Raw genomic sequence first — 56,781 nt, forward strand, 5'->3', positions numbered from 1 at the left:
GCCGGCCTCCTTCGAGGCCACGCAGAGCACCCCGCAAAGGGTCCCGTATTGCCGCAGGGGAAGGAAGGCGCGGTGGGTGCCGCCCTCGGTGAGAACAAGGGGAGTTGAGGGGAGGGGGTCGGGCAACGCTTGATCGGCGCATCCGGAAAGGGGTTCCTCGGGATAGCCCGCGACCGCGACGGCGCTGCCGGCTTCAACGGGCGGCTGGAGGGCTACGCAGGCCCTCCCGAAGCCGCCGTAGTCCACGAGGACCCGGCACGTCTGCTTCAACAGGTCCTCCCGGGAGGCGGCTCGCACGAGGGCCTGGTTGGCCTCGGAAAGGGTCCGGTAGAGGCGGTTCAACTTGAGGATGCGCTGCTGCTGGGCCTTGCGCTCCGAGATGTCGCGGATGATTCCCGCCAGGAGCCGCTCACGACCGAGGGTAACCGGCTGGGCCTGAATCTCCACCGGGAATTCGACTCCAGTCCGGGAAAGGTGGAGGGTTTCGTGAAGGCTGCCCTCCGGACGCAAGGCGGCGGCGCGAGCGGCGGGGAGGGAGGCCCGCGCGGAGGGGGCACGCAGGTCCACAATGTTCATCCGGAGCAGTTCAGATCGGCCATAGCCGTAGGCCCTCTCCGCGGCGGCGTTGGCCTCCACGATGGTCCCGTCGGGCCGGGCCAAAATGAAGATGTCATGGGTCTGTTCGCTCAGGGCGCGGTAGAGGCCCTCCTGGCGGGAAAGGTCCTCGAGAAGGCGAAGACGCTGGCGCCGGAGGATGCCGTAGACGAGGAGGGCCAGAGACAGGGCGGCCAGAACCGCGAACAAAATGTACCGGACCATCCAGCCGCCCAGTCGTTCGAAGGCCTCGGCGCGGTCCACCTTGGCCACCAGGCCCCAAGGAGTTCCGTCGATGCGCCGCGTGGCGGCGAGGACCTCCTCCCCCCGGTAATCCGAGAACTCGCCGAAGGTCTCCTGCCCCTCCAGGGCCGCCTTCAGGGCCAGTGTCTTTTCCGGCGTCGCCACCGGGTAGGAGGGGGGCGTGGGACTTCCGAAACGCAGGGGCGAGAGAAAGGCGAGCTTCCCGTGCCACACGGCTCCGATGAGGGTCTCGGCCGTGCGGGTGGGTGTCGGCTGGCGCAGGAGGAGGGGAAAGAGCCGCCGGTCGGGATCCGACTCCAGGACGACGAGGCCCAGGGCGCTCCCGCCCGCGGGGTTGCCGACGAGGGCGTGGTGGCTGAAGGTCAGCCGGCCCGACTCGCGGCGATGGAGGTCCACGAACCGGTCGGCGCCCCCTTCCAGCGTGCGCCGGACCTCGGAAACGCACACGGGGTCCAGGGTCGGGGCACCCGGTGAGGAGGCCACCGTACGGCCCTCCGCATCGAGGCAGTACACGGCCACGTATCCGAAGTTCGCCCTGAGGTGCGACAGATGGGTTTCGAGCCGGATCCGTGAGGCGTCCACCCGGTCGGGTGGAAGGCCCGAGCGCACCGCCTCCAGGTGCTCGGCCACGCGGGGGAGGTCGGCGAGGGTCCGGGCGTCCCCGGACCGTTCCGCGAGGTAGTCTTGAATGGACTGGTCCCGGTCGTCGGCCAGGGCCATCAGGTGATCGCGCCAGTGCTCCCGAACTTCGTCCCGTTCGTTCCGGACAAGCGGAACGTATAGGCCTGCCGATACCAGGAGCGCAAGCCCGAAGGACGCCAAGGTCCATAGGCGCGAGTGGCGAAGACTCCGTTCGGCTTCCGTTCGAGGCGCCTCCTCCGCCTTGGGCATCCCCCCCTCCCCCCGGTGCTCCCCAGCGACCGCGCCTTTCCATTTCCTAACGCACTTGTAGGCAAAGGTACGCCCTTTTTGCCGATTCGGCAACAACGCGGGCGATAGGCGGAAGGAACGGCCGGGGCGAGGAGGGGAGAGGCGGCCGGATCAGGTGGGGTATTTGTCGGCGATGTAATTGATGAGGTGCTTGATGGTGAAGTCCTGGTTCCGGGAGACCCATCGCGTGCAGTCCCCGATGGACACGAGGCCCATGAGGCTCTTCCCGTTCATGACGGGGAGATGGCGGTGGCGGCGGGTGGTCATGATGGCCATGGCCTCCCCGATGGTGGTCTCGGGCGTCACGTACACCACATCGCGCGTCATGACCTCCTCCACGCGGCAGGTTTTGGGGTCCCGGCACGCGAGAACGATCTTGGTCAGGACGTCCCGCTCGGTGAACATGCCCACCGGGACCCCCTCCGAGGCCACCACGACGCCTCCGATGTGCCGGTCCGTCATCATGCGCACAGCATCGAACACCGTGGTGTCAGGCTTTACCGTGAAGACCTCGCGCCCCTTTTCGCCGAGCAGACGATCAACCTTGTCCATGGACGTCCACCTCCCGTTCAGTGCGTGAAACAGTCAGACAGGGGGGAATATTCGAGAGGGAAGGCGGAAGGCGGAAGAAAAAAGGGGCATTGGGGATTTGGGATTTCGGATTTGGGATTGAGAGAAAAATAGGGACAGCCACCTAATTTCTTTGGTGCCGAAGAGGCAAGGCGGAAGGCGGAAGGAGGAAGGAGGAAGAAGAGGCAATTGGGGATAGCGGATTTGGGATTTGGGACCATGCCTGTCTAAGGTTTTTTTGCGCGTCTTATGCGGCCTGCCTTCCGGAGCGAAGCGGAGGAAGGCGCGTCCCGGCGCGCGGGGAGGCTAGCATGGACGCGCCCGGACCAGGCCCTCCGTGCCGCGCCAGGGGCGCGGCCAGGGCCCGGCCGACGTTCGAAGGAGACACGCTGCCTTATTTTGGACACGCATGATTTGGGAAGAAACAAGACGGGAAGCGGGAAACGGAAATCCAGGTCTCCCTGAATCCCGGCCGCCCTACACGTACCACAATTCCCGCTGGGGTTCGGCGAAGAAACGGGGGCCACCTGGGGTGACGAGGACGTCCTCCTCGATGCCCACCGCGCCGAAGCCCGGGACGTTCAGGGAGGGCTCGAGGGTGAAGACCTGGTTCTCCCGGACGGGTAGAAGGATGGTGTTCTTGTACCGGGGCCAGCGGGGCCCCAGCAGGCACCCGCCGTCGTGGGCGTGGCGTCCGAGCTGGTGTCCCAGGGCGTGGGGGTATTCGGGGTAGCCGGCCCCCACGACCACCGCTCGGGCGGCGGCGTCGGCCTCGGTCCCCGGGATCCCCGGCCGGAGGATGGCCGCGGCGGCGTCGATGGCCCGGACGATGGTGTCGAAGCCTTTCTGAACGGGTTCGGGCGCCGCCGTTTCCCCGGGCTTGCGGACGTACCACGTCCTCTGCATGTCCGAGGCGTAACCGCCCACGAAGACGCCCATATCCACGTGGACCAGGTCTCCCTCGCGGACGGCGTTGTCCGTGGCGGTCCCGTGGCCCATGCCCGCCCCGCGGTCCCCCGCGAAGACCAGGGTCTGGAAGCTCGGGGAGACTCCCTTGGCGGCCATGCGGCCCTGGACGAAATCGTAGATTTCCTTTTCGGTCCGGCCCGGCCGAAGGAACCCGTCGATGTCCCGGAAGAGGTCCACCGTGTGGTTCACGGCCGCCTGGAGGTGGGCCTGCTCGATGGGGGATTTCTGGGAGATGAGGGCGCCGATGATGGACTCGGCGGAGACAACCTGGGCGCCCGGGGCGAAGGACTTCAAAAGCTCCTCGAGGTAGAGGAATCGGCCGTGGGGGATGCCGTCCGCCGCCGTGTCGTTCGTGGAGAAGTTCACGGCCACGCGCCGGGGCTTCAGCCGGGCCATGAGCCCTTCAAAGGGCTCGCGGAAGTCCTGGACGAAGGTGATGACTTCGGTGAAGAGCCTGGAGGCCTCGAAGACCTGCTGGTCGAAGCGGCCGCAGATGAGAAAGCGCTCCCCGGCGGGCGTGATGGCGATGAGGCTCTCCCACGTGAGGTGTCCCGGGGAGATGTAGTAGAAAATCCGCTCGGCGCCGGCGCTCGTTTCCTGGACGAACGTGAGCCACAGGTCGGCGCCCGACTCGCGGAGGGCGTCGGCGGCCTGGTCCAGTTTCTGGGCGATGATGTCCGGCGTGCTGAGTTCATGCCCCATCGGGTGCTCCTCGAAAAGGGGCGGCCCGCTTTCGGGCCGCTCGGTTCGATTCTAACACGCGGGCGAACCCCGCGGCGCGTCCTCGAAAGGGTGTTTACGAAAACCCGTTTTGGTTCGTTGCACCGCTGGGAGGGATGGGCGCCCGGGCGGGGACGAATTGTACGCAGAAGGGGCCGGAACGCGCGTCCACGCCGCCCCGGCCCCCCATACTCAGCTACTCACTTACTCACTTACTCACTTATTCCCCAGGCTCCTTCGAAGCTCAGTACTGCCACGTCGTGAAAACTTCTCCGCCGTCGGGGTTGAGGAATCGGAAGACGGTGGGCGTCCCCTTGGGAACGGCGGTCTTCAGCGTGGAGCCCTTGAGGACGATCTTCGAGGCGCTCTTCCATGTGACGGGGGTCCATTCGATGCCGTTGATGAAAACGCGGACGCCCTGCTGAAGGTTGGAGCCGCTGACGAGGAGCCGGAAGGGTCCCGTCTTCTTCACGATGGAGGTGATCTGGGGCGCGAGGGCCGTGGCCGCGATGGCGAGGGTCTCGGTTGCGGTCTGGTTGGTGGTGTCGCGCACCGTGAAGGTGACGGTGTAGTCCCCTTTGGTGGTGTAGAGATGGGTGGGGTTCGCTTCGGTGCTGGTGCCTCCGTCACCGAAATCCCAGAGGTAGGTGTACGGAGCGATTCCCCCCGTGCCGGAGCCGGTGAAGTGGACCGTGAGAGGAACGTTACCTGTGAGCGTGTCGGCCTGGGCATCGGCGTAGAGGGGAGGCGCGGCCACGCTGAAGTTGCCTCCGGCGGAGGCCGTTAGGCTCCCGAGGGTGACGGTCAAGGTCCACGCGTAGGTCCCCGCGGAGGCGTAGGTGTGAGAGGGGTCCGCTTCCGTGGATTCGGCGCCGTCCCCGAAGGCCCACAGGTAGGCCGGAGTCCCCGTGCAGTCGCCCACGAGGTTGAGCGTGGAGCCAAAGGCCACGGGCTGGCCCATGACGCCCGAAGAGGGAACGGAGGTGGAGAGGTCCAGGGCGCAGGTCACAACGGCCAGGCCGTGGTTGGCGCCTGATCCGATGGTCAAGACGGAGGCCGCGACCTGCACGGGGGCGGTCCCGGTGGAGACGCTGAAGGGCTGGGCCAGCTCCCCGTTCGTGTTGTCTCCGAAGGTCCAGAGGGTGCCGTCGCCCTGGAGGACCAAGCTGCTCTGGATGGTGGCCGCCAGGCCAGTGGCTCCGACGAGCCCGGGAACGGGGACGGGGGAATATCGGTTCTGCGTCGTCCCGTCGCCGAGCTGTCCCCGGTCGTTGGCTCCCCAGCCCGAGACGGTCCCGTCGTCGTGAATGGCGAGCACGTGGTTGTAGCCGCCGGCGATGGAGGCCACGTTGGAGATGTTGGCGGGTTGCGGCGTGAAGTGGTCCGTGCTGGTGCCGTCGCCCAGTTGACCGGAGTCTCCTTGCCCCCAGGCGTAAACCCCCCCGTCCTGGAGTACGGCCGCCGTGAAGTCCATGCCTCCCGCCGCCATGGCTACGGGAGGGATTCCCGCCAATTGGAAGGGATAGGATGCGTTATCCGTGGTTCCGTTCCCCAGGGCGCCGTAGTACCCCCGGCCCCACATCCACAGGGTCCCGTCGCTCTTCACGGCGAAGGCGTGCCACCAGGCCGCTCCGATGAAGACGATATCGGAGAGGTTCTCCACCTGGCCCACGGTGAGGTAATCGCCGTCCCGGCCCAGAAGGCCGTAATACCGGCTTCCCCAAGACCACACCGTGCCGTCGGACTTGAGGGCGAAGCCTCCTCCGCCCCGCGCCGCGGCGATCCGGATCACGCCGCTCAGGCCCGGTATCTGGACGGGGACGTCGCTCGGGGTCCGGGTGCCGTTGCCCAAGGCGCCATTGGAATTCTCTCCCCAGGCCCAGACGGTGCCGTCCTCTCGAAGGGCCATGGACCAGCCGCCCCCACCGGCCAGGGAGACGACGCTTCCGAGTCCGGCGACCTGGACCGGGCTCCACTTGACCGGTTCGCGTCCCGATCCCAATTGCCCGTTCTGGTCCTGTCCCACGGCCCAGGCCTGACCGTTCGAGGCGAGAAGAAGGGTATGGTCGCGACCTGCCGAGGCGGCCGTGGTGAGGGTCTGAATGCCGCATTCCGTGGGAGAGTACCGATCTGTCGTTGTCCCGTCCCCCAATTGGCCCACGTCGTTCTTGCCGAAGACCCAGACCGATCCGTCGGCCTTCAGGACCACGGAATGCTCCTCCCCCGCGCTCGCCGAGACCACGTTCGAGAGGGGGGAGAGAGCGGGTGAAGCCTGCCCGGAGGTGTCCCCCAGCCCAAGCTTTCCATGGTTTCCGCTCCCCCAGACGTATAGGGTCCCGTTCTCCAGGACCGCCAGGTTGTGGCTCGATCCGGCGGCCACGAAGGCCACGTCCGCGAGCCCGGGGACCTGGACAGGGGACAGGCGCGTCGTGGTGGTTCCGTCCCCCAGTTGATTGGAGAAGTTGCCGCCCCAGGCCCACAGGGTCCCGTCGGACCGAATGGCCAGGGAGTGGTACCCGCCTGCGGCGATGAAAACGATGGACGTGAGCCCCGGTACTTGAACGGGCGTCTGAGCCGTGCCCGTTGTCCCCGTGCCCAGCTGGCCGTACTCGTTGCTCCCCCAGGCCCACACCGTCCCATCGGCGGAAAGGGCCAGGGAGTGGTTGTGGCCGCCGGCTGCCTGGGTCATCGGGGGAAGACCGCTCACGGCGCCCGGACTCGCATAGCAGGTGAGGGGCGAGCAGGTCCGGCCGAGCTTGTACGCGTCACGGCTCCCCCACGTCCAGAGCGAGCCGTCGGCCTTCACGGCCAGGGCGTGCAGGGGCCCCGCGCCGATGGATACGACCTCGGCCAGTCCGGGGACCGCCTGCGGCGTGCCCGACGCCCCGCCGTAGAAGCCTTGCCCGAGGGTGCCGTTCCCGTTGGTTCCCCAGGTCCACACGGTGCCGTCGGCCTTGAGGCCCATACCCCAGTATATGCCGGCGCCAAGCTGGACGAAGGGGTCCGAATCCGCCACCTGGACGGGAAGGGACCTCTGGACGGGGACACCCGTCCCGATCTGGCCGTAGTCGTCCTTGCCCCAGGCATAGGCCGTTCCCGTCTGGGCCCAGGCCGACCAGGCCAGGGACATGGCGGCAAGAAAGATGACAAACGTTTTGTAGCCTTTTCCCCTGCTTCGAGTCATGGGCCGCTCCTTCGGGCGCCGTTCGGCGCTCCCTCCACCCCGCCATTGGGGCCTCTTATTCCGGATACACGCTTGGTTCCTTCCTCGGGGTGAACCGCGAGGAAACACGGACACGGTGCGGCCAACGGGGATCAGAACACGGTGAAGGGGAAGCGATAGAGGACCGCGCCGGTGGCGGGATCGAGGATCTCCACCGAGGCGGGGCCGGGAGGGAGGAGCCCGGAGGGCATCTGGAGAAGCCATGGGGCGCCGCCCGAGGAAGGGAGGGTCCCCCTCCAGATTTCCCGTCCCGAGGGGCCCGAAAGGCGGGCCACGGCGCCTTCCGGCAGGGGTTCAAGAGTGGTGAGCAGCAGGGCCGTGGGCTCGCTGGAACGCAGGGAGGGAAGGTCCTCGGCCGCCCCCCTGACCGCGAAGGAATCGGGGAGAAGCTCCACGAGCCGTGCCGCCCTTGGTGCCGGTGCGACGCTCTGGATCCGGGCCGATTCGGCCAGACGGAGGTTCAAGGCTCGGGCTTCCCTCCACAACCATGCCGAAACGCCCGCCCCGAGAACCGCGACGGCGAGGGCGGCCGCGAGGGCCCAATCCCGGCGCCCCAGCCCGTTGCGATTTGTTGGGACCCGCGTCGGTGAGCGCGAGATGGAGGCGGAGAGGGACCGCCCTTCCAGCCAGATTTCCAGACACGCCGGACAGGAGGAAAGATGAGCGCGGAGGGATTCCGCGTCCGGTTCCGGAGCCGTTCCCGCGGCGAGGGCGAGGACCGCATCCGGGGAGGGGCACGGTCCCCCTTCCAGGCCAAAGGGCTCCAGGGCGCGGCGCAGATCTTCGCGGTTCACGGTCCCCCCTGGTTGGCGGGTTCGAGTCCCGCCCGGAGGAACTCAAGCCCGCGCCGCAAATGGGTCTTCACGGTGTTCACCGAAAGGCCGAGGAGGTCCGCAGCCTCCTGGGGCCCCAGGTCATGGACGTACCGGAGGAGGAGGCAGCGGCGCATCATCTCGGGCATCTCTCGGATGCGGGCGTGAAGCGCCGCAATCTCTTCGAAAGAGGCGGCCCGGCCCTCGGGGTTCGGAGCCAGTTCATCGGGCGCCTCCGCGGGCGGTTCCACCATGGAGAGGTGCCTTCCCTGAAAGGCGCGCCGGCGATGTTCGGAGATGGCCTTGTTCTTCACGACCGTCACCAGCCAGGGCACCCGGCGCTCCTCCGGCTCCAGGTGCTTCCGATTGAGATACACGCACAAGAAGACATCCTGGGTGAATTCGAAGGCCTGCTCTCTCGGGAAACCCTTGCGCACGAAATACCCCACGGCCCACGATTGGTGCCTCGCGTAGACCTCCGAAAAGGCCGGGTCGTCGGGCAACGAAGTGTCCGAGGCCCCCGGGCCCGTTTCCAGCATGTGAATCTCCCCGTTCGCGAGGGCCCTGGGTCATATGGCGCGGCCGCCGGCTCTCCCGCGGCGTTCCGTTCCGATGGGCCCTCAACGCGGCGACGATTGTATCCCAGGATGGGTCGAGTCGGGGAGGGTTCAATGAAGGAAGCGCGACCGGGAGCGGTTCGCCGGAGGTGGAGCGCTGGTCTGACCGCGGTTCTCGCGGGGTTTGTCCTCCTTTCCCTTCGGGCCGAAGTGGTCGTGGAGTCCGTCGCGCCCCTTTCCGCCCCCGAGAAAGCGGGCCTCGCGGCGGGGGACCGGCTCGCGCGGGCGGCGGTCCTTTCGGAGGACGGGCGCCCGGGCGAGTGGGTAGTCCTGTCGTCTCCCTTTGCGTGGGAGCGGTTCGAGGCCTTGAGGGCCGGTTATGGCACCGCCCTTCTCGAGGGCGAGAGAAATGGAACGCCGGTCAACTGGAACCTTGGACCGGGCCGCGGGGGGCTCAAGGTCTGCCCCGGCCGCAAGGACGTCCGCATGGACGGCTGTTGGGAAAGGGTCCAGGCCGCTCGGAGCGCGGCGTCTGAAAGCCGGTGGCCAGAGGCCCTGAGCGCTCTGGAAAAGGCCGAAGCCCTGGCGGGCGATCTGCCGACCGAGGTGCTCCCCGGGATCCTACTGGAACGGGGAAACCTGCTTCGCAAACAAGGCGACCTGGCGGGTGCTGGAGAGGCCTTCGCGCGGGCCGCGGCGATCTGCGCGGCCCGTTACGGCGAGGCGGACCTCTGGAGGGCCGAGTGCCTGTACCGCCAAGGGGCGGCGGCATGGGTGAGGAGGGACCTCGCCGCCGCCGAACCGCCCCACCGGGAGGCCCTTGCCGCAAGGAGAAAAGCGGCCCCCGGCAGTCCCGACGAGGCCGAGAGCCTAAACAGCCTGGGCGGTATCGCCTTCGCACGGGCCGATTTCGAAGGAGCCGCGGCCCTTTACGCCGAGGCGCTTGCGCTCTTCGAAAAGTCCGAACCGGGAGGGGTGGGCTCCAGTAAAGTTCTTTCGAACCTGGGGAGCGTCCACCGGAACCTGGGCGATCTTTCCGAGGCCGAAGAGTACGTCGGACGGGCCCTGGCGATCCAGCGGCGCCTCGATCCGGGAAGCCTGGTCCTGGCCAATTCGTTGAACAACCTGGGCCTCATCGCCCACGAGCGGGGAGACCTCTCGAAGGCCGAATCGTGCCACCGAGAGGCTCTGGCCCTCCGCGAACGGCACGACCCCGAGGGCCCGGCCGTGGCCGCCAGCCTGAACAACCTGGCGGGCGTGGCCGAATCTCGGGGCGACGCGCTGCAGGCCGAAGCGTGGTACGCGCGTGCCGTGGTCCTTATGGAGAAGAAGGCGCCGGGGAGCCTGGATCTGGCCTCCTGTCTGAGCAACCTCGGGGCCGTTCTGGGGGCCGAGGGCAAGAGCGCCCGGGCCCGGGAAGCCCACCTCCAGGCGCTTGCGATCGAGGAGTCCTTTGCGCCCGAAGGGGCAGGCGCAGCCGGGAGCCACTTCAACCTGGGCATGGAGGCCCTTCGCACAGGGGACCTAAAGGAGGCGAGGTCCCGCTTCGAGAGGTCCGAGGTCCTGTTCCGCAAGGCGGCGCCGGGGGGGCTGGGTCTGGCCGGAGCCCTGTATCATGAAGGTCTTCTCGATTTGAAGGGCGGCGACGTCGCCGCCGCCAGGGCTCTCCTCGAAGAGGCCCTCTCCATCCGCTCCCGCCTTGCCCCTGGAAGCCTGGCCCAAGCGGAGGCCATGCGGGCGCTCGGAGGGGTGGCCACACGGGAGGGGAAGAGGGACGAGGCCATCTCTTGGTCTCTGCGGGCTCTGGACGCGCTCGACTCCCAGATGGGCCGTCTGGGCGGCTCCCACGAGGTGCGCGCCGAGTACCGTTCCGGTGTGTTCCCCTTCTACGAAGAGACCATGGACCTCCTGCTGTCCTCCGGGCGAGGCGAGGAGGCCTTCTCGGCGCTGGAGCGCGGGAAGGCCCGGGTCTTGCTCGAGATCCTCGGAGATCGGGATCTCCACCGGTCCATTCAGGTGTCCCCGGATCTGGCGCGGGAGGGGCGCCGGCTCGACAGGGCTTGCGGGCGGGTCCTGGAGGCCCTTGCGGAATCAGGAGAAGAGGCCGGCTCTGCGGGTTTCAAACGCCTGACGCTCCGCCTCTCCGAACTGCGCGCCGAGCGGGCGGCTTTGGCCGTCAAGGTGCGCGAGCAGTCGCCGGCCTTCGCTTCGCTGGCCTATCCGAGGCCGCTCGGGGTGGAGGCCGTCCAATCTCGGCTCTCCAAAGGGACCTGCCTCGTGGCCTATTCCGTGGGGGAGTCCTCCACGCGCCTCTTCGCCGTGGCCTCGGGCGGCGGCTTTCGAGCGGTCGTCCTCCCCGTCGGACGGGACGCGCTCGGACAGAGGGTAAGCGCCTTTCGGGAGGCCATCTTGGAGGCCCGGAGCCCGGCGCGGAGCATCCACCGGGTCACGGCGCGGGGGCAGGACCTCTACGATCTCCTTCTGGGCCCCGTCGATGCGATCGTCGGCCCCTCGCGCCATCTCGTGATCGTGCCCGACGGGCCTCTGCACGGCCTTCCCTTCGGTGCTCTCGGCTCCAAGAGGGACGGATCCTTCCTCGGGGCGCTGAAGACCCTTTCCGTATCCCCTTCCGCCACGGCCTACGTCGAACTGGGCGGGCTGCTGAAAGCGACTTCCCAAGACGGGGCGGTGGCCGCATTCGCGTATAGCGGTGAGGAGGGCACGGCTCGCCCGAGCCTCGCCGCCACACTCCCGGAGGCCCGCGAACTCGGCCGCCTCGGTCGGGAATGTCGCTTCTTCCAGGGGGAGGAAGCGACGGAGAAGCGCTTTCGGGAGGCCGCCAGAGCCTCCTCAGTGCTCCACGTCGCCTGTCACGCCACCCTGGACAACCGCTTTCCCATGAATTCCTGCCTCCTCCTCGAGCACACGCTCGACGGGCGCCCCGAGGAAGACGGGCGGGTACGTGCCTGGGAAGTGCTCGAGGAGATGAGAATACCGGCTCGACTGGTGGTCCTGTCGGCCTGCGAGACGGGTCTGGGGAGCGAGGTGGCAGGGGAGGGCCTTCTGGGCCTCGTGCGCGCATTCCACGCCGCGGGAGCGCCCGCGGTGGCGGCTTCCTTGTGGAAGGTGGAGGATTCCGCTACGGCGCGTCTGATGGGGGCCTTCTACGAGCACCTCGGACGGGGCGCGGGCCCTTCCGAAGCCCTTCGGAAGGCCCAGTCCGCCCTGCGAGACGGAAAGGCTACAGGCCTCCCGCTCCCCCCTTACTACTGGGCCGCCTTTCAAATCTACGGACGGGGGGAAGGCTGAGGCGCGAAGTCCAGAGCACGAGGGGACACAAGAGCGATGAGCGGGTGCAGGCTTCGAAGGCGAGGGTCGGAGAAGGCCGTCAGCCGTGGCTGTGCCTGAGATTCTCGTTCCCCGGACTTTCTCGGAGACCCTCCTTCTCCCTGCTCGCCTGCTCACTTACTCAATTGCTCGCTTTCTGACGCCCTCAATGGCCCCTCACGAAGAGGTTCTTCAGAACGAGCAGGGACATGGAAGGGCTCTCCAGCATGCGGCGGCGCAGGTACGCGATGGCGTCGTCCCAGTCGGAGGCGAAGGGGACGTATAGACGCACCGTCTCGCCGGCGGCGACGAGTTCCTTCTGGACGCGGTCCCGGGGGACGCCGAGGAGCATCTGGAATTCGTAGCGGTCCTTCAGAACGGCCTTCCGGCGGAGGAGGTCCCGGGCCTTGGCGAGGTACTCCATATCGTGGGTGGCGACGCAGACGTAGTGGCCACGATCGAGGAGCTTCTCGATGAGAAGCAAGAGGTTTTCCTTCATCTGCCGCCGGTTTGTCAAGGCCTTGTCGGGGCCCACGTTGTATATGCCGATGCAGGCCCGCACGTGGGCGTTCAGCCCGTCGAGACGGTCCACGTCGTCGAGAGTGCGGTGAAGACGGGACTGGAGGACCGTGCCCAGAATCGGGTACTTGGGTTTGAGGTCCCGGTAGAGGTCCAAGGTGAAGTCCGTCAGGTCCGTGTCCTCCATGTCCACCGTGAGACCCCTTCCGGCGGCCTGGCAGGCGGCGGCCATTTCCTCCACGTTCCGGCGGCAGAGGTCCGGACTGACGTAGAAACCGAAATGGCCGGGTTTGATGGACAAGGTGCAGTAGCCTCGAGTCTTCACGGCCTCCAGGGCCCTCAGGTAGTTCTCCACGGCCCCGCGGACCTTGGCTTCGGTCTTCTCGGCTTCGCCCAAGACGTCAAGGGTCGTGTGAATGCCGCGCTCCTCGAACAAGCGATCCGCCACGGCCAATCCCTTGTCCAGCGAGTCGCCGGAGACGTACGGGGCGGCGAAGACGCGGACGAGACGCCCCGGAATCAGGTTGACGATGGATTTCTTCACGGCGTACAGGGACATCGTGCCCCTCCTCACGCGGCGGGGCTTCGGGCCCCGAGGCCGGAGTATAGCACCGGGAAGGGTCCTCCCTCCTCGTTCTCGGCCTTGCGCGGGGTTGGGCCTGGGGGAAAACCCCCCTTGCCCGGGCAGGTCCGGAGGGGCCTTGAAGGCGTTGATTTCTTTGGATATGCTGACCTTCCGGCCGGGAGCCATCGCGGGCGCTCCGGGCCTCCACCCCACATCCGGAGCCCGCCAGAGGGTCGCCGCATGTCGAAGTTGAAGCCGTTCCGCGGCTACAGGCCCAGGCCTGACCTCGCGGAGAAGATCGCCAGCCACCCCTATGACGTCATTGACTCGGACGAGGCCAGGAATCTGGCCCGGGGCAATCCCTACTCCTTTCTCCACGTGGGCAAGCCCGAAATCGACCTGGACCCCTCCGTTCCCCTCTACGACGATCGCGTTTACGCTCAGGGCGTGGAGAACCTCCGCCGCTTCATCGCCGAGGGAGTCCTGCTCAAGGAGCCCCAGCCCTGCTTCTACGTATACCAGCAGAGGATGGGAGACCACGTCCAGGCGGGCCTCGTTGGCCTATGCGCCGTCACCGAGTACGAAAACGGTCTCATCAAGCGCCACGAGTTCACGAGGAAGGACAAAGAGGACGACCGCACGCGCCACGTGATGGAGCAGAACGCCAATGCGGAGCCGGTCTTCCTGACTTACCGGGCGGTTCCCGCCATCGACGAGATCGTGGACCGCGCCCGCTCCTGCGATCCCGTCTACGACATCGTGACCGACGACGGCTTCGGCCACACGGTCTGGGTGATCGCCGACGAAGAGGACCTGAAGGACATCGAGCGCCTCTTCGCCGAAAAGGTCCCCGCCCTTTACGTGGCCGACGGCCACCACCGCACCGCCGCCGCCGTCCGGACGGGCCAGGCTCTGCGCACCAGGGCCGCCGCACGCACGGGGGAGGAGCCCTTCGAGTACTTCATGGCCGTGGTCTTCCCCCACGACCAGTTGAAGATCCTCGACTACAACCGCGTGGTGAAGGACCTCAACGGCCTGAGCCCGGAGGCTTTCCTTGCGAAGATCGGAGGGGCCTTCTCCGTGGAAAAGGGCGTCGCGCCCAAACCCGAACGCCCGGCCACGTTCGGAATGTACCTGGGCGGAGAGTGGTACCGCCTGGCGGCCCGCCCGGGCACCTATCCGGCGCAGGACCCGGTGAAGGGGCTGGACGTTTCCATCCTCCAGGACAACCTGCTGGGGCCCGTCCTGGGGATCGCGGACCCGCGCACCGACAAGCGCATCGATTTCGTCGGGGGGATCCGCGGGACGAAGGAGCTGGAGCGTCGGGTCAAGGAGGGCTGGGCCGTGGCCTTCGCCCTCTATCCCACGAGCCTGCCCCAGCTCATGGCGGTGGCGGACGCGGGGCAGGTCATGCCGCCCAAGTCCACGTGGTTCGAGCCCAAACTGAGAAGCGGGCTCATCGTGCGGCTTATTGAGGATTAGTATTGGGGGAGGCCGATCGTAGGGACAGGGATGGAGAGGCTCAACGTTTCCATTCCCCCCCTCCCTCTCGTCTTCCCTGTCCAAACGGAGGGTAAGCGATGAAGATCCTGATTGCGGACGCGTTCGACAAGGGGCTCCCCAAGAGGCTGGAGCGTTTCGGCGAAGTGTTCGAAGACATGGGCCGATTGGCGGAGGCGGAAGTTCTGCTGATCCGCTCCAAGACCAAGGTGACGCCCGACCTGATCGAGAAGGCCCCGGCCCTGAAACTCGTGATTCGGGGGGGGGTGGGGCTGGACAACGTGGACAAGGCCGCGTGCAGCGCGCGGGGCATCGAGGTGATGAATACGCCCGAAGCTTCCTCGGTGGCCGTGGCCGAGTTCGCCATGGCGCTCATGCTGGCCATCCCCAACCGCATCGTGGAAGCCCACACCTCCATGAAGGAGGGGAAGTGGCTCAAGAAGGAGCTCAAGCGCACGGAACTCTACCAGAAGACCCTCGGCCTCCTCGGGGTGGGCCGCATCGGCTCCGAGGTGGCTACCCGGGCCAGGGCCTTCGGCATGACGGTGATCGCGTACGACCCCTACCTCAAGGAGCACCCCGTGGCGCGCCTCGTCCCCCTGGACGAACTCCTCGCCAAATCGGACTACATCTCCTTCCACACGCCGCTGACCGAGGAGACCCGTGGCATGGTCAACGCGGCCCTCATCGGCAAAATGAAGGACGGGGTCATCCTGATCAACACCGGGCGGGGCAAGATCCTCGACGAGGCGGCCCTGGCGGAGGCCCTGAAGAGCGGAAAGGTGGCCGCCTACGGCACCGACGTATGGTCCAGCGACCCGCCCCCCGCCGACTGCCCCCTGCTGACGGCGCCCAACGTCCTCATGGCGCCCCACATCGGGGCCTCCTCCAAGGAGAACCTCCTGCGCATCGGCGACATCGTGGTCGAGATCCTGAAGAATCGGAAATGACTCACGGCAAGGAAGGGAAGTTCGGGAGAAGGAATCCGTCGCATGGGGAAGGAAACCCTCCCATCCTCCCGTACTCCCGGCAAAATGGTCCGAACGATTAGGAGATGACGATGGCAAAGCGGGTGATCAACTTCTACGCGGGGCCGGCGGGTCTTCCCCTCCCGGCGCTGGAACGGGCCCAGGCTGAACTCCTGGATTTCGAAAACACGGGCATGTCGGTGATGGAGATCTCCCACCGGGCGAAGGAGTACGACGCCGTCCACAACGAGGCCATTTCCCTCGTGAAGGAGCTCCTGAACGTCCCCGACAACTACAAGGTCCTCCTTCTCCAGGGGGGGGGGAACCTCCAGTTCGCCATGTTGCCCATGAACCTCCTTCATTCGGGGCGCAAGGCCGACTACATCGTGACGGGCTCGTGGGCCAAGAAGGCCTACAAGGAGGCCGTGATCGTGGCCGGCGAAAACGCCCGCTGCATCGCCTCCACCGAGCCCGAGAAGTTCTGCCGCCTGCCCCGGCCCGAGGAGATCAAGGTCAACGCGGATGCCGCCTACGTCCACATCTGCTCGAACAACACCATCTACGGGACGCAGTGGAAGACCTTTCCCGAGACGGGGGGCATCCCCCTGGCCGCCGACATGTCCAGCGACTTCATGTGGCGCCCCTTCGACGTAAAGCCCTTCGGCTTCATCTACGCCGGCGCCCAGAAGAACCTGGGCCCCTCGGGACTGGTGGTGGCCCTCATCCGGGACGACGTTCTGGAGATGTGTACGGACAAGATCCCCACCATGCTCCGGTACAGGATCCACGCGGACAAGAACAGCCTTTTCAACACCCCGCCCTGCTTCTCCATCTACATCCTGCGCAACGTCCTCAGCTACAACAAGCAGATCGGCGGCCTCGAGGTCATCTACAAGAACAACCTGAAGAAGGGCGAGCTGCTGTACGGCTGCATCGACCGCCACGCGGGCTTCTACAAGCCCTGGGTCACGGTGAAGGAAGACCGCTCCTACATGAACGTGGATTTCTTCCTCCCCACCGAGGACCTCACCGCGGCCTTCATCGCCGAGGCCAAAAAGAACGGCATGGTGGGCCTCAAGGGCTATCGCGACCTCGGAGGCATCCGGGTCTCCATGTACAACGCCGTCACCGTTCCCCAGATCGAGACCCTTGTTTCCTTCATGGAGGAGTTCGTCAAGAAGAACGGCTGATCCCCCGCACCGTTCCTCCAGGGCCGCCCGCCTCGCGCGGGCGGTCTTTCTTTTGTGTGAGACGTGAGACGTGAGGCGGAAGGGCATTTCGAATTGCGAATTCTGGATTTGGAATCATGCCTGTCCAAGATTTTTTTGCGCGTCTTATGCTGCCTGCCTTCCGGAGCAAAGCGGAGGAAGGCGCGTCCCGGCGCCGCCGGCGCAACGCCAGAGGAGAGGGAGGGGGAAAGAAAAGGGCGTTTTGGATTTGTGAATGAGGGGGCGAAGGGCGGTGGGGACGCCCGAATCGGAAAAGGAGCCGGGCCGGGGAGGTACGTCCCCTGTGGTAAACTGGGCCCCCTCGCAACGGGCGGAGGTTCGGCGTGGCGCTGGACGTAAAAACGCTGATCTTTTGCAACTTCCTCCTCGGCACCTTCCTGGTGGTCCTGCTCTTGATGTACCGGGCGCGTCAGAGGACGTGTCCGGGCTATCTCGCCTGGGTCTTCGGCACGGCGCTCCAGATGCTGGGTCTCCTGTCCCTCGCCGTGCGGGAGGCGGTCCCCCTCCTTCCCGGCGTCCTGGTGACGAACGCATGTATTTACTTCGGCATGGTTCTCGAACTGGAGGGGGCCCTCCGGTTCGTGCGGGACACGAGGGCCTCCCGCCTGTGGTACTGGAGCGCCATTCCCTTTCTTCTTCTCCAGGGGTGGCTCGCGGTGGGGCGCGACGAGGTCGTCCTTCGAAGCCTCGTGGTGGCCGTCTGCATCGCCTGGGTCAGCTTCCGAATCAGTTGGGTCTTTCTGGCCGGACAGGGGTGGACGAACCACCTCTACCGTCTCTTCGCGGTCCTGTACGTCCTCATGGGCGCGGCCGTCCTGGTTCGGGCCCTCCTATGGATGACCAACCCGTCCCACGGCCTTTTTGATTCGCCGTACTTCCACACGGCCTACTTCTCCCTGACCCTCGTGGCGGCGACGGGCGGCTCCATCTGCTACATCCTCCTGACGAGCCAGCGCCTGGAGCAGGAGGTGCGGACAGGGGAGGAACGCTTCCGGCGGCTCGTGGAGGCGTCCACCATGGGCATCGTGTTCTTGAGGGAGGAGGCGGGCGGGGGGCTTGTCCTCACGGGGGTCAACCCCGCCGCGTGCGGAATCCTCCATCTTTCCGAGGATCAAATGGTCGGGAAACCTCTGCGGGAGGTGTTCACCGGCGAAGCCGCCGGAGAGATGGAAGCGGCCTACCTGAACACGTGCCGCACGGGCCAACCCCTCCACCTCGTGGGGGCCGAGTACCGGGACTCGCGCGTCGCCGGGTTCTTCGACGTTTTCGCCTACAGGACCGGTCCAGGCCGGGTGGCCGTGCTCTTCAACGACGTGTCCGAAAGGAAGCGTTTGGAAGCCGAGCGCCTGGCGCTCCAGGCCCGGGAACACCACGTATCCATGGTGGAAAACCAGGGCCGGCTCGTGCAGGGGCTCGCCCACGAAATCCGGAACCCCCTCTTCGCGCTCCACACCAACACCCTGGCGGCGATCCGGGCGGCCAAGGAAGGGAAGGACGGCGCGCCCTTCACGGGCTTCGTGGAAGAACAGGTCCGCCGCCTCGACGCGCTCTTGCGTGACCTGATGGAATTGGGCCGGCGGCCCGAGGCGGGCGAGGAAATCCTGGACCTGCCGGCGCTCGTCCGGGCGACGGCGGCCTCGGTGGGGGAGTCGAGTCTTCCGAAGGGGAGGACCGTTCGCATGCGGACTCCGGAGGGTTCCGTCCGCGTCCGGGGGGACGCGCCTACCCTGAGTCGGGCCTTCTCGCACCTTCTGGAAAACGCCCTGGACTTCACGCCTGCCGGAGAGGCGGTGGAGGTGTCGGTATCCACCGAGGGAGACCGGGCCAAGGTGGAGATCCGCGACCGGGGTCCAGGGATCCGGCAAGACGTCCAGGGCTCCCTCTTCGAGCCCTTTGTGACGAGCCGGACGGGCCACACGGGGCTCGGTCTGGCCCTGGCGCGCCACTACCTGCGGTCCCACGGGGGAGAGCTTTCGGGCAGGAACCGCGAGCCGGGGCCAGGAGCCATATTCACGATCACCCTCCCGCTTGGCCCGGAGTCCCCCGAGGCCGGCGCGGCGGCCGAGCCGAGCCGGGAAGCCAGCGGATGAAAGAAGGGGAGTGCGCCGCCGAGGATGGGAAGGTCCGCCTGACCCCCGGGCGGATTTTCCGCTTCTGGTATCCCCTGGCCCTGACGTGGCTCATGATGTCCCTCGAAGGGCCCTACCTGGCGGCCATCCTGGCGCGCCTGGAGAACCCCGTGCCCAACCTGGCGGCCTACGGCGTGGCCTTCGTGCTGGCCATGCTCTTCGAGTCGCCCATCATCATGCTCCTGAGCGCCTCCACGGCTCTCGTGGCGGATCGGGAGAGCTATCGGCGCCTGAGAAACTTCACCTTTCTTCTCAGCGGCGCCTCCACGATTCTCATGGCCGTACTGGCTCTCCCTCCCGTATTCGGTCCCTTCGCACGGGATCTCCTCGGGCTTCCGGAGGAGGTGGCGGAGCTGGCGCACCGGGCCGTCGTCGTGCTCCTGCCCTGGCCCGCGGCCATCGGATACCGCCGCTTTTACAACGGCGTGGTGATCCGGAGCGGGCGAACCCGGCGGGTGGCCGTGGGCACCGCCGTGCGGATCGGGGCCATGGGCGCCGCCATGGTGCTCTTCGGTGTCGCCTTGAATCTGGACGGGGCCGTGGCGGGCGCCTCGGCCCTGGCCACCGGCGTGCTGGTGGAGGCCGTGGCGAGCCGGCTCATGGCCCGCCCCTCCTTGAAGGACCTCGCGGAGGAGGGGCCGCCTGGAGACCCCCCGCCCACCTACGGTGCCATCGCCCGGTTCTATTATCCCCTGGCCTTGACGGCGATCATCTTTCTCGCCGTCCACCCCATCGTCACCCTCTTCCTCGGGCGCGGGCGCCTTCCGCTCGAGTCGCTTGCGGCCCTTCCGGTGGTCAACGCCCTGGTCTTCCTCTTCGGAAGCGCGGGCATCTCCTACCAGGAGGTGGCCATCGCCCTCATGGGCCGGAGGAAGGAGCACTTTCCTGAGCTGAGCCGCTTCGCCGTGGTCTTGGGGACCGTCCTGGTGGCCCTCTTCGCGTCCATCGTCTTCACCCCGTTAGCGAACGTCTGGTTCGTGAAGGTCTCGGGCCTGACGGAAGACCTCCTGGCGGTGGCCCTCCCGGCTTCCCGGATCCTCGTGATCCAGCCCGCCTTGACCCTGGCCCTGGCCTTCCTCCGGTCCATCCTGGTGGTGGACCGGACCACGGCGCCGGCCACCTGGGCCACCGTTGTGGAGGTGTCGGGGATCGTGCTCGGGCTCAGCCTGGGCATCTTCCTGTGGGATTGGGTGGGCGTCGTGGCGGCGGCGGCGGGGTACGTGCTGGGCCGGTCCGCCGCCACCGCCTACATCGCCTTTCCCGCTTGTCGGGCCCTTCCGGGCCGCCAGGGATGACGACACGGGTCTGCAACCTTGGCGGGCGGCTTCCCGTAAACGACCTTTCCGGCCTTCGGGCCGAAGACCCTCTGTCGGGTCGGTCGAGAATCGAGAGGAGAGCGGAATGAGAAAGGTCGAGCGCAGGGACTTCATCAAGGTGGCGGGTACGGGCCTCGGCGCCTTCGCCGTCTCGGGCCTCTTTTCGGACCGGCTCGCCGCGGACCGGGCGGTCGTGCCGGCCGGGACGGTCCTTCAGACGCAGTTCGGAGTGGCCGTCGAAGACGCCAGAAAGGTGCTGGAGGCGGCCCTCTCGCGAGGAGCGGACTTCGCGGAGATCTATTTTGAGCACAAGATCGCCGGCTCCCTGACGGTGGAAGACGACATCGTCAAGGAATCGGCGGAGGAAGTCGTCCACGGCGCCGGGGTCCGCGTCCTGAAGGGGCCCCAGTGGGGCTACGGCTACACCAGCGATCTGTCCCTCGAGGCCATGAAGGGGGCGGCGGTGGCCGCGGCCTCGGTGGCCGAGGCCGCAGCGGGCGCGCGGGTGGTGCCCTTCTCTCCGCAGGAGGCGGGGCGAAGGATCTATTCCCTCGAAGGCCCCGTGGCGAAGGCCGAACTGCCGGCCAAGATCGCCCTCGTCAAGGAAGCCTACGCGGCCGCCTTGGCCTACGACAAGCGCGTCATCAAGGCTTCCGCCACCCTGCTCGACGAATGGCAGAGCGTGGCCATCGTCAACAGCGAGGGGCTCCTTACGAGCGACACGCGGCCCCAGACCCGCCTCATCGTCCGCGCCACGGCCGAGCAGAACGGCGAGCGCAGCACGGGAGCGGGGAGCGCCGGCGGGCGCGTGGGCATGGCCTTCTACGGCCAGGAAGGGACGCGCCCCAAGGACGTGGGGGTGGAGGCGGCCCGGGAAGCGATCACCCTCCTCGGCGCGGTGAACGCCCAGGCCGGCGAGCAGGCGGTGGTGCTTGGACGGGGCCAGTCCGGCGTCATGGTCCACGAGGCCGTGGGCCACCCCCTGGAGGCGGACGGGAACTGGAAGAAGACCTCCATCATGTGGGACAAGCTCGGCCAGATGGTGGCGACGCCCGTGGTGACGATTTACGACGACGCCACGATCCCCGGCTTCCGGGGCAGCCTGGCCCTGGACGACGAGGGCACTCCCACGCGCCCCGTGACCCTCATCGAGAAGGGGAAGCTCGTCGGCTTCCTCCATGACCGCCTCTCGGCGCGGATCATGAAACTGGAGCGCAACGGCCACGGCCGGCGGGATTCCTACCGCAGTCCCGCCATCCCCCGCATGTGCAACACGGTCCTCGCCAAGGGGGAGACGCCGCCCGAGGAGATCCTCCGCTCGGTGAAGAAAGGGTTCTACGCGCAGACCTACCAGGGGGGGATGGTGCAGGGAACGGGGAAGTTCACCTTCTCCGTGAACCTCGGATACCTCATCGAGGACGGAAAGCTGACCCGGCCCGTGAAGAACGCCACCCTCATCGGCACCAACGTCCAGATCCTGAAGGACATCGAAATGGTCGGCAACGACATGGACTTTTTCCTGGGCAATTGCGGCAAGGGGGGCCAGTGGGCCACCGTCACGGCCGGAACGCCCACCCTCAAGATCCGCAGCATGACCGTGGGAGGCAGGGCATGAGCGCGAACACGCAGGATCCCCGGGCCCTCGCCGAAGGGCTCGTGGAGTTCGGGAAGCGCAAGGGGGCCTCGGACGTGGAGGTCTCCGTCGAGGAGACCAAGGAATTCCGGGTCAGCGTGAGGGACCAGAGCGTGGAGAGCCTCCAGCAGTCGGACTCCCGAACCCTGTCCCTGCGGGTCTTCGTGGAGGGAAGGACGGCGAGCGCCTCCTCCACCGACTTGGCCCAAGAGACCGTCGAGGGCCTTCTGGAGCGGGCCGTCGGCCGGGCCCGGCTGTCGGAACCGGATCCCTACGCCGGCCTTCCCGAAAAGGAGGACCTGTCCTTCGACGAATCGGCCCTCAAAATGTACGACCCTGAGACGTCCGCCCTTCCCGCCCACAAGAAAGTGGAGGCGGCCCTGAAGACCGAGGCGGCGGGGCTCAAAGACCCTCGGATGAAGAAGAGCCTCGGCGCCAATTACGGTTCAGCGGAGCAGACCTTTCATCTCGCCAATTCGCGCGGCGTTTCGGCCTCCTACCGGCAATCCGGAGTCTGGGCCGGGTGCTATTTCCAGGCGGGGGAGGGGGACAACCTCATCCAGGACGGGTGGACGGACGGCTCCGTGACCGTTTCGGGCCTGATGGCGCCCGAGGCCATCGCCGCCAAGGCCGTGGGGCGCGTGGCGCGCCTGGTGGGGGCCCGCAAGGTGGAAACCCAGGAGGTCCCCGTCGTCCTCGAACCCACCATGACGGCCTGGCTCCTTCGTTTTCTCTCCGAATGCGTGTCCGGCTTTGCCGTCGCGCGCAAGCGATCCTTCCTGGCGGGCAAGCTCGGGGAGCCGGTCTGCGCCCCCAACCTGAGCGTCGTGGACGACGGGCTCATTCCCGGAGGTCCCGGCACCCGGCCTTTCGACGCCGAGGGAGTCCCCACTCGCAGGACGCCCATCCTTGCGGGGGGCGTCCTCCAGAACTACCTCCTGGACACCTACCACGCCAAGAAGTTGGGCCTCAGGTCCAACGGCCACGCCGGCGGGACCACGAACCTCATTCTGGAGGCGGGGCCCTCCTCCCCGGAGGAGATCCTCAAGTCCGTCGAGAAGGGCCTCCTGCTCACGGGCACCTTGGGGCAGGGCACGGTGGCCACAACGGGAGACATTTCCGTGGGCGCCTTCGGCCTCTGGATCGAAAAAGGGGAAATCGCGTATCCCGTGGCGGAGGTCACCCTTTCGGGCAACCTTGGAGAGATCCTCAAGTCCGTGGAACGCGTCGGCAGCGACCTCGAGCTGCGCCGCGCCGTGGCGGGGCCCACCGTGAAGATCGCCTCCTTGACCGTGGGCGGAAAGGCCTCGAAGGCCTGAGAACCGATTCCGCAGGGTTCGTTTGACGGTCTCCGATCGGCGTGCTATGTTGCACCGCTCATGGAGTGCTTCGCATGAAGCGAGTCGGATGCGCGGCGGCAGTCTTGGTGGTGACCCTCTGGGGTTGCTGGACCGCCGCGCCCCGTGTCTGGTGCAGCGCGCCCGGAGGCCATGGCGCTGTGGAATTCCTTTTCTCGGTCTGCTGCCAGGATCCGGCCCCCGCCTGTCCTTCCGGGACCGATCCCGATGGTCTCCCGGAGGCCGCGGAACCCGGATGCCGCCCGGTTCCGGAATCGTCCGCCGTCCCCATCGGTGAGGCCGGGTGCACCGACACCCTTCTCGCTTCGCTCCTTTTGCGGACAGATCGCGGCCCGGTTCTCCCCACGCCCGCGTGCGGAGGGGGCTTGGGGATCGGCGGGCGGGCGCCGTCCACGACCGTCCCGCTCGGCGCCTTGGAGGTTCTCGGCTTCCTCCGAGACGAATCGCCGCCTTCCTGCCGGGGCTTTCGGGTCTCCCTCCGGATCTAGCATCCCCCTGCGCCGTCCACGTGTTCCCGCGCCCGGGGGCTCCTCGCCTTCCGGGATGGACACCGGTTGCAGGAGCGAAAAATGGTCCGGTTCCGTTGCTTACCCTTGATTTGGATCTCCTTCTTGACCGCCCTGGTCTCGGCCGCGCAAGCGCCTTCGGCCGGAGAATCCACCCGAGCGGTCACCCTCGAGGAATGCAAGGAGATCGCCCTTCGGCACAGCCCTGACCTCGCCTCCGCCTCCGCCGCGCTGAGGGCGGCGCGAGGCGCGGCCCGTCTGGCGCGGGGCCTGTCCAATCCCACTCTGGAGGTCGGCCGAGACGATTTTGGGGGCCAGAGTCCGTCCATCGAAAGGGCGCCCCTCGAATCCATCGGCCTCTCCCAGACAGTCCGCCTGGGAGGGAAACGGCGGGCCGAAGCGGAGGCCGCCGATTCGGCACGGGCCGCCGCGGAGGAGGAATACCGCCGGCGGAGGCTGGACCTCCTGGCGGAGGTGGAGAGGGAATTCGCGCGATGGCTGGGCGCACAGGCGAGCGAACGGATCGCCGCCGAAAACCTGGACACGGCCCGGGCGGTGCGCGAGGCGGTTCTTTCTCTCGTGGAGGCCGGCGAGGCATCGGCCATCGAGGCCGTCAAAGCCCAGAACGAGATGGACCTGGCGGAAATCGATCTCCGCGGGGCGGAACGTGAGCGCACCCTTGCGAGGGAACGGCTCGCCAGGGTGCTGGGAATGGACGCGGCGGGTCTCGGTTCCGCCGCGGGAGAACTCCCTGAGAGGGCTGAAGTGCCCGATGAAGCCGCCGTTCTCTCCGCCGTAGAGGGGCTTCCGGACCTGGGCCGGTGGAGGGAGGAAGCCAGACGCCTGGAGGCCACCGTCGATCGCGCCCGGCGCGAGGCGATACCGGATCCGACTTTCTCCTTTGGAGTGAAGCGATACACGGTTACGCGCGAGAGGGCCTATTTCGCCTCGGTCTCCATCCCGCTCCCCCTCCTGAACCGCAACCGCGGGGGGGTCATCGAGGCCTCCGCGAGACTGGACCAGGGACGCATGGAATGGCGCGCGGAGGAGCTTCGCCTTCGAACTTCGGCGTCGGCGGCGCGTTCGGCGCTCCGGAGCTCCGCCGCGGAGGTGGAGGCGCTTCGGGATCGAATCCTTCCCAACGCGGAGCGCGTCTACGCCGCCGTCCACGAGGGCTACCGGCGGGGGAAATTCCGGCTTCTGGACCTTTTGGAGGCCCGTCGGTCCCTGGCGGCCCTTCGTTTGCGGTTTGTCGATGCCCGAATTCGACTCAGCCTGGCCAAAACGGACCTGGACCGCCTGACCGGAGCCCAGGACGCGGCGTCGGAGGAGACTGAACCATGAACGGAAAGACCTGGCCTGTAGCTCCCCTGGCGTGCCTGGCCTGCGCGACGATTCTCTCGCTCGCATCCGGTTGCGGGGGAGGGGGAGTCTCCGCGAGGGCGGACCACGCGCAGGCGGGTGCCCCCGAGGCGGAGCGCTCGGACCTGGACCGCACCGTGGAGGAGCTGAAGTCCGAACGGTGCGAACACGAAATCCCCGCCTACACGTGCGACGAATGCCGCTACGAGGTGGGCGTGGCGAAGGTACCCCGCGAAATCCTGGATCCACGGGAGGGGGGTACGGTGGAGACGGTTCGGGCCGGGGTTCGCGAGGTGGGTGGAGGAAGGGACCTGAACGGGGAGGTCCAGCTCGACGCGGAACGGTCCGTGTTCGTCGGCCCGGTAGTGCCCGGCACAGTCCGGAGCATCCTGGTGGATGTGGGCGAACGGGTTTCGGAGGGGCAGGTCCTCTACCAGGTGGATAGCCCCGAGCTTCGCCGGACGAAGGCGGAGTATGCGCGTTCGGCTTCCGCGCTGGATCTCGCCCGGGCGACGGAGCGACGGGAGTCCGACCTCTTCGCGAAGGGGATCTGCCCCGAGCGGGACCTCCTCGAAGCCCGGGCCGCCCTTCGGATGGCCGAGGCCGAGCACGGGGCGGCGGCAGGGGCGCTGGTCAGCATGGGAATGACAGACCGGGACCTTTCCACGCTCGCTCGCTCACCCGATTCCTCCGGTCTCATGCCCGTCCGCGCTCCCTTCTCCGGAGTCGTCCTCGAGCGTTCCCTGAGCCTGGGCGCCCTGGTTCAACCGGGGGACCGGGCGCTCCTGCTCGCCGACACCTCGCGCATGTGGGTTCAAACGACGCTGTACGAACAGGATTTTGCCGCCCTCCTGGCGGCCCCTCCCGGAGAACCCGTGGCGGCGGAGGTCACCCTCGCCGCCTATCGGGGGCGCGTTTTCAAGGGCCGGGTCGAACGGGTGGGCGGAACGATGGACGAGGCCACCCGCACGGCCACCGCGAGGGTCGTCGTGGACAACCCGGACAACCTTCTGCGGGCGGGAATGTTCGCCCGTGTGAAACTCCGGCTCGACACCAGGGGAGGGCTCGCCCTTCCCGAGGAGTCCATCCTCGAAGACGAGGGGCGCTTTTTCGCGTTTGTTCACTTGGAGGGCCCTTATTTCATCCGCCGGCCCGTCACCCCGGGCAGGAGGGAGGGGGGATGGGTGGAGGTCCTCGCCGGGGTTTCGCCCGGGGAGACGGTGGTCTCCAGGGGCGCGTTCCTCTTGAAGTCGGACGTCTTGCGCTCCAAGATGGGCGCCGGATGCGCGGACTGAGGCGGCGGCCATGGACGCGCTCTTCGGTTGGATCCTTCGAAAGAGATGGCCGGTCCTCCTGGGAACCGCGATCGGGGCCGCCCTCGGGATCGTCGCCTGGGTTCGGCTCCCCGTGGACGCCTTTCCCGACGTCACGAACGTCCAGGTCATGGTGCTCACGAAGGCCCCCGGTCTGTCGGCCCTGGACGTGGAGCAGCGGGTCACCCACCCCATCGAACTGGTCATGGGAGGGCTCCCCAAGGTCACGCAGGTCCGATCCCTCTCCCGGGCCGGGCTCTCGCAGGTGGTGGTCGTTTTCAAAGACCATGTGGACCCGTACTTCACCCGCCAGGTCGTCTTCGAACGCCTACTGAGCGCGCGGGAGGACCTCCCGCAAGGGGTGGAGCCCGAGTTGGCCCCCCTGAGCACCGGCCTCGGGGAGATCTTCCAGTACACCCTCGAGGGCGAGGGCTTTTCCCCGATGGAAAAGCGGAGTCTGCAAACCTGGCTGATCGCGCCGAGGTTGAGGAGCATCCCGGGCGTCACGGAAGTCAACAGCTTCGGCGGCGAGGTCAAGCAGTACCAGGTCGTTGTGGTGCCCGAACGATTGGTGAAGTACGGCCTGACCCTTCGCGATGTGATGGAGGCGCTGGAAGAAAGCAACCGAAACGCCGGGGCCGGTTACATCCTCAAGGGTTGGGAGCAGATGTACATCCGAGGGATCGGCCTTTTCGAGAGCGTCGAGGACGTGGGAGCGGTCCCTCTCCGGGCCAAGGACGGAACCCCGGTCTGCATCCGTGACCTCGCGGATGTCCGCGTCGGGCCACAAGTCCGCCAGGGGGCGGTCACCCGCGACGGGAGGGGGGAAACCGTCTGCGGCATGGCGATCATGCTCCGCGGGGAGAATTCCAAAACGGTCGTTTCGGCCGTGAAGGCGGCGGCGGAGGAACTTCAAAGGAGCCTGCCCGAGGGACTTCGCCTGGACGTCTTCTACGATCGGACGGCCCTCATCGAGGCGTGCATCCACACGGTGACCAAGGCGCTCCTGGAAGGGGGAGTCCTGGTCATCCTCGTCTTGCTGCTCTTTCTGGCCGAATTCCGGACGGCCGTGATCGTGGTCGCCTCCCTTCCCATCACCTTCCTCTTCACCTTCATCGTCATGAGCGCCCTCGGCCTGTCCTCAAACCTCATGACGCTCGGCGGCATCGCCTTCTCGGTCGGCATGGTCGTCGACGCCTCCATCGTCGTGGCCGAGAACGCCCGGCGCCACCTCGCGGAGAACCGCGATCCCGCTCGGAAGGGTCTGATCCTGGTGAAGGCGATGGCGGAGGTGGCCCAGCCCGTGAGCTTTTCGGTCCTCGTCATCGCCCTGGTCCTCGTGCCCCTGTTCACTCTGCAGGGCCTGGAGGGCAAGATGTTCGCCCCCCTCGCGCTCGCGCTCCTGATTTGCCTCCTCGTCTCCATCGGCGTGGCGATGGTCGTCGTCCCAGCGCTTTCGTCCCTCCTGCTCCGACAGGTGGAGGAAAAAGAGTTCATGGCCGTTCGCCGGTTTCACGAGGGATACCTGAGGGTCCTGCGGAGGGCCATGGACCACCCCAAGGCCACGTTCGGCGCCGCCCTGGCTGTCCTGGTCCTTTCCCTCGCCCTCGTGCCCTTCCTCGGGACCGAGTTCATGCCCCCCCTGGACGAAGGTTCCATCGCCGTCAACGTGGTGCGGCTTCCCAACGCCTCCCTCGAAGGGTCCGTGGCCGTCGGAACGATGCTGGAGAAGCGCATCCTGAAGTTCCCCGAGGTGGCGACGGTGGTCAGCAAGACGGGTCGCGCGGAAATCTCGGAGGACCCCATGGGGCCCGAGCAAACCGACATCTTCATCATGCTCAAGCCCCGCAGGGAGTGGAAAACGGGCCGGTCCAAGGGCGAACTCGTGGAGGCCCTCAACCGGGACCTCTCCCAGGTTCCGGGCATTCGGCTTTCCTTCTCCCAGCCCATCGCGCTGCGGGTGAATGAGCTGATTTCGGGCGTGAAGAGCGACCTGGCGGTGAAGGTGTTCGGCCCGGACCTGGAGGTTTTGAAAGCCTTCGCGGACCGGGCGGCGGCCGATATCGGGAGCATCCGGGGATCCAGGGACGTGAAAGTAGAGCAGGTTACAGGGATGGCGGAGGTTCAGGTCCTGCCCGACGCGGAAGTCCTCGCACGGCACGGCGTGCGGATCGGGGCGGTGAACGACCTCCTCGAGGCCGCCTACGCTGGAAAGACCGTCGGGCGTTTCCTCGAGGGGGACCGGAGGTTCGACATCGTCGTGCGCTTTCCGGAGGGGGCCCGGGCCGACGTCGAGGCCCTCGCGGGCCTCCTGATCCCCACGCCCGGTGGCGGGCGCGTCCCCCTCGGGCAGGCGGCCGCCATCCGGGTTTCGGAAGGTCCCATGCAGGTGAGTCGGGAAGGAGGAATGCGGAGGGTCGTCGTCGAAGCCAACGTTCGCGGGAGGGACCTCGGGGGATTCGTGCGGGAGGTGAGGGATCGTCTGGCCCCGGCCGTTCGAGACCTTCCGGCGGGCTATTTCGTGGAATACGGAGGTCAGTTCGAGAACCAGCGTCGCGCCATGCGCCAGCTGGCTCTCGTCGTGCCCATGGTCCTCTTCCTGATCCTCTTCTTGCTGTACACCGCGCTCGGGACCGCCCGCAACGCCCTCCTGGTCCTGTTGAACCTACCATTCGCCCTGGTGGGCGGGGTTCTGGCGGCCACGGCCTTCGGAATGACCCTTTCCGTTTCCGCCGCGATCGCCTTCATCGTCCTTCTGGGCATTGCGGTCCAGAACGGAGTGGTGCTGGTGGCCTTTTTCAAGCAGTTGAGGGAACGGGGCCTCGCCCTGGAAGAGACCGTGACCGAAGGCTGCCGCCTGCGGTTCAAACCGCTTTTCATGACGGCGCTCGTGAGCTTCATCGGACACCTTCCCATGGTCTACGCCGCGGGTTCCGGAGCGGACATCCAGAGGCCCTTGGCGGTGATCGTCATGGGAGGGATTGTGACCTCGACCCTTCTGACCCTCCTGGTCCTGCCGGTGCTCTACTACGCGATCGAATCGCGTTCAGGGAGGGCGTCGGGCGGTGAGGCTGGGCGGCGCGACCCCGGCTGACAGTGAGGCCGGGCGTCAGTGGTCGTGGTGGCAACCCGGGCCGTGGGCGTGGCCGTGGGCGAGTTCGTCCGTGGTGGCCTCGCGGACATCAAGCACCCGGACGGCGAAGTGAAGCGTCTTGCCCGCGAGGGGATGGTTACCGTCCAGGGTCACTTCGGCCTCGTCCACGGCCACGACCTGGAAGGGATGCTGGGATCCGTCCTCGAGCTGGGCCTGCAGGATCATCCCGGCCTGCACGTCGAAACCGAAACGCTTTCGGGGCTCTCGCACCACCCGTTCGGGATCGTGGGGCCCGTACCCGTCCTCGGGCGCCACCACGAAGGTCCCCGTGTCCCCCGGCTTCTTTCCGAAGAGGGCCTTTTCGAGCCCCGGGATCACGTGCCCGTGGCCGTGAAGATAGGTCAGGGGCTCGTCGCCCTCGCTGGTCTCGATCACCTGGTCGCCGTCGGTGGAAAGGGTGTAATGGATGGAGACGATGCGATCGGGCCCGATGGTCTCGGTCTGGCTCATGGGTTCTCCTGCGGAGGGGTGGGAAGGACTCCTCAGCCGTCGTCTGCGGCAAGCGGGCTAAAGGAGCCTTCCGGGTTGTCCGGCGGGGCCTCTCGAAGGTCTGCCCAAGTGAGGGGCGGGTCGTCGCGCCAACGCCGGTGAGGCCGGTTCCGACGGGCTGCGGGGAGTATACTCTCCCGGAGCGGGAATTGTACACCATCCGGGAAGAAGGGGGGCTTCGAGCGGGTTGAAATCGATTCGCGACGGAACCTCAAGACGAAGGAGGAGAATCCATGAACGTTCTGATCGTCTATGCCCACCCCAACCCCCTGAGCTTCAACCATGCCGTGAAGGAGGAGATCCGTCGGGGATTGGAACAGGCGGGCCACGCCGTCCGGGTGAAGGACCTCTACGGTGAGAATCCCAAGGTCACGCTGGACGCCCTGGATTTTGGCTCCATCACGGGGGGCCGGGTGCCCGAGGATATCCTGCGGGAGCAGGAGGTGGTGCTCTGGGCGGAAGGCCTTGTCTTTGTCTATCCCATCTGGTGGTTTTCCCCCCCGGCCATCCTCAAAGGGTGGATCGACCGGGTATTTCTGAACGGATTCGCCTTCGAGATCGGTCCCGATGGGGCCCGCGGTCTGCTCAAGCACCGCAAGGCCCTGGTGGTGACCACGACGGGCGCACCCGAAGCGAGCTACGAGGCGGGGAAGGCCAAGGAGGTCATCCTGCGGCCCATGACCGACGGCACCCTGCGTTTCTGCGGCATCCCGGACGTGGCGGCCAAGGTCTTCTTCGGGGTGCCTTCGGCCACGGAGAACCAACGCAAGGCCATGCTGGTGGAGGCCGGGGCCCTCGGCCGAAACTTCTGAGGCACTGGTGTCCAAAATAATTCTGGGGCGCTTTTTACGGCTTGCGCCCGGAGCGAAGTGGAGGTGCGATCGGCCTCCACCTGCGCCCGAACAAGCCACGATATCGAAGCGAAAGGGGGTGGAGGGACGTTTCCAGAGCACCCGAGCCTCCTCAATCCGCCTGGAACAGGGGTTTCCGTCTCTTCGGACGGGTCGCTCACGGGGAGGTTTCGTCAGGATGCACAAATGAAACTTCCGTGTTACATTAGTCGTCTGAAGGGGGAGACGGTAGGAGCGCCAAAGGGGGCCGTGAAGGCGGTGTCTGAATGCCAGGGATCCTTGCGGGACGACCCTTTAAGACATTCCTCCTCCTGATTCTGACCCTGGCCAACGTCCTGTTCCTGGGCTTTCAATTTCGAGAAATCCTCTCCTCCCAGTACCGGCCCTCCCTGGAGTCAGCCGGCCTGGTTCTCAAAGTCGTGGGGGACCATCTTGTCGTGGAACCGCCGTTTCCATTCGGGAGCGACGGGTCCGGCGAGCAGACTCCTCATCTCCCGCTGAGGGCGGGGGACCGGATCCTGGCCCTCCAGGCCGAGGGCCGGACGCCCATCGAAGCGGGCGGCCTCCTGGACTGGGTTCAGGCCCTCCGTCAGCTCCAGTTTGGGGCCCCCTGGAGCTTGTTGATCGAAAGGCCCGGGGGCGAACCCGAGCCGAAGCGGATGTGGGTCCCCATGCCCCCCATCGAAGCCCCCGAGGTCCCGCCGGCGTTTCCCTGGGTGGATCTGTCCCTGAAGGTCCTGCTGCCCCTGCTGTGCCTCGTCACCGGCCTGTTCATCGGCCTGGCTCGCAGGGAGGATCCTCGGGCCTTCACGGCGGCCATGCTGTTCTTGAGTTTCGCGAACGCCTCGCCGGCGCGGGGGTACATCATTCTGCCGCCCGGTCTGCGCGAGGCGGAGCTGGTTCTGGCGGTGGGGCTCTTCTCCGGGTGGTCCTATCTTTTCTACCGGTTCTTTTCCAAGTTCCCCGTCCCGTCTCCGTTGGAGAGGAAGTTCCCCAGGCTCAAGGGGTTTCTTCTCGTCTTTCCCATCCTCTTTGCGACCTGGAATTTCATCTGGACCTACACCCAAGGGGTGTCCCTGGCGGCCTTTCACTCCCTGGACCGGACCCTGGGATGGCTGGATATTACGCTGGATCTTGGTTTTGTGTGCCTGTTTGGAGCGGGATTCGTAGCCATTGCGACCAACCTGAAAGGGCCCCTGGGTCCCGACGACCGGAGGAGGCTTGCCATCCTGGGCGTCGGTTCCCTTGGGGTTCTGCCGGCCATGGCGCTTTATCTTCATCGGGTCGTACTTCGAGGTCCGGATCCCGAGCCGTGGGTCCTTTCCGCGGCCGGTGCGGCGGTGGGGTTGTTTCCCCTCTCTTTCGCCTACGCGGTGGTCAAGCACCGGGTCTTCGGAATCCGGCCCATCGTGCGAAGGGGGCTCCGGTACGCCCTCCTGTCCAAGGGGTTCCTCTTCTTGGAGGGCGCCATCGTCTTCGTGTCGCTCTTCTACGTGGCCGGGCCGCTGCTGGCCCGCGTTTCGAAGGGACAAAACCTGAGCGTCGCGGCCCTCATCACGGCCGCCCTCACCATGGTGGCCATCCAGGGGCTCAAGCGGGCGAACCGGAGCTTCATGCTGGCCCTGGACACGAGGTTTTTCAGGGAGGCCTACGACGGCGCGCGGATTCTGAAAGACCTGGTGCGAGAGACCGAACAGTTCGCCCAAGACCCATCGGGCCTGGCCAGGCTCGTTCTCGGCAAGATCCACGATTCGCTTCATCCGGATCAGGTCTGTCTCTTCATTCGGGGCGATCTCCTTTCCAAGCTTCCCCTCCAGGGGGTTCTGGCGAGGCGGGCCTTGATGGTCCTGTCCATGGGGCAGCCTGAGGATTTTTACTGCTTCTGCAGGATGGTCCGGGGGACCTCCGCCGACGAGCCTCCCGCCGTTTCGGAAACCTGTCCTGGCCCCTTTCTTCCAAGCCTGTCACGGGTGGGCCGGCGGCTGGCGGCCATGGTGGGGACGGAGCCGGCCGCCTTGGACCTCGTGGACGGAGAATTGATTTCGTGGCCCCAGCGACCTTCGGGAGAAGAACCTCATGAAGCGTTGGAACGCGAAAGGGCTCTCCTGAGGGAAATGAACGCCCGCCTGTTCGTTCCTCTCGCCGCCCACCGGCAGATCCTCGGTTTCGTCAGCCTGGGCGAAAAGCGGTCCGAGGAGCCCTACTCCAGGGAAGATAAGGAACTTCTGCTCACAGTCGCGCGACAGGCGGGAGCGGCCTTCTCCTATGCGGGGTCCGTGCGCCAGGACGCGGAGCGGCTCCGGCTCAAGCAGGACATGGAAATGGCCCGGAGGGTTCAGGAGCGGCTCCTTCCTCAGCGAAGACCTACGGTGGAAGGGCTCGAATACGTCGGCCATTGCCGGCCTGCGCTCGAGGTGGGCGGGGACTGCTTCGACTTCATTGAATTGCCCGACGGCCGCCTGGGGATCGCCGTGGGGGACGTGGCGGGAAAGGGCGCGGCGGCGGCCCTTCTCATGGCCAGTCTGCAGGCCATGCTGCGCGTCCACGCGGGGGTTCACGGCGACGACGTGGAACACCTCGCCATGGACGTGAACAAGCAACTGTGTTCCATCACCGAGCCCAACCGGTTCGCTTCACTCTTCTACGGAGTCTTCGATCCGCCGGGCCGGACCCTGACCTACGTGAACGCGGGGCACAATCCCCCGCTTCTTCTTCGGGCGGGTCTGGGACGAAGTCTGGGGGCCGGCGCGGTTCAGATGGACCGCGCGGAGGTCCGGGTCGAGCGTCCGGAGTGGCTTCATTCCACGGGACCCGTGCTCGGGGTCGTCAAGGAGGGGAGGTACCGGCGTTCGGTCCTGCGGATGGAGCCGGGCGACACGCTCGTCATTTACACAGACGGGATCGCCGAGGCCGCGAACTCGACCGGAGAACTCTATGGGGAGGCCCGGCTGGAAGATTCCTTGCTTCGGCACCGGGGCCTGGCCGCCAGGGACCTCGCCGAGGCCCTCTTCGAAGACGTGGCACGGTTCGCGGGAGAGGCCCCCCAGGGAGACGACATGACCCTCGTCGTCGCAATCGCCGCTCGAGGGGGAGGGCGATAGACTGACGGCTTGCCCTCCGGCCTCCGGGACGCTAACGTGGTGGGGGAGGATACCGGATGGCGCCCAATCCCCAGAGGCGCGCGGCCTGGATCTGGCTCTCGATCTCCTTCGTCGGTCTTGCACTCCTGTTCCTTCCTCCGATCGCCGGAATCGACGGGATGAACGGAGGCTTCGCCCTTCAGTTCATCAGCATCGCATTGATCATCCCCGCGGGAATCGTCGGTGCGTACCTCTACTTCCGGAGGGCACGCGTCCTCGACAGGATACGGAACGGGACGGGACTCCTGGCCCGGTGGTCGTACGATCCCGTGGAGTGGGCCCGGTACACCGAGGCGGAGGTGGTTCGGGACCGGAGCTGGAAGATCGGTCTCTTCTGGATCATCTCCGGATGGTCCCTGTTTTTCGGCGTGCTGTTCCTGATTTTCGATCGAAAGGCGGGTTTCGCGGTCTTCCTCGTCATGCTTGGGCTCATCGCCTTGGTCGGCGCCACGGCCGCACTGAGCATCTGGCTGCCGTACCGAAGGAACCGGCGGGGAAGCGGGGAGGCTCTGATTCACCCGGAGGGCGTGTTTCTGAACGGGGCCTTGCACGCTTGGGGGGTGGGCGGCGCAACCCTGGACGAGGTTCTCCTCCATCGCGAGGAGGGCCTGATCCTGTCCTTCAGCTACTCCTTTCCGGCCAAGGGGGGCCGCGACAGCCGGACGGTCAACGTGCCCGTTCCCCTCGGGAAGGAAGAGGAGGCGGACCGGGTGGTCCGCCACTTTCGAGGCGAATGATCCGCCCTCATCGCTGCTTCTGTCCCCCTCCCCTCGACCCGCCCCAGTCGAGGGCATGGGGTCCGAATCGGGCACGGAGGGCGTCCACCGTGCGCTCCAGGGTGCGCTCCCGTTCCCTCCCGGAGTCTTCAAACAGCTCTCCCTGAACGGCCGTCCCAGCGGGCCTGAGGTCGATGGCGGCGAGGCCGACCAGGCGCATGGGCTCGGTCAAATCGAAGCGGGGAAGCAGTCCCTCGGCGGCCTGGAATATCTCTTTCCAGGAATCGGAAGGCCGGGAGAGGGGGGCCTGACGAGTCAGGAGCCGGAACCGGGAGGTCTTGAGCTTGACTCGCACGGCACCGGCCTTGAATCCCTCGCTCCGGAGCTGTTCGGCCACGCGCTCGGCGGCCCTGCGGAGGTGCGGAAGGAGAGACTCCGCTCCTGACGCATCGAAGTCCAGCGTCTTCTCGGCGCCCACGCTGCGGGTATCCCGATCAGGCACCACCTCCCGGTCGTCGAGCCCCCTGGCCAGGCGGAGGACCTGGGCCCCCGATTCCCCGAGGCGGCCGCGGAGCGAGAACTCGGAGGCGCTCGCCACGTCCCCGATGGTGGCCAGTCCCATGGAGAGGAGGATGTCCCGGGTCCGCGGCCCGACACCCCAGATCTTCGATGCGTCCAAGGGCCGGAGAAAATCCGTCGTTCCTTCCGGCGGCACCACCGTGAGTCCATCGGGCTTGCGGTGGTCGCTGGCCACCTTCGCGACGAACTTGGTGGTGGCCAGTCCCACGGATGCTGTGAGGCCCCCCGTGGCCTCCCTCACGGCCTTCTTGAGGGCGCCGCCCATGGCTCCTGGCGGTCCGAAGAGTCCTTCGGAACCCGTCATGTCAAGAAAAGCCTCGTCCAGGCTCAGAGGTTCAACCAGGGGCGAAAAAGCGCGGAACACCTCCATGACGCGCTGGGAGGCTTCCCTGTACCGTCCAAAATCAGGAGCAAGAAAGACGGCCTGGGGACAGCGGCGTCGGGCCTCCAGGATGGGCATGGCGCTGCGGACGCCGAAGGCCCGGGCCTCGTAACTGGCCGTGGAGACCACGCCTCTGGGCCCCAAGCCGCCCACCACCACGGGCCGCCCCTTCAGGCCCGGGTCGTCTCTCTGCTCCACGGACGCAAAGAAGGCGTCCATGTCCGCGTGGAGGATGATCCGAGTCCAGACCGCCATGACCGCACCTTGCCAGCACCTTTACCTCACGATGCTAGCACACGGTCCGGAGGGCGGTCCTTGGCCTCGTGAAAACAGGTAGGGTGCGGAAGCGGCCGCCCCGCAGGCAGCCGCTCCATGAAGGCTCCTAGCCTTGCGCTTGGCGGGGATAGGCCAGGAGGGAGAGGTCCAGGGGCGGGTCCGTCTCGACGGGAGTCAGAACTTTGCGCCCGCTTTCCCCGTCCTCGCGAACGTAGCCGTCCTCGACCAGTTCCTGGACCAGGCCGTCGAAGCCCTTGATCCAGAGGAAATAGCCCGCCTGGTTGTCCTCCACGGACCAGTCCACGTCATCCCTGGAAGCGCCGGTCAGCGCCCGGAAAACATCGCGTTCCCATGCTTCGGGCGTGGTGGGGCCCAGTTTCCACAGCTGGCGGAGCATTTCCGACTTGACGAGCGACTTGGTGTCGCTGACGATCACGCCTTCGTTCATCATAGGAGCCTCCTCGAAATGAGACCTACAAACTGCGAAGGCCCCCGGGGCTATTCCACGTCCGCCGACGGCGCTTGGGTTCAGGCCCTCTTGGAAGCCACTTGTCACCCGGAGGAGGGCGGGCTAAGATGGTGGAAACGGCGTACCCCAGGTATGCGAGGCCAAGCCCTTGAGGGGAGCCGCGGGAGAACCCCATGGGATCCATGACGATCACGTTGACGTTCCGGGACGTGTTGCTCGCTCTGGTGGCCATCGCGGTTCTGGCGGGGACCGCCTACTTCATCGCCGTCCTGCGCCGGGTCCTGGCGGTGGCGGAGGAGTGGAGGCGCATGCTCCAACAGGTCCAAGTTCTGGTTCCCCAGGTGCAGAGGGTGGTCGAACACGCCGACGAAACCCTCCTGTCAGCCCGCCAGCTCATCGTGAGGAGCCAGGCCCTCGTGGAGGACGCGGCGGTGGTGACGGGGGCCACCCGGTCGGTTGCGGAGGATCTCCTTCGGGATCTCGCCGTGATCCTCGGCCCGATTCACCTTGTCGCCACGCTGTTTCAGAAGATTCAATCGGGGATATCTCGCCTGAGCAGTTTTCGGACAAAGGACGAACCAACCCAGGAGGACGACGATGAAGAGAGAAACCTCTAACGTTCTGGTCGCGTTTCTTCTTGGCGCCGTGGCAGGGGGAGTGACCGCCCTGCTTCTGGCTCCGGCTTCGGGCGCCGAAACCCGGAAGAAGATCAAGGATTCCTTGATGACCGCCAAGGACAAGGCCCTCCAGGAACTGGAGCACGCCAAGGAGTATGCCTCGGTCCAGAAGGAGGCCATCAAGGAGGCCTACATCGAGGGCAAGGAGGCCTACCAGCGCTCCTTGAAAAAGCACTCCGAGGCCTAGCGCCACCCCCCGAGTGGGGAAGAGCCCATGAAGGACCAAGAGGCGCCCCAGGACGGAGAACCGTACGCCAGGCTGTGCGGGCGTTGCGGACGGCCCTACGACGCCGCGTCGAGTGACTGGTGCGAGTGCATCACGGACCACCCCACGCTGGTGTGTCCCCACTGCCGTGCCTGCTTCTGCGACGCGGGCCGGGAGGAGATCACGGCCTTCTGGAACGATGCCCCGCCCTCCCTCTGGAAAAGGCGGCTCAAGAGACGCCTCGAACGAGAGGAGGAGCCGCCTTCCCAGGAGGGAAATCCGCTGCGCAGGCCCCTGATTCTGGTGGCGGACGACAACGACGACGCCCGGCTGATCTCGTTCCGGGTTCTGGAGGAGTTGGGCTACGGGGTGGTCCTGGCGAAGGACGGCATGGAGGCCTACGTCCTGGCCTGCAAGTACTTGCCGGATCTGATTCTGACCGATCAAGTCATGCCCCACATGGACGGCCGGAACCTGAGCCGGATGGTCAAGTCGAGTCCGGAGCTTTCGGGTGTCCGGGTCATCCTGATGACGGGCTTGTACAAGCGGGACCGCGAACGCATCGAACTCCTCAGGGAGAGCCTCGCCGATGACTTCCTGCCCAAGCCCATCTCCTTCGAGAAGCTCGGAGAGGTGCTCGCGGGATGGCTGAAGCGTCCGGAAGGTCCAGGCGAGCCGTGACCGGTCCGGCTCGAGCGAAAAAGAGTCTCGGTCAGCATTTCCTCGTCTCCGAGGCCGTCCTTGGCAAGGTGGCGGGACTCTGCCGCGGGGCGTCGGAAGGGGTCGAGGCCATCCTGGAGGTGGGTCCCGGTCGTGGGGCCCTCACCCGGCGGCTCCTGGATTTTGGATTGCCGGTTCGGGCCGTGGAGCTCGATGAAGATCTCGCCCGGGTGTTGGGGGGCCAGTTGCCCGCGCTGGACCTGGTCGTAGGGGACGGTCGGGCGGTGAATTGGCGGGGCCTTTCCGAGAGCACGGGGTGGACGTCCTGGCTCCTTGCGGGAAATCTGCCCTACAACGCCGCCACGGAGATCCTTCTGAACGCGCTGGCGCACCCCGTCGAAGTCATCGCCGTCGCCGTGATGGTTCAACGGGAAGTGGCCCTGAAGTTCACGGCCCGACCCGGCGGGGTGGGATACGGGTGGATGGCGGCATGGACCGCCGGCTGGTGGGAAGGGGGGGTGCGCCTTCACGTGCGGCCGGGGTCCTTTTCGCCTCCCCCCAAGGTCCAGTCTTCGTTTCTCGTTCTGAGGCGCCGGAGCGCGCCGCGGCTTCCTCCACATTGCGCCGGGGCGTACAGGGAGTTCTTGGAGGCCGCCTTCCGGCAGCCCCGGCGGACTCTTGCCTCCAACTTGGCGCGGAGACCGGGAACGGTGGAAGGCTCCCGGTCGGATCCGCGGGCGGAAATCCCTCCAGGCATCCGCGCGGGCCAGATGGCTCCGGAGGACTTGGAGAGGCTGTTTTTGGCCTAGGGAACCACCAGCAAATCCGGAGGGTCGCTGGGGAAGGAGCGGTACAGCGCCGCCCCCTGGACCGCGTCGAGGCGGAGCCGGATGCGGAAAGGGTCGGCGGGCCGTAAGCCGAGGCCCTGGAGGAACTCCTCCCAGCGGATCCTCCAGCCATTGAGCTCCATCCGAGCCCCGGGGATCTCCCCCTCCAAGACCACGAGCAGGGTTCGCCCGCCTTCGAACTGGATCCGGTAGGAGGGCGGGACCGGGATGAGGTCTTCGAGCGTGGGAGGTTCGACTCCGGCCGTTCCGGGGGTGGGGGTGGTGGTCTCGTCCCCCGGGATGATTCGGATGCGATGGACCTGGGCCGGGGGATCGAGGTGTCCCTGGGACCAGGTGGTGGCGATCCACGGGTCCTCGGACTCCCTGTCGAGAAGAAAGCGACGGGGGGATCCCACCTCCAGCGTCCGGGCCGGATAGGCGGCGATCATGGCTCCCGTGTGGCAGAGGCGCACTTCTCTGCGGGAGAGGTCCAGTTCCAGGTAAAACCTCTTGGAGGCGGCCAGGGCGGCGCGCTCCAGGAGAACCGCCTCCTGGATGGAGGAGGGAGCCTGTGCAGGGGTGGAAAGAACCGCCCACAGGGTGAGCAGCAGGGCGGAGAACGTCCGAATCGTTTTCGGGCTCATGGCCATCAGTACATGAAAACGGCGGCGCCCACGGGGACCTTCTTCCAGATCACCCGGAGGTCGTCGCGGCCCACTCGGATGCAGCCGTGGCTCACGTTCTTTCCCAGGAGCCGGGTATAAAGGGTCCCGTGGATCATGTAGCCGGGCGGGCCTCCGCCGAGATCCAGGGCGTACTCCCCCAACATGCCCTCCTGGATGCGGTCCGAATGGCGTTTGGGGATCGGCTCTCCCGATTCGATGTAGTCCCAGTCCGGCGCCACCCAGACGGGATTCTCACGTTTTCCCTTTACGTAGAACCGTCCCGCGGGGGTGTCGAATACCCATCGGCGGCCGGTCTTGGGATCGTCCAGGACGGAGCCCGCTCCCGCCGAGATGACGGCCGTGAGCAGGACCGCGTCTCCCTCCCGCAGATGGAGGAGGTTTTTTACCCGGTCGATGACGATGAAGACCCCCTTGGGGCGGATCTTGGCCAGGGAAGCCTCCGCCGCCGAGACGGCCTTGGCGCGGGTCATGCCGGGGGGAGGGTCGCGCGGGGGGGCGGTGTGCTCGAGGACGTAGTCCTCGCGAAGGGCCGAGTAGCGGTAGCCCGTGGAGAGGAAGACGAAGAGACCGAGGCAGATCAAGGGGATGCCCACGAACAGGAGGAGGAGGACGAGGGCCCTCAGGACGCGGACGACTCCCCCCCTCCTGGGAGGGGTGCCTTGGGGCGCAGGGGGCTGGGCCGGGAACTCGGGGCGAACGCCTTCGCTTTCGGTCATCGGTACGACTCCGCCCTCCTGAGCATGGACCGGATGGGGCCTTCCCCGCCATCGGAACCGACGATGGCCACCACCGTGTTCAGCGGCGTCTCATTATATAGGACCGCCATGTCGCGGTCGTCGGGTGCCACGCACCCGTCCGTCCAGTCGTATCCAAGGCCTCCCTGACCGTGAATCTCGATGAGCCCTCCGATGCCCGTGCGCCGGGTCAGCTGGCCGCGGGCCTTCAACTCCGCAAAGCGCCTCCGGTCCTCCTCGTTGGGATAGTTCAGAAGGAGGGCGAGGCCGAACTTGGACTGGCCATGGCCCTTCTTCTTCACAACCCGGTACAGTCCCTCCGGCGTGGCGCGGTCCCCGGCGTGCATCTTCTGGTTGATGGACTTCGCGCCGAGGTCCACTGGGACGGTCCGGACGAGTCGGCCGTTCTTGTAAACCTGGAGGACGTGCTGCTCCTTGTTCACGACCAAAGCGATTCCCGCGGGGCCCTTGGAGGCTTCCACCGCCTGGCGGATCCATCCCCTCCACCGGCTCACGTTGCCGGGGTCCGAGAACCGGGAAAGCGAGAGCCTGGAACGCGCGTGGGCGTGGCCGCTGGAGGATCTGGAGGCCCGGGCCTCGGCGGCCGCCTCGTCGTAGCGGGCGGCGGCGAGGTAGGTTTGGGCTTTCTTCAAGTGCATTTCGGCGGCCGCGATGTGGGAGCGGGTGGAAACGACGGGGAGGCTCGCCTCCACCAGGTCGAGGGAATCGTCGAGCGATTCGCGTGCCTCCGCGATCAGACGCTCCGCTTCCTTGCGCATCCGATCCTGGTGGGCCTCCGTGTCCTTCCAGAGAAGGAAGGCCTTCCTCTGGGCCTCGTCCATGGACTTCTGGGCCCGGGTGAAGTCGCGTGTCCCCCAGAAGCCCGCAACCTGGAGGTTCATCTCGAAGCGGGCCCGCTTGAGCGCATCCTTGGCCGACTGGTAGCGCTGGGGATGAACCCGCTGGGCGCCCGAGGCCCGTGCGGCCTCGAGAAACCTCTGGGCGCCCCGTCCAAGGGAGTCGGGAGGGGGATCCTGGCTGCCGTCCAGAAGCGGAACGATTCGCGCGGAAACGAACCAGACAGCCGCAAGAAGAATCGTCCAGGTTGTAAGCCTGAGAAAACGGCTGGCTCGGGGCAACGGGTCGGTCCTCTCTAAAAAAGGGGGGCGGCAGGGCCGCCCCCCTTCTCTTTAGGGGTTCGCGAGGTAAACGAAGCTTACCTCTTGCCCTTCTTCATCTCGATGGCGGTCTGGACGTCGGCCACAACCTTGTCGGCCTTCGCCTTGGCGCCGTCGGCCTTGGCCTTGGCGTCAAAGAACTTCTCGGCGGTCATGTCGGCCTTGGCAGCCTCGATCTCCTGGGCGGCGGCGTCCACGTCACCGGTCATGGCCTCGAGGTCAGCCTTGGAGCCCTTGCCCTTGGGGGCCTTGGTGAGGGCCTCGCGGGCGGCGACGACGGCGGCGTCGGCGGCGGTGATGGCGGCTTCGGCGTCAGCCTTGGCCTTGGCCTTGCCGGCCTCGGCATCGGCCTTGGCCTGGTCGGCCAGACCCTGCAGCTCGGTGGTCAGCTGGGTGGCGACCTTGTAGCTCTTGAAGAACTTGCTCTGCTGGGTGGCGAGTTCCTGGTCCAGGGCGGCGAGCTTGTCCTCGGCGGCCTTGAGGGACTCGGGGGCGTAGATGTCAGCCTGGGCGGCCTTGGCGGCGTCGAGAGCGGCCTTGGCGGCGTCGATCTGCTGCTGCGGGGGCTTGGCGCAGGCGACCAGGGCGATCAAAGCGAGAACCAACAGGCTTCCAAGAATCTTCCTCATGTCTCCTTCACTCCTTTCGGTTGACCTTCCGGCCGGCATAAGCCACTTATGCCGTTACCTCGACCCACGTTCAACGGATTGTCCGCTTAGTTGCTTTTGGTTTGGCAACCGGCTTGGTGGTTCGATCACCGCGCGCTGCCTCCACCCCCGAAATACGGGGGGTTCATCTCACGGGGAGGGTACACCCAAAGCCCCCCCTTGTCAAGGCCCCGGGGGGCTCACGGGAAGGGGACCGGGACGAAACAGAGGGCGAAGGCGAGGACCGAGGCGCCTCCCCGAAAGGCCTGCCCCGCCGTCAGAGGGCGGGCGTCATCGAGGGTAGGGGGGTGACGGAGGCCCAGGACGAAGAACAGGAGGCCCACCCAGACCAGCCACTGGGGGTGGAAGAGGCCGAAGATCAGGAAAAGAACGGCCGCGGCGAGGGAGACGTGGCGGTGGCGGTGGCCCAGAAAGGCGTACAGGACGTGTCCCCCGTCCAGCTGTCCCGTGGGAAGCAGGTTCAATCCCTGGACGAAAAAGCCCAGCCACGCGGACAAAAGAAGAGGGTTTTCGAAGAAGGTGATGGTCAGGTCCCATCGATCCCAGGCCAGCCCTCGAAGGAAGGAGAAGGCCAGGGGGAGATTGACGTTGAACCCCAGGTCCGCCGGGGCCCTGTATCCAAGCGGGCCCGCCGCCAGGCCGCAGAGGGCGACGAAAAGGGAGGCGCTGAGCCCCCAGAGGGGACCGTTCGCTCCGACTTCCATCAGGGCTCCGCGGTTGGGCACCGCTCCCTTCAGGCGGATGAAGGCCCCGAAGGTTCCCAAGGACAGGAGGGGGGGGCCGGGGATGAAGGTGGGCCACGTGGCGGGAATCCCGTGTTTTCGCGCCGTCAGGAAATGGCCCATCTCGTGGACGCCGAGTATGAAAAGCAGGGAGAGGGAAAAGGGGAGCCCGAGGAGAAGGGAGGAGGGGGTGTGAAGGACCACCCCCGCCGCTTCAACTGGACCCAGGTCCGAAAACCTGGGGTGGACGAGCACTCCCGAAAACAGGGTGGTCAGGAACGTGACCAGCAGGAGAAGCCCCTGGCTCGGTCGCAAGGGCTCCTCCTCGCCACGGATGCGTGCCGGGTAGCCGTCCAACCGTCAGTCGAAGAAATGGCTGGAGGGCTTGAACTTGATGGTCTTTCCCGGGGGGATCTGGACCGACTCGCCGGTCTTCAGGTTTCGGCCCACCCCGCGCTTGCGTTCCTTGACGCTGAAGACTCCGAATCCGCGGAACTCCACCCGCTCGCCCTGCGCCAGCGCGTCCCGGATCGCGTCAAACACGAGGTCCACCGAATCTTGCGCCCTCAAGCGTGGAAGGTCGGCCACTTTGGAAACTTCCGCCACGATGTCTGCCTTGATCATTGCCCTCTCCTTCGGTCCCAGGGCGGTGTACTATAGGGCCCGCCCTCCCCCCTGTCAAGACGGGTGTCGGCGTCCCGAGACGCCGGAACGCCCTTGGGTGGAAAGGTCACTTCTTGTAAGAGGAGACAGCCTCGTCAAAGCTCTCGTAGTACTCGAAGACGGTGGCCAGCTGGGTGATGGTGAGAAGATCGTGGATCTTCTTGGTCAGGTTCACGAGCTTCAGGGTGGCGTCGTGGTGGCGGGCCGTGGTATAGGCCGCGACGAGCTCCCCCAGCCCCGTGGAATCCATGAAGGACACGCCGCCCAGATCCACGAGAATCTGCTTCTTCCCCTGCTCCAGGAGCCCCTTGATCAAGTCCCTCATGGTGACGTCCCCGCCGCCCATGGTGATCGAGCCCTTGAGCTCCAGGACGCTGATTCCGCTCTTTTCGTAGACGCGATGGTTCATCATTCGTCTGCCTCCTTGTCCTTTGCAGAATCGAGATCCACGGACATGCAGATGCCGAAGCGGCCGTCCGCGGAACGTGCGAAATCGGCATGGTCTGTAAATTGTCGGATCAGGAAGATGCCGCGCCCATTGGGCTTGAACAGGTTTTCCGGACGGCGGGGGTCCGACAGGACGCCGGGGGAGAAGCCCGCCCCCTCATCCCACACCCGGATCGTGAAGACGGACCCGGAAACTTCCATTTCCACCTCGACCCATTTGGTGAAGTCGTTCTTGTTCCCGTGCAGAACCGCGTTGTTCACGGCCTCCCTGAGGGAGAGGGCGATCCAGTCCAGCCTCTCCGGAGGGAGGGGGACCAGCCGGGCGACCTGTCCGAGGACGGTGTGAAAAAGATCCGAGTAGCGAAGGTGGGAGCGGACGCGGATGCTGATCTTGAGGTCGTTCCGGGTTTCAGGCCCCACGTCGTCCCCCGTCCCGATGGAAGGAGTCCCGGTCTCTCAACCTGGAGGCGCCGCGGATAATTCCTGAACGCGGGTCCGATCCGGCTCCGCAGCCGCAACGGATCGGGACGGCGCCTGGGTCCCGCCCGAGACGGAGGGGACGATGGGTCAGACCGAAGGGAACCCGCACTCCATTGGCCTCCAGGGTGTGGATTATAGGGTAGGGAAGGAGAAGGGTCAAACCCGCGGCAACCCCGCTCCAGAACCTCAAGCGGACCACTCGATCCGGTTCTTGCCCGCCTGCTTGGCGCGGTACAGGGCCTCGTCGAGCCGCCGGAGAAGGGTGGGAAGATCCTGCTCTCCTTTCAGGTCGTCCGAGTGGAGGATGCCCGTGGAGCAACCGATGCTGAGCCCCTGCGCCTCCTCCTTTGGAAGGGCTTTGGTTCCGATGAGGGATCGGAGTTTCTGGGCCTTCTCCAGAGCCGCATCCCGGCGGCAGCCGAGAAGGAGGAGGATGAATTCGTCGCCGCCGTACCGGGCGGGCACGTCCTCGCGGCGGGTCTCCCTTCTGAGAAGGTCCCCGATCCGGCGCAGAACCAGGTCGCCGCTGGCGTGCCCCAGGTGATCGTTCACGGCCTTGAAATCGTCGAGGTCGACCATCATGAGGGCAAAGGGGGCCCTGTGGCGGGCCGAAAAAGAGAGTTCCTCCTGCAGCCGGTACAGGAAGTAGGATCGGTTGTACAAGCCCGTCAAGGGATCCTGGATGGCCTGAAGGTGGAGGAAGCAGTTCTCCAGCCCGACGACCAGGGACTGGGCGCAGAGTTCGAGTAGCTCGCGCTTGTCGGAAAGCGGAACGTCTGGCTGGTAAGAATACACCACGATTCCGCCGAACGGCTCTCCTCCGTGGAGGAGGGGAAGCCCGAACACCGACGGTGGAATGAGGAAGGGGGCCGTCTCGAGGGGCTGGAGGAACTCGAAAAGGCGCTCCCCCAGTTTCCTGCTCGGCTCCGAGAGGGGGAGCTGGTCGTACTGGAATCGGCGCTCCTCGGGGAGATAGGTCGAACGACTCTTCTCCCCCTCCACCTGGACGAGGTAGATGGTGGTCGCGTACCGCTGGTAAAAGATGACGCCGATCCCGTCGGCGGGAAGGTGGCGCGCGAGGGACCGCGTGAAGGACTCCACCATGGGCATTAGATCCAGGTCCGAGCTGGCGGCGGCGGAAACCTTGCTGAGGATGGTCAGGTCCTCCACCTTGCCGCGGAGGTCCTTCTGGGCCCGGGTGAGGGCCGACAGCCCCATGGTGGCGGCCACGATGAAGGTGGCGGTCAGCAGGAAGGCCGACAGGCCCACCTGGAGGGCCACGAGGCTCATGATGAAGCCGAGGGCCAGGATGGCGAAGGAATAGGGGAGGTCGTCCCGGAGGGCCTCCCGCAGGTAGCCTCGAAGATCCGATCGCTCTTGCAGCTCAAGGGGCAGAAACGCCAAGTTGTTGACGAGATAGTAAACCCCGAAGGCCGCGAACCCCGCCACATAATCCCTCGCGGACCCCGTGAAGGGCCTGTCCCCGGTGATGGCGTAGAAGCAAGCGAAGGAAGCCCCCAGGCGCAGCAGGCGGTTTCCCGCCATGCTCGCGAACATGCGGTAAAGCTTTGGAGGTCTGAGGGCCCCGCTTCGGAACCGGCGGAGGTAATCGGCGAGCGTGGTCGCGAAGGCGAGGGCCATGCCCGAAAGCGGTGAAACGAGAAAGAAGGCCGCCATGGCGAAGGAGATGTCGAACGAGACGAAGAACTTCCCCGTGTTCATGGCGAACTTGTACCGGTTGGCCACGAGGGAGCCCACGAGAAGGACGCCCAAGAGGATCAGTGGGCCCGCGGCGCCGAAGGGCTCCAGGGCGGGGATGGGAAGAGAGGTGGACCCGAGCGTGACGTCCCGGGTGGCCGGCATGAAAAGCAGGGCCGCCCAGAGAAGAAGACCCGCCGGGAGTTGAAGGACGTCCAAGAGGGCGAGGATCTGGCTCCTGCGGGCCATGGTCAGTACTGCCGCTTCAGGAAGATCACGGTGCGGTCGTCCAGGTAGGCGCCCCCGGTGGAGAAGTCCGCCGCCGCCTCGAGAATCCGGTCCACCATCTCCCGGGCGGAAAGGCGGGAAAGGTTCTCCCGGACGATGGCCTTCACGCGCTCCTCACCGAATTGCTCTCCGTCCGGGCGCATGGCCTCGGTGATGCCGTCGGTGTAGAAGAGGACGGCGTCTCCCGGGTCGATCTTGTAGAAGCCCCGTCGATAGCTCGCGTCGGACGTGGGCCCGAGCACGCGCCCCCCTTCTTCGAGAGGATAGAACCGATCTTTCTTCAGGCGGTAATAGAAGGGGGGATTGTGGCCCGCGTTCACGTAGATGAAGTGTCCCCCGGGCTCGAGCTCTCCGTAGAACAGGGACACGTACCGGGAGGTCAAGCGGGACGAGTGGATGACCCGGTTCAGCTTCTCGAAGACCTTGACCATCTTCTGGTCTTCGGAGATCCCCATCCGGAGGCCCATGACCACGTCCCTCGCCTGAAGGGCGGCGGGCAGGCCGTGGCCAGTGGCGTCCCCGATGGCGATCCCGAGGATCTTGGGGGAGATGTGGAGGAAATCGTAGAGGTCCCCCCCTACGAGTTCCGCCGGCTGGGAACGGCCGGCGATGTCGAAGCCTTCGAACCGGACGTCTCCTTCGGGCAGAAGGGAGAGCTGGATTTCCCGGCTTTGGAGGATCACGCTCTCGAGCTTTTCCTGGGCCAGCTTGAAGTTGATCGCATGCCGGATGCTCGAGAGGGCGAAAAGAACGTCGTCCACTTCCTCCCGCCGATGGGCCTCCACGGTGAAGGCGATGAGGTGTTTCTTTTCGGGCCCCACGGTGATGGCCGCGAATCTCTCGACTCCCAGGTCACCCTCGATCTTGGGGTCCACCCCCTGGCTTCCGACCTCCATGTACGCGATGCCCTTGCGCAAGACCACCTGGATGGGGTTGTAGGCGACGGGTATGGCGTAGCCGATGGGCGCGGGGATGTCGGACCCGAACTTGGCGACCAGACGATAGGCCTGGCTCTCCTCGTCCAGGGCGTAGAGACGGGCGCCCGCCAGTCCAAGGTCCACGGAGAAGTCGGCGAGCAGGCTCTCTATGAGGCGACCGATGGTCCGGTTGAGGCTCGGCTGGCTCTCGATCCTCGAGAGCTGGAATTCGAGCTTCCGGAAGAGCTCGTGGTAGTTCATCGCCGAAGTCCCTTCCCGGGGGGGGCCAGAGAAAGAGACCCGGGCCGAGTCCCGGGTCTCATCGGATTCGGGGAAAGATGGTCGGGACGACTGGATTTGAACCAGCGACCCCTTGCACCCCAAGCAAGTGCGCTACCAGGCTGCGCCACGTCCCGACCTTGAGGGCACCGGAGTGCCCAGGGCAACGGGGAGTATGCCACAGCACGCCCTACCTGTCAAAAGGAGCGGGCCGTTGAAGAAGTGAGGAGAGACGGAGCAGACCCTCCTTGAGCCGCCCCAAACGGGCTCCCGGCTCCTGGGGCGAGGGGGTCTGAGGAGTCAGCGGGGCGGAGGAGGCCAGGAACTCCCGCGCGCCCCGGATCGTGAACTTGCGGTCGTAGAGGAGGTTCTTGATCTGCAGAACGGTTTGAATATCGCGCTTCTTGTACAGCCTGTGCCCGGACTGGGTCTTGTTGGGCGCGAGTTGCGGAAACTGCTTTTCCCAGAAACGCAGGACGTGGGAGGGAACCTGGGTGATATCGCAGACCTCCCCGATCTTGTAATAGATTTTTTCGGGCATTCCCGCGGGAAGTGACGGAGAAGGTTCGGGGACGGATCCCTCGCTGACCGGGTTCTTCATGGCGCGATCTCGTTCAGCCACTGGCGGGAAGGCACGAAGACCACGGTCCGCCGGGTGGGGATCTGGACCGGATTCCCCTTGCCGAGGTCCCGGCCGGTCCGGGCCTTCCTTTCCACGACCTTGAAGGTGCCGAAGCCGGAGACGAGGAGCCGCCCCTCCCGGCAGAGGCCCTCGGACATGAGGGTCAAGACCGACTCCACCACCTCCCGGGCCTCCTGGTACGTGATGCCCCCGTGTGCCTCGTGTACTCGCTTGGCCAGTTCAGCGCGCGTCATGCAGTGCACCTTCAAGGATAGATATTAAATCATAAAATGCTAGAAATCAAGAACCTTTTATTTGGTGACGGAATTCCCGCCTTCCCGGGTCGGGTCTGGATCGGCCCTTGTGGCCGGAGCCGGCCAGGCGGGTGCGAGAGGTCCCTACATGGGGACCGTGTGATTGAGCGGTTGTCTGCCCTTGCCGAGCACGAAAGGATGCTGGGCGGCCTTGGCCACGTACTTCTTGGCCTTGTCCACCGCCTCGCCGACGACTGCTCCCCGCACCAGGAGGGCCGTGAGGGCGGCGGCGAAGGTCGTGCCGATTCCGAGCGTGTTCCGAGTCGCAAGGCGTGGGGCATCGAACAGGTGAAAGGATGTTCCATCGTACCAGAGATCCATGGCGCGGCCGGAATCGGGGGCGAAGGAAGTGAGCACCACGTGCCTGGGGCCCATGGCCTGGATGGCGCGGGCGGCCTCCTTCGCGGAGTTCGCGTCGTGGATCCTCAAGCCGGTGAGCGCCTCGGCGTCCGCGGCGCTCGGGGTCACGGCGAAGGCGAGGGGCAGGAGCCTCTCCTTGAGGGCGGCGAGCCCCGCTTCGTCCAGGAGGGACTCCCCCGTGGAGGCCTTCAGGACGGGATCCACCACCAGCAGGGAGCGAAGGCCGAAGGCCTCGATGAGGCTGGCGAGGATCTGAACGATGGGGGCGTTGACCACCACGCCCACCTTGACGGCGTGGATGGCGAGATCCGAAGCCACCGCTTCGAGCTGCTGACCGACCATTTCCATGGAAACGGGGAAGAGGCCTTGAATCCCCGTCGTATTCTGGGCCGCGATGGCCGTGGCCACCCCCGCACCATACACCCGGAAGGTCTGGAAGCACTTCAGGTCGGCGCCGAGGCCCGTGGCCCCGGAGGCGTCGAAACAGGAAACGGCGAGAACGGTCTTGTTCATGGGCCCCGGTCCTCCAACCTTTCATTATAGGCGAGAGAGATCGGCGCGCCGAGTCCCCGGAGCCCAAAAGGCGTAGTACACTGAACCAGAGGGCGGGGCGAGCCGGAGGCGGGGAGAGGCGCGGAGAGGGCCCGCCATGTTCGGGTCGGGCGGTGCGGAGCACGTCGCCCCGGCACCGGTCAGGCCCAGGGGCTCGGAGGATCTCGATGGCCGGGTTTCCAGAGGAAAACCCCGTTGTGTCGAAGCAGTCGGCGCTCCGGAAGGAGGGCATCCTGGCGTCCGTGGTCTTTGCCGCCATTTTTCTCACGGTGGTCGGGTTCGGTGCCACGATCATCATTCGGGACCTCGGAAAGCGCGAGACCGCCAAGGTCCTCCAGGGGTACTCCGAAGAGCTGAGGGCTCTCATGGCCCGCATCCCCACGACGGAGGTGCAGAAAGGGTTCAAGGAGCAGACCATCGTGACCACGCGGCTCAACGAGTTCGCGGCCGAAAAGAAGTTCTTCGAGTCGGTGGAGCTGTACGACGAGAAAGGAAACCTGGTCTTCCGCGACGACAGGCTGAAGGGCGGCCAGCTTCTGGGGGGGGATGTCGAGATCCTCGGCCTCAAGCCGGGGCAACAGCGGGTGGAGACGAAGAACCGGATCCCCATCGAGGTCTCCGTCCCCATGGAGCCCGGCAAGATGGGCAGGGCCGTCCTGTCCGTCAGCGAGAGCGTCTTGATCCGGCAGGCTGACGAGTTCCGGCGGGAGCTGATCACCAAGTTCGTCCTGCTCGTGGCCGTCATCCTCGTCATGGTCGGGCTCGCCTACCTGTACGTCTTGAGGGTTCTCAAGCTCAGCCGGCGGATGGAGCAGGAGGTTCAGAGTCAGCAACGCCTCTCGTACCTGGGCCTCCTGAGCTCGGGCATCGCGCACGAGATCAAGAACCCCATCAACTCCATTCAGATGAACCTGCAGATGTTGGAGGAAGAAGTGACTTCCGGGGCCTCCCAGGAAGACATCCGGTCCTGGCTGGACCCCATCCGAAAGGAGATCCGCCGGTTGGAGCGCCTGGTCAACGACTTCCTCCTGTACGCCCGCCCGCTGTCTCCGACCATTCAGACCACGAGCCTCCAGCGCGTACTGGAGGAGTTGCGGCGGCTCGTGCACGAAGAGGCGAAGGCCTCGGGGGTCAGACTGAGGGTGGAAGTCCCCGAGGATCTCCCCTCCCTGGAGACCGATGAGGGACTGCTCCGAACCGCGCTGTTGAACCTCGTGCTCAACGCCATCCAAGCCTCCCCGGAAGGGGGCGAGGTAGTCGTCTCGGCGGTTCCCGAGGGCAATGGGGAGATGTCGGTGGAAGTGCAGGACGAAGGTCCGGGGGTTCCGGAGGACCAGCGCGAGAGGGTCTTCGATATCTTCTTCACGACCCGCCAGGGCGGGACGGGGCTGGGGCTTCCCATTGCGCGGCGGCTGGCGGAGACCCTGGGCGGACGCCTGTCCATCGTGGGCCCCTCCGCCGCGGGGGCGCGATTCAAGCTGGTGCTTCCCGCCGAGGTTCCATCCCATGGATAGGGCAGGGGCTGAAGCGAGGGCGAAGGCGCTGCGGGCGGAGATAGAGCGCCACCGCCGGCTCTACTATGAACTCGACGCTCCCGAAATCAGCGACGAGGCTTACGACCGGCTGGAGGAGGAACTGCGCCTCCTGGAGGCCTCCCATCCCGAAATCCGCCTTCCGGACAGCCCCACCCAGACCGTGGGAGGAAGGGTGGGCCGGGCCTTCTCGCCCGTCCGCCATCCCTCGGCCATGCTCAGCCTGGACAACACCTACGGGCGCGAAGACCTCCTGGAGTGGAACGAGAGGTTGGAGAGGATTCTGGGGCGGGGTGACCTGGATTTCGTCTGCGAGATCAAACTCGACGGGCTCTCAGTGGCCCTTCAGTACGAATCGGGGGAATTTCTCCGGGGCGCCACGCGCGGAGACGGACTCGTGGGGGAGGACGTGACCGAGAACTTGAGGACGATCCGGACCCTTCCCGTTTCCCTGCGCGGCGCTCCCGAACGGCTCGTGGTCCGGGGGGAGGTGTACATTCCGGTCCGGGCTTTCGCGGAGATGAACCTCCGGCGAGAAGAGGACGGAGAATCGCCCTTCGCCAACCCTCGCAACGCCGCGGCGGGGAGCCTGAGGCAGATCGATCCCCGGGTCACCGCGGGTAGGCCTCTTTCCCTCTTTTGCTACGAGATTCTGAGTTCCGAAGGCCCCGTCCCCGAGTCCCAATGGGAAGTGCTGGAGGCGCTGCGGGGCTGGGGCTTCCCTGTGGAGGAAAACGGGAGGCTGTGCCGGGGCATCGGGGAAGCTCTGGACTACTGCGAGGCCTGGACGCGGGAACGCCGCCGGCTGGATTACGACGCCGACGGCGTGGTCATCAAGCTCAACGATGGAGACCTCCGCAGGCGCGCGGGCGCCACCGCCAAGTCGCCCCGATGGGCCGTAGCCTTCAAGTTCCCTCCCGAACAGGCGGAGACGCGGGTGGAGGACATCGCGGTCCAGGTGGGGCGGACCGGGGCCCTGACTCCGGTGGCCAGGCTCCAGCCCGTGCGGATCGGCGGGGTCACCGTGACGAGCGCCTCCCTCCACAACGAAGAGGACCTCAGAAAAAAGGACGTGCGCGTGGGAGACACGGTCCTCGTGGAGCGCGCCGGCGGGGTCATCCCTTACATCACGGGCGTGCGGTTCGAGAAGCGTCCCGCCGGGGCCGTGCCCTTCCAGTTCCCTTCGGCTTGCCCCGTGTGCGGAGGGCCTGTCCACAAGTCCGAGGGTGAGGCGATCCTCCGCTGCGCGAACCGGTCCTGCAAGGCCCAGCTCAAGGAGGGATTGCGACACTTCGCCTCGCGGGACGCGATGGACGTGGCGGGGCTCGGCAAGGCCCTCGTGGACCAACTCGTGGAAAGGACCATCGTGAAATCGCTTCCCGACCTCTACGGTCTCGACCTCGGGACCCTGGCCTCCCTTCCGAGAATGGCGGAGAAGTCCGCCTCCAATCTGTTGCGCCAGCTCGAAGCCAGCCGGGAGCGTCCCTACAGGAACGTTCTCTACGCCCTGGGGATCCGACAGGTGGGATTGGAAACGGCCAGGGCCCTGGCCGGCGCCTTCCCGGACGTGGACGCCCTGGTCGAGGCTTCGGAGGAGGATCTCCAGAAGGTCGAGGGCGTGGGGCCGAAGGTGGCCGGAGAAATCAGGGCCTTCTTCCAGGTTCCCGGAAACCGGGAGATGGTGAACCGCCTTCGGGCGGCGGGCCTGAGGATGTCCGGCGGGGGGCCTCCCCTGGAGGAGGGTCCCCTGAAAGGCCTGACCTTCGTTCTGACCGGCGCCCTCGAGTCCATGACGCGCTCTCAGGCCAAGGAGGCGCTCGAGGCCCTGGGGGCTTCCGTTTCGGGGTCGGTCAGCGCTCGGACCTCGGCCGTGGTGGCGGGGCCGGGCGCCGGATCGAAGCTGGAGGAGGCCCGCAGGCTGGGGGTCCGGATCCTGGACGAGGAGGGCTTGAAGGCCCTGATTTCGGGCCGCGGGCGACCTTTCGGACCGGAGCCCCCCCCGTCGTGAAGGCGTGTGCTTGACGCGGGTCCGGGGGGACGTGGTACTAATGAGGGCGCCGGAAGGGGTGGACATGGCCAAGCCCGACATCGAGAAGGGGAACACTGTGAAGATTCAAGACATCCAGAAGCTCGTGGATATGCTCGACAAGAGCAATCTGAACGAGATCGAGATCGAGGGCGACGGCATGCGCCTGCGCCTTTCGAAAGGGCTTCGAACCACCGAGGCGGCCCCGTCCGCCGGACCCTCCTACTTCATGGTTCCCCAGGGCGGACCGTCGCTTCCGGCCGCCCCGGCGCCTCCCGCGCCGCCCGTTTCAGGTCCTCCTCAGACGGGAGGCGAGGCCCCGTCCACCGGTGAGGCCGCCCCGACGCCCGCCGCCAGGGGCACGGAGATCAAGAGCCCCATGGTCGGCACCTTTTACCGCTCTCCGGCTCCGGGAGCGGAACCCTTCGTCAAGATCGGAGACACCGTCCGCAAAGGCCAGACGCTCTGCATCATCGAGGCCATGAAGCTGATGAACGAGATCGAGAGCGAGTTGGACGGCGTCGTGCTGGACGTGTATCCCGAAAACGCCCAGCCCGTGGAATACGGCGAGCGGCTGTTCCTCATTCAGCCGGCCTGAGCGAAGCCATGTACAGGAAGGTGCTCATCGCGAACCGGGGGGAGATCGCGCTCCGGATCATCTGGGCCTGCAAGGAGCTGGGAATCAAGACGGTGGCCGTCCATTCGGACGTGGACATCGATTCCCTCCACGTTCGGTTCGCGGATGAAAACGTCTGCATCGGGCCCGCGCCGAGCCGGGATTCCTACCTCAACATCACGAACCTGATCGCCGCCGCGGAAGTGAGCAACGTGGACGCCATCCACCCGGGATACGGCTTTCTGTCCGAATCGGCAGAGTTCGCCCAGGTCTGCCAGGCGTGCAACATCGCCTTCATCGGCCCGTCCCCAAGGACCATTTCCCTTATGGGGAACAAGGCCGAAGCCAAGCGGACCATGAAGAACGCCGGCGTACCCATCCTTCCCGGGTCCGACGGGCCCGTGGCCGACGTGGACACGGCCAAGGGCATCGCCGCGGAAATCGGCTATCCGGTGATCCTCAAGGCGTCGGCGGGCGGCGGCGGCAAGGGGATGCGGGTGGTTCCCGAAGAGAAGGACATGGAACTCGCCTTCCAGATGGCGGGCGCGGAAGCGACGGCCGCCTTCGGGAACGGGGACCTGTACCTGGAGAAATTCCTGGAAGCCCCCCGGCACATCGAGATCCAGATCCTTGGCGATCAGTTCGGGAACGTCATCCACCTGTTCGAACGGGAATGCTCCATCCAGCGGCGCCACCAGAAGCTCATCGAGGAGGCGCCCTCGCCGGCCCTCAGCGAGTTCCTCCGGAGGGAAATGGGCGAGGCGGCGGTGAAGGGGGCCCAGGCGGTGGGGTACCACACCGTGGGGACCATGGAGTTCCTCTTTTACGACCGGAAGTACTACTTCATGGAGATGAACACGCGAATCCAGGTGGAGCACCCCGTGACCGAGAACATCACGGGTATCGATCTGATCAAGGCCCAGATCATGGCCGCGGCCGGAGAGAAGATGACCTGGCGCCAAAAAGACATCAAGATCAGCGGTCACTCCATGGAGTGCCGGGTCAACGCCGAGGACCCGGTGCGTTTCACGCCGAGTCCGGGCCGGATCACGACGTTCCACGCCCCGGGCGGCCCCGGCGTGAGGGTGGACACGGCGGCCTACGCAGGGTACTTCGTGTCGCCCCATTACGATTCCCTCATCGCCAAGCTCATCGTCCGCGGGAACACCCGGCAGGACGTGATCATGCGCATGAAGCGGGCCCTCGACTCCTTCGTGGTGGAGGGGATCAAGACCAACATCCCCATGCACCTGAAGATCATGGACGAACCGGACTTCATCGAGGGCCGCCTTTCCACGAAGTTCATGGAACGGTTCATGGCCTGAGGCGCTCCGGGGCCGCCTCCCGGCCGCAGGCGCGAACTGAAACGAGATGAGGACGCCTCCCCTGGAGTTCCCGCCGGTCTATCCCATCACTCCCGACGCCCTGCGTGGGGAAGCGCTCCGCGCATGGGCCGAGTCTCTGATCGGCGCGGGGTGCGCCGTGGTTCAGTTCCGCCGGAAGAGCGGTGCCGACGAAGAAAGCTTGGCGGACCTGAGGGATCTGGTGGGCCTGGCCAGGCCGTCGTCGTGTCGGGTCATCGTGGACGACCGGGTGGACCTCTGTCTCCTGGCGGAGGCCGACGGCGTCCACCTGGGTCAGGCCGACCTTCCCGTCCCCGAAGCCCGGGTCCTGCTCGGGAGGGACAAGATCATCGGGTATTCCACGCACAACCTGGAGCAGTTTGAGCAGGCCCTGGACCTTCCCCTGGACTACGTGGCCCTGGGACCGGTCTATCCGACCGCCACCAAGGCCGATCCGGACCCGGTCGTGCCCCCGCTCGTTCAAAGGGAAGTGATCGCCCGGTCGCCTTGGCCCGTGGTGGCCATCGGCGGGATCACGGCCGCGAAGGCGGAAACGCTCTGGCGAAGGGGGTTCTCGAGCGTGGCCGTCGTTTCGGCCCTACGCGAACGGCCCGCGGAGTCCTTCCGGGAATTCCTGAGCCGACACCGGGTTATTCCGAGCCGGGGCTGACATCCTTCCTCCCATCCGATATGCTGTTAATTCCGCAAGGAGCGCCGGCCCAGGCGTCTGAAAGGCCGGCCCACCGGGAGGCCACCATGTTCGAGGTCAAAGTCGTTCGGCACTTTTCGGCGGCCCACCGCGTGGAGGATTACCCCGGAAACTGCGAGCGGCTCCATGGGCACAACTGGAGGGTGGAGGTGGTGGCGGGTTCGGTGGAGCTGGACCCCCTCGGGATGGTAGTCGATTTCCGGCGGCTGAAGGAAAAGGTCGATCGGGTATTGGAGAGGCTGGACCACCAAGTGCTGAACGAGGTGCCTCCCTTCACGGAGGTGAACCCGACGGCGGAGAACATCGCCCGCCATGTCTTCGAGTGCCTCGCGGGCGAGGTCCCCGTATCCAGGGTCAACGTATTCGAGACGGACACCTCCGTCGCTTCCTACTACTTGTGAGGTTCCCATGACGGATGCCGACGGAGGCTCCGGGGCGTCCCGGTACCTCGGGGCGAAGCCAGCGGCCGAGAGCCTCCTCGTGAACGAGATCTACCCGTCCCTGCAGGGGGAGGGTCCCGAGACGGGCTACCCCACCACCCTGGTTCGGCTCACGGGCTGCAACCTGCGCTGCCGGTACTGCGACAGCACCTTCGCCTACTTCAAGGGCGAGAGGATGTCATTGGAAGCCGTCTGTTCCAGGGTGGAGTCGTACGGGATTTCCCGGGTTCTCGTGACCGGCGGAGAGCCCATGGCCCAGGCCGCCACCCCGGCCCTCTGCCGGGCCCTGCTCCTCGGAGGCCATCGGGTGTCGATCGAAACGAGCGGCGCCTTTTCCCTGAAGGCGCTTCCCCCGGAGGTGACCAAGGTCGTGGACGTGAAGACGCCGGGAAGCGGCGAAGCCGATTCGTTTCAGACCGACATCCTCGGCGACTTGACCCCGAAGGACGCGCTCAAATTCGTCCTGCGCGGGCGCGAGGACTACCTCTTCGCCCTCGATTTCCTGGAGCGCACCCCGGGAGCCCTCACGCCCCAGGTCTTCCTGTCCCCCGTCTGGGGGGAACTGGATCCGAAAGACCTGGCGGACTGGATGCTAAAGGACCGTCCCGAGGCGCGCCTGATGGTCCAGCTCCACAAGGTCCTCTGGGGAGACCAGCGGGGCCGCTGACTCGAATCGCCCGATCGCCAGGGGCGAATGGCGAGGAGGAACCATGGAAAC

The 56,781-nt window shown here is 66.3% G+C and carries 49 protein-coding genes and 1 tRNA gene (1 of these 50 only partly in view); 26 read left to right on the forward strand and 24 right to left on the reverse strand.

Annotation, left to right across the window (positions count from 1 at the left end):
* The 6 genes from AB1824_02980 to AB1824_03005 all read right to left on the reverse strand — a co-directional run.
* The coding region (locus tag AB1824_02980; GenBank protein MEW5763918.1) for a PAS domain S-box protein at positions 1-1,749 on the reverse strand (1,749 nt) is incomplete at its 3' end.
* 150 nt (positions 1,750-1,899) lie between these two features.
* Entirely contained in the window at positions 1,900-2,340 is a 441-nt protein-coding gene (locus AB1824_02985; GenBank protein MEW5763919.1) for a CBS domain-containing protein, read from the reverse strand.
* Positions 2,341-2,835: 495 nt separating this feature from the next.
* Positions 2,836-4,029 carry a Xaa-Pro peptidase family protein gene (locus AB1824_02990; protein ID MEW5763920.1) on the reverse strand — a complete coding sequence of 398 codons (1,194 nt, stop codon included), beginning with the start codon at positions 4,027-4,029 and terminating at the stop codon, positions 2,836-2,838.
* Between the two features lie 262 nt (positions 4,030-4,291).
* Entirely contained in the window at positions 4,292-7,231 is a 2,940-nt protein-coding gene (locus AB1824_02995; GenBank protein ID MEW5763921.1) for a PKD domain-containing protein, read from the reverse strand.
* 131 nt (positions 7,232-7,362) lie between these two features.
* A complete protein-coding gene (locus AB1824_03000) occupies positions 7,363-8,064 on the reverse strand; it encodes a zf-HC2 domain-containing protein (GenBank protein MEW5763922.1) in 702 nt (233 codons plus the stop codon).
* On the reverse strand, positions 8,061-8,621 hold the full coding sequence (locus AB1824_03005; GenBank protein MEW5763923.1) for a sigma-70 family RNA polymerase sigma factor: 561 nt from the start codon (positions 8,619-8,621) through the stop codon (positions 8,061-8,063). The genes AB1824_03000 and AB1824_03005 overlap by 4 nt, the downstream gene beginning before the upstream one ends.
* Before the next feature lie 132 nt (positions 8,622-8,753).
* Between AB1824_03005 and AB1824_03010 the strand changes: the two genes are divergently transcribed.
* Positions 8,754-11,948, forward strand: a complete 3,195-nt coding sequence (locus AB1824_03010; protein ID MEW5763924.1) for a CHAT domain-containing protein — start codon at positions 8,754-8,756, stop codon at positions 11,946-11,948.
* A 184-nt stretch (positions 11,949-12,132) separates the two neighbouring features.
* On the opposite strand, the gene AB1824_03015 is transcribed toward AB1824_03010, so the two are convergent.
* Entirely contained in the window at positions 12,133-13,044 is a 912-nt protein-coding gene (locus AB1824_03015; GenBank protein ID MEW5763925.1) for a proline dehydrogenase family protein, read from the reverse strand.
* A gap of 246 nt (positions 13,045-13,290) precedes the next feature.
* Here AB1824_03015 and AB1824_03020 point away from each other — a divergent pair, with 246 nt between their 5' ends.
* From AB1824_03020 to AB1824_03065, 10 genes are all read left to right on the forward strand, one after another.
* Positions 13,291-14,532, forward strand: coding sequence for a DUF1015 family protein (locus tag AB1824_03020; protein MEW5763926.1), 1,242 nt, complete (start codon positions 13,291-13,293; stop codon positions 14,530-14,532).
* A gap of 98 nt (positions 14,533-14,630) precedes the next feature.
* A complete protein-coding gene (locus AB1824_03025; protein MEW5763927.1) occupies positions 14,631-15,500 on the forward strand; it encodes a hydroxyacid dehydrogenase in 870 nt (289 codons plus the stop codon).
* Between the two features lie 110 nt (positions 15,501-15,610).
* Positions 15,611-16,708, forward strand: a complete 1,098-nt coding sequence (gene serC / locus AB1824_03030; GenBank protein ID MEW5763928.1) for a 3-phosphoserine/phosphohydroxythreonine transaminase — start codon at positions 15,611-15,613, stop codon at positions 16,706-16,708.
* A gap of 362 nt (positions 16,709-17,070) precedes the next feature.
* On the forward strand, positions 17,071-18,837 hold the full coding sequence (locus AB1824_03035) for a PAS domain-containing sensor histidine kinase (protein MEW5763929.1): 1,767 nt from the start codon (positions 17,071-17,073) through the stop codon (positions 18,835-18,837).
* The gene (locus AB1824_03040) at positions 18,834-20,171 is read left to right on the forward strand and encodes a hypothetical protein (GenBank protein MEW5763930.1); all 1,338 of its coding nucleotides are present in this window, start codon (positions 18,834-18,836) and stop codon (positions 20,169-20,171) included. Before AB1824_03035 ends, AB1824_03040 begins: the two co-directional genes overlap by 4 nt.
* 106 nt (positions 20,172-20,277) lie before the next feature.
* The gene (locus tag AB1824_03045) at positions 20,278-21,807 is read left to right on the forward strand and encodes a TldD/PmbA family protein (protein MEW5763931.1); all 1,530 of its coding nucleotides are present in this window, start codon (positions 20,278-20,280) and stop codon (positions 21,805-21,807) included.
* Positions 21,804-23,144 (forward strand): TldD/PmbA family protein, encoded by a 1,341-nt coding sequence (locus AB1824_03050; protein MEW5763932.1) that lies wholly within the window; start codon positions 21,804-21,806, stop codon positions 23,142-23,144. The genes AB1824_03045 and AB1824_03050 overlap by 4 nt, the downstream gene beginning before the upstream one ends.
* A 650-nt stretch (positions 23,145-23,794) precedes the next feature.
* Positions 23,795-25,033: a TolC family protein gene (locus tag AB1824_03055; GenBank protein MEW5763933.1), complete on the forward strand. Its 1,239-nt coding sequence runs from the start codon at positions 23,795-23,797 to the stop codon at positions 25,031-25,033.
* Positions 25,030-26,346: an efflux RND transporter periplasmic adaptor subunit gene (locus tag AB1824_03060; GenBank protein ID MEW5763934.1), complete on the forward strand. Its 1,317-nt coding sequence runs from the start codon at positions 25,030-25,032 to the stop codon at positions 26,344-26,346. Before AB1824_03055 ends, AB1824_03060 begins: the two co-directional genes overlap by 4 nt.
* A gap of 10 nt (positions 26,347-26,356) precedes the next feature.
* On the forward strand, positions 26,357-29,458 hold the full coding sequence (locus tag AB1824_03065; protein MEW5763935.1) for a CusA/CzcA family heavy metal efflux RND transporter: 3,102 nt from the start codon (positions 26,357-26,359) through the stop codon (positions 29,456-29,458).
* A gap of 15 nt (positions 29,459-29,473) precedes the next feature.
* Here AB1824_03065 and AB1824_03070 read toward each other — a convergent pair whose 3' ends face one another.
* On the reverse strand, positions 29,474-29,968 hold the full coding sequence (locus AB1824_03070) for a peptidylprolyl isomerase (protein ID MEW5763936.1): 495 nt from the start codon (positions 29,966-29,968) through the stop codon (positions 29,474-29,476).
* Positions 29,969-30,240: 272 nt separating this feature from the next.
* On the opposite strand from AB1824_03070, the gene AB1824_03075 reads away from it, so the two are divergent.
* The 3 genes from AB1824_03075 (at position 30,241) to AB1824_03085 (ending at position 34,735) form a co-directional block, all read left to right on the forward strand.
* Positions 30,241-30,819, forward strand: a complete 579-nt coding sequence (locus AB1824_03075; protein MEW5763937.1) for an NAD(P)H-dependent oxidoreductase — start codon at positions 30,241-30,243, stop codon at positions 30,817-30,819.
* 305 nt (positions 30,820-31,124) lie between these two features.
* On the forward strand, positions 31,125-33,959 hold the full coding sequence (locus AB1824_03080; GenBank protein ID MEW5763938.1) for a SpoIIE family protein phosphatase: 2,835 nt from the start codon (positions 31,125-31,127) through the stop codon (positions 33,957-33,959).
* 56 nt (positions 33,960-34,015) lie between these two features.
* A complete protein-coding gene (locus tag AB1824_03085) occupies positions 34,016-34,735 on the forward strand; it encodes a hypothetical protein (protein MEW5763939.1) in 720 nt (239 codons plus the stop codon).
* Positions 34,736-34,742: 7 nt separating this feature from the next.
* Here the strand turns inward: AB1824_03085 and AB1824_03090 are convergent, their stop codons facing one another.
* Positions 34,743-35,930, reverse strand: coding sequence for a DNA polymerase IV (locus tag AB1824_03090; protein MEW5763940.1), 1,188 nt, complete (start codon positions 35,928-35,930; stop codon positions 34,743-34,745).
* 127 nt (positions 35,931-36,057) lie between these two features.
* Positions 36,058-36,402 (reverse strand): hypothetical protein, encoded by a 345-nt coding sequence (locus AB1824_03095; GenBank protein MEW5763941.1) that lies wholly within the window; start codon positions 36,400-36,402, stop codon positions 36,058-36,060.
* Between the two features lie 191 nt (positions 36,403-36,593).
* Here AB1824_03095 and AB1824_03100 point away from each other — a divergent pair, with 191 nt between their 5' ends.
* The 4 genes from AB1824_03100 to AB1824_03115 are packed head-to-tail and all read left to right on the forward strand — an operon-like array spanning position 36,594 to position 38,771.
* Positions 36,594-37,037, forward strand: coding sequence for a hypothetical protein (locus tag AB1824_03100; GenBank protein ID MEW5763942.1), 444 nt, complete (start codon positions 36,594-36,596; stop codon positions 37,035-37,037).
* Positions 37,018-37,284, forward strand: coding sequence for a YtxH domain-containing protein (locus AB1824_03105; protein MEW5763943.1), 267 nt, complete (start codon positions 37,018-37,020; stop codon positions 37,282-37,284). Before AB1824_03100 ends, AB1824_03105 begins: the two co-directional genes overlap by 20 nt.
* Positions 37,285-37,311: 27 nt before the next feature.
* Complete coding sequence (locus AB1824_03110) at positions 37,312-37,983, forward strand: response regulator (protein ID MEW5763944.1); 672 nt, start codon at positions 37,312-37,314, stop codon at positions 37,981-37,983.
* Complete coding sequence (locus AB1824_03115; protein ID MEW5763945.1) at positions 37,947-38,771, forward strand: rRNA adenine dimethyltransferase family protein; 825 nt, start codon at positions 37,947-37,949, stop codon at positions 38,769-38,771. The genes AB1824_03110 and AB1824_03115 overlap by 37 nt, the downstream gene beginning before the upstream one ends.
* Here AB1824_03115 and AB1824_03120 read toward each other — a convergent pair.
* From AB1824_03120 to thiD, 14 genes are all read right to left on the reverse strand, one after another.
* The gene (locus AB1824_03120) at positions 38,768-39,433 is read right to left on the reverse strand and encodes a hypothetical protein (protein MEW5763946.1); all 666 of its coding nucleotides are present in this window, start codon (positions 39,431-39,433) and stop codon (positions 38,768-38,770) included. The genes AB1824_03115 and AB1824_03120 overlap by 4 nt on opposite strands.
* A gap of 5 nt (positions 39,434-39,438) precedes the next feature.
* Positions 39,439-40,191, reverse strand: coding sequence for a L,D-transpeptidase (locus AB1824_03125; protein MEW5763947.1), 753 nt, complete (start codon positions 40,189-40,191; stop codon positions 39,439-39,441).
* Positions 40,188-41,348: a L,D-transpeptidase family protein gene (locus AB1824_03130; protein MEW5763948.1), complete on the reverse strand. Its 1,161-nt coding sequence runs from the start codon at positions 41,346-41,348 to the stop codon at positions 40,188-40,190. The genes AB1824_03125 and AB1824_03130 overlap by 4 nt, the downstream gene beginning before the upstream one ends.
* Before the next feature lie 77 nt (positions 41,349-41,425).
* Positions 41,426-42,016 (reverse strand): hypothetical protein, encoded by a 591-nt coding sequence (locus tag AB1824_03135; GenBank protein ID MEW5763949.1) that lies wholly within the window; start codon positions 42,014-42,016, stop codon positions 41,426-41,428.
* A gap of 218 nt (positions 42,017-42,234) precedes the next feature.
* Entirely contained in the window at positions 42,235-43,092 is an 858-nt protein-coding gene (locus AB1824_03140) for a site-2 protease family protein (GenBank protein ID MEW5763950.1), read from the reverse strand.
* A 45-nt stretch (positions 43,093-43,137) separates the two neighbouring features.
* The gene (locus AB1824_03145) at positions 43,138-43,401 is read right to left on the reverse strand and encodes an HU family DNA-binding protein (protein ID MEW5763951.1); all 264 of its coding nucleotides are present in this window, start codon (positions 43,399-43,401) and stop codon (positions 43,138-43,140) included.
* Positions 43,402-43,507: 106 nt separating this feature from the next.
* Positions 43,508-43,852, reverse strand: a complete 345-nt coding sequence (locus AB1824_03150) for an STAS domain-containing protein (GenBank protein MEW5763952.1) — start codon at positions 43,850-43,852, stop codon at positions 43,508-43,510.
* Positions 43,849-44,307 carry an ATP-binding protein gene (locus tag AB1824_03155; protein MEW5763953.1) on the reverse strand — a complete coding sequence of 153 codons (459 nt, stop codon included), beginning with the start codon at positions 44,305-44,307 and terminating at the stop codon, positions 43,849-43,851. The genes AB1824_03150 and AB1824_03155 overlap by 4 nt, the downstream gene beginning before the upstream one ends.
* A 246-nt stretch (positions 44,308-44,553) precedes the next feature.
* Complete coding sequence (locus tag AB1824_03160; GenBank protein MEW5763954.1) at positions 44,554-46,314, reverse strand: GGDEF domain-containing protein; 1,761 nt, start codon at positions 46,312-46,314, stop codon at positions 44,554-44,556.
* Between the two features lie 2 nt (positions 46,315-46,316).
* A complete protein-coding gene (locus tag AB1824_03165; GenBank protein MEW5763955.1) occupies positions 46,317-47,531 on the reverse strand; it encodes a PP2C family protein-serine/threonine phosphatase in 1,215 nt (404 codons plus the stop codon).
* A 78-nt stretch (positions 47,532-47,609) separates the two neighbouring features.
* Positions 47,610-47,686: transfer RNA gene (locus AB1824_03170), tRNA-Pro, on the reverse strand.
* A gap of 53 nt (positions 47,687-47,739) precedes the next feature.
* Positions 47,740-48,150 carry a MerR family transcriptional regulator gene (locus AB1824_03175; protein ID MEW5763956.1) on the reverse strand — a complete coding sequence of 137 codons (411 nt, stop codon included), beginning with the start codon at positions 48,148-48,150 and terminating at the stop codon, positions 47,740-47,742.
* Entirely contained in the window at positions 48,147-48,425 is a 279-nt protein-coding gene (locus tag AB1824_03180) for an HU family DNA-binding protein (protein MEW5763957.1), read from the reverse strand. The genes AB1824_03175 and AB1824_03180 overlap by 4 nt, the downstream gene beginning before the upstream one ends.
* 144 nt (positions 48,426-48,569) lie before the next feature.
* Positions 48,570-49,358, reverse strand: coding sequence for a bifunctional hydroxymethylpyrimidine kinase/phosphomethylpyrimidine kinase (thiD, locus tag AB1824_03185; protein MEW5763958.1), 789 nt, complete (start codon positions 49,356-49,358; stop codon positions 48,570-48,572).
* A gap of 206 nt (positions 49,359-49,564) precedes the next feature.
* Here thiD and AB1824_03190 point away from each other — a divergent pair, with 206 nt between their 5' ends.
* The 8 genes from AB1824_03190 to queC all read left to right on the forward strand — a co-directional run.
* Positions 49,565-50,911, forward strand: a complete 1,347-nt coding sequence (locus AB1824_03190) for an ATP-binding protein (protein MEW5763959.1) — start codon at positions 49,565-49,567, stop codon at positions 50,909-50,911.
* Positions 50,904-52,937 carry an NAD-dependent DNA ligase LigA gene (gene ligA / locus AB1824_03195; protein MEW5763960.1) on the forward strand — a complete coding sequence of 678 codons (2,034 nt, stop codon included), beginning with the start codon at positions 50,904-50,906 and terminating at the stop codon, positions 52,935-52,937. The genes AB1824_03190 and ligA overlap by 8 nt, the downstream gene beginning before the upstream one ends.
* Positions 52,938-53,001: 64 nt before the next feature.
* Positions 53,002-53,553 carry an acetyl-CoA carboxylase biotin carboxyl carrier protein gene (gene accB, locus AB1824_03200; protein MEW5763961.1) on the forward strand — a complete coding sequence of 184 codons (552 nt, stop codon included), beginning with the start codon at positions 53,002-53,004 and terminating at the stop codon, positions 53,551-53,553.
* An 8-nt stretch (positions 53,554-53,561) separates the two neighbouring features.
* Positions 53,562-54,896 (forward strand): acetyl-CoA carboxylase biotin carboxylase subunit, encoded by a 1,335-nt coding sequence (gene accC / locus AB1824_03205; GenBank protein MEW5763962.1) that lies wholly within the window; start codon positions 53,562-53,564, stop codon positions 54,894-54,896.
* Between the two features lie 46 nt (positions 54,897-54,942).
* Positions 54,943-55,584, forward strand: a complete 642-nt coding sequence (gene thiE / locus AB1824_03210) for a thiamine phosphate synthase (GenBank protein ID MEW5763963.1) — start codon at positions 54,943-54,945, stop codon at positions 55,582-55,584.
* An 86-nt stretch (positions 55,585-55,670) separates the two neighbouring features.
* Positions 55,671-56,024, forward strand: coding sequence for a 6-carboxytetrahydropterin synthase QueD (gene queD / locus AB1824_03215; protein ID MEW5763964.1), 354 nt, complete (start codon positions 55,671-55,673; stop codon positions 56,022-56,024).
* Between the two features lie 7 nt (positions 56,025-56,031).
* Positions 56,032-56,730 (forward strand): radical SAM protein, encoded by a 699-nt coding sequence (locus tag AB1824_03220; GenBank protein ID MEW5763965.1) that lies wholly within the window; start codon positions 56,032-56,034, stop codon positions 56,728-56,730.
* Positions 56,731-56,773: 43 nt separating this feature from the next.
* Positions 56,774-56,781 carry the start of a 7-cyano-7-deazaguanine synthase QueC gene (gene queC, locus AB1824_03225; GenBank protein ID MEW5763966.1) on the forward strand. The gene runs 766 nt beyond the window's last position, so 8 of the gene's 774 nt are visible here — the first part of the coding sequence; it begins with the start codon at positions 56,774-56,776; its stop codon lies off the right edge, out of view.

The sequence above is a fragment of the Acidobacteriota bacterium genome (genome assembly GCA_040752915.1).
GTDB lineage: Bacteria > Acidobacteriota > UBA4820 > UBA4820 > DSQY01 > JBFLVU01.

Excerpts from the sequence above, each read along its gene's own strand:
- AB1824_03095 (MEW5763941.1), bottom strand. The coding sequence starts at position 36,402 with ATGATGAACGAAGGCGTGATCGTCAGCGACACCAAGTCGCTCGTCAAG.
- AB1824_03105 (MEW5763943.1), top strand. The coding sequence starts at position 37,018 with ATGAAGAGAGAAACCTCTAACGTTCTGGTCGCGTTTCTTCTTGGCGCC.
- AB1824_03145 (MEW5763951.1), bottom strand. The coding sequence starts at position 43,401 with ATGATCAAGGCAGACATCGTGGCGGAAGTTTCCAAAGTGGCCGACCTT.
- AB1824_03190 (MEW5763959.1), top strand. The coding sequence starts at position 49,565 with ATGGCCGGGTTTCCAGAGGAAAACCCCGTTGTGTCGAAGCAGTCGGCG.
- AB1824_03120 (MEW5763946.1), bottom strand. The coding sequence starts at position 39,433 with ATGAGCCCGAAAACGATTCGGACGTTCTCCGCCCTGCTGCTCACCCTG.
- AB1824_03065 (MEW5763935.1), top strand. The coding sequence starts at position 26,357 with ATGGACGCGCTCTTCGGTTGGATCCTTCGAAAGAGATGGCCGGTCCTC.
- AB1824_03090 (MEW5763940.1), bottom strand. The coding sequence starts at position 35,930 with ATGGCGGTCTGGACTCGGATCATCCTCCACGCGGACATGGACGCCTTC.
- AB1824_03010 (MEW5763924.1), top strand. The coding sequence starts at position 8,754 with ATGAAGGAAGCGCGACCGGGAGCGGTTCGCCGGAGGTGGAGCGCTGGT.
- AB1824_03040 (MEW5763930.1), top strand. The coding sequence starts at position 18,834 with ATGAAAGAAGGGGAGTGCGCCGCCGAGGATGGGAAGGTCCGCCTGACC.
- AB1824_03080 (MEW5763938.1), top strand. The coding sequence starts at position 31,125 with ATGCCAGGGATCCTTGCGGGACGACCCTTTAAGACATTCCTCCTCCTG.
- AB1824_03135 (MEW5763949.1), bottom strand. The coding sequence starts at position 42,016 with ATGAGGAAGATTCTTGGAAGCCTGTTGGTTCTCGCTTTGATCGCCCTG.
- thiE (MEW5763963.1), top strand. The coding sequence starts at position 54,943 with ATGAGGACGCCTCCCCTGGAGTTCCCGCCGGTCTATCCCATCACTCCC.
- AB1824_03160 (MEW5763954.1), bottom strand. The coding sequence starts at position 46,314 with ATGGCCCGCAGGAGCCAGATCCTCGCCCTCTTGGACGTCCTTCAACTC.
- AB1824_03045 (MEW5763931.1), top strand. The coding sequence starts at position 20,278 with ATGAGAAAGGTCGAGCGCAGGGACTTCATCAAGGTGGCGGGTACGGGC.
- AB1824_02985 (MEW5763919.1), bottom strand. The coding sequence starts at position 2,340 with ATGGACAAGGTTGATCGTCTGCTCGGCGAAAAGGGGCGCGAGGTCTTC.
- AB1824_03115 (MEW5763945.1), top strand. The coding sequence starts at position 37,947 with ATGGCTGAAGCGTCCGGAAGGTCCAGGCGAGCCGTGACCGGTCCGGCT.
- AB1824_03165 (MEW5763955.1), bottom strand. The coding sequence starts at position 47,531 with ATGAACTACCACGAGCTCTTCCGGAAGCTCGAATTCCAGCTCTCGAGG.
- accB (MEW5763961.1), top strand. The coding sequence starts at position 53,002 with ATGGCCAAGCCCGACATCGAGAAGGGGAACACTGTGAAGATTCAAGAC.
- thiD (MEW5763958.1), bottom strand. The coding sequence starts at position 49,358 with ATGAACAAGACCGTTCTCGCCGTTTCCTGTTTCGACGCCTCCGGGGCC.
- AB1824_03060 (MEW5763934.1), top strand. The coding sequence starts at position 25,030 with ATGAACGGAAAGACCTGGCCTGTAGCTCCCCTGGCGTGCCTGGCCTGC.
- AB1824_02995 (MEW5763921.1), bottom strand. The coding sequence starts at position 7,231 with ATGACTCGAAGCAGGGGAAAAGGCTACAAAACGTTTGTCATCTTTCTT.
- AB1824_03070 (MEW5763936.1), bottom strand. The coding sequence starts at position 29,968 with ATGAGCCAGACCGAGACCATCGGGCCCGATCGCATCGTCTCCATCCAT.
- AB1824_03020 (MEW5763926.1), top strand. The coding sequence starts at position 13,291 with ATGTCGAAGTTGAAGCCGTTCCGCGGCTACAGGCCCAGGCCTGACCTC.
- AB1824_03175 (MEW5763956.1), bottom strand. The coding sequence starts at position 48,150 with ATGAAGAACCCGGTCAGCGAGGGATCCGTCCCCGAACCTTCTCCGTCA.
- AB1824_03150 (MEW5763952.1), bottom strand. The coding sequence starts at position 43,852 with ATGATGAACCATCGCGTCTACGAAAAGAGCGGAATCAGCGTCCTGGAG.
- AB1824_03025 (MEW5763927.1), top strand. The coding sequence starts at position 14,631 with ATGAAGATCCTGATTGCGGACGCGTTCGACAAGGGGCTCCCCAAGAGG.
- AB1824_03125 (MEW5763947.1), bottom strand. The coding sequence starts at position 40,191 with ATGACCGAAAGCGAAGGCGTTCGCCCCGAGTTCCCGGCCCAGCCCCCT.
- AB1824_03100 (MEW5763942.1), top strand. The coding sequence starts at position 36,594 with ATGGGATCCATGACGATCACGTTGACGTTCCGGGACGTGTTGCTCGCT.
- AB1824_03110 (MEW5763944.1), top strand. The coding sequence starts at position 37,312 with ATGAAGGACCAAGAGGCGCCCCAGGACGGAGAACCGTACGCCAGGCTG.
- serC (MEW5763928.1), top strand. The coding sequence starts at position 15,611 with ATGGCAAAGCGGGTGATCAACTTCTACGCGGGGCCGGCGGGTCTTCCC.
- AB1824_03220 (MEW5763965.1), top strand. The coding sequence starts at position 56,032 with ATGACGGATGCCGACGGAGGCTCCGGGGCGTCCCGGTACCTCGGGGCG.
- queD (MEW5763964.1), top strand. The coding sequence starts at position 55,671 with ATGTTCGAGGTCAAAGTCGTTCGGCACTTTTCGGCGGCCCACCGCGTG.
- AB1824_03005 (MEW5763923.1), bottom strand. The coding sequence starts at position 8,621 with ATGCTGGAAACGGGCCCGGGGGCCTCGGACACTTCGTTGCCCGACGAC.
- AB1824_03050 (MEW5763932.1), top strand. The coding sequence starts at position 21,804 with ATGAGCGCGAACACGCAGGATCCCCGGGCCCTCGCCGAAGGGCTCGTG.
- AB1824_03075 (MEW5763937.1), top strand. The coding sequence starts at position 30,241 with ATGAACGTTCTGATCGTCTATGCCCACCCCAACCCCCTGAGCTTCAAC.
- AB1824_03015 (MEW5763925.1), bottom strand. The coding sequence starts at position 13,044 with ATGTCCCTGTACGCCGTGAAGAAATCCATCGTCAACCTGATTCCGGGG.
- AB1824_02990 (MEW5763920.1), bottom strand. The coding sequence starts at position 4,029 with ATGGGGCATGAACTCAGCACGCCGGACATCATCGCCCAGAAACTGGAC.
- ligA (MEW5763960.1), top strand. The coding sequence starts at position 50,904 with ATGGATAGGGCAGGGGCTGAAGCGAGGGCGAAGGCGCTGCGGGCGGAG.
- AB1824_03180 (MEW5763957.1), bottom strand. The coding sequence starts at position 48,425 with ATGACGCGCGCTGAACTGGCCAAGCGAGTACACGAGGCACACGGGGGC.
- accC (MEW5763962.1), top strand. The coding sequence starts at position 53,562 with ATGTACAGGAAGGTGCTCATCGCGAACCGGGGGGAGATCGCGCTCCGG.
- AB1824_03085 (MEW5763939.1), top strand. The coding sequence starts at position 34,016 with ATGGCGCCCAATCCCCAGAGGCGCGCGGCCTGGATCTGGCTCTCGATC.